Below are 43,207 nucleotides of genomic sequence, written 5' to 3'. Positions count from 1 at the left end.
GATTAATATGAAAGAAACGTCTTATTTAAGCTGGATTGATAAAGGAACGAGCAGGAAATTTATAATTGCAAAAAACAATAATAGGTTCGTTGGTCTACAAGGAACGTTCCAAAGCATAAATAAAAAAAGTATTTGTTCATTATGTCATGGGCATGAAGAAGTAGGGATGTTTTTAGTTGAAATAAAAGGAAAGATCCCAGGAACGTTTGTTAAAAAGGGGAATTATATTTGCAAAGATGGTGTTGCTTGTAACCATAACATGAAATCGCTTGATAAATTACAGGATTTAATTGAGAGATTGAAGAAATAAATAGAAGACCTCTAGTACTTAAACTGGAGGTTTTTATTTTTTGAAGAAGTAGTAATAGATTTCCTTTGTAGATGTAGATTAAAAATAAAGTTTGATAAAAATATCTATTTCGATACAGTTGCTTATTTTGAAGGAGGTAAAACATGGATTACATTTCACCGAAAGATGAGGTGTTAAAGGTGAAACGGTGGCCTAAAGATACGATAGCGGCCGGTCGTGGTCATACCGTTGGTCTTAAATCGGATGGCACGGCGGTAGCAGTGGGGCGAAATAAAGAAGGTGAATGCAATGTAAGCGGCTGGCGTGATATTGAAGCGGTCACGGCGGGTAATGTTCATATGGCGACGAACACGGGTAATGCTCATACAATCGGTCTTAAATCAGACAGTACGGTGACAGCTGTGGGCTGGAATAAGCATGACCAATGCGATGTAAACGATTGGCGCGATATTGTAGCGATAGCGGCGGGGTGGCGTCGTACTATTGGTCTTAAATCGGATGGTACGGTGGTAGCAGTGGGACGAAATAAAGAAGGTGAATGCAATGTAAGGGGCTGGTGTGATATTGTGGCGGTCGCAGCAGGCGACTGGCATACTATCGGCCTTAAATTGGACGGTACGGTGACGGCTGTAGGTAATAATCGGTATGACCAATGTAATGTCAGTGGCTGGAGGGATATTGTGGCGATAGCGGCAGGCTATCTTCATACAGTTGGTCTTAAATCAGACGGTATGGTGACGGCTGTGGGTAATAATAAACATGGTCAATGTGATGTCAGTGGCTGGAGGGATATTGTGGCGATAGCGGCAGGGAGTAATCATACAATTGGTCTTACATCTGACGGCATAGTGACGGCTGTGGGTAATAATAAACATGGTCAATGTGATGTAAGTGATTGGCGCGATATTGTAGCGATAGCGGTGGGTTGTGCCCATACAGTCGGTCTTAAATCAGACGGCACGGTGGTAGCGGTGGGTGATAACGAATATGGCCAATGTGATGTAGGCAGTTGGCGCAGCATTCGACTGCCTAGTAATTAGTTTTAACAGCAATTGTTTTTTTATTGTATGGTACTTTTTTCAAAGATAAAAACGCATCGCACTTTGAAAAGAAAGCACGATGCGTTTTTATTATTTTTTTTGCCAATTTTCTTTAATAAAATCTTCACGACCAGATTCCTTTTGCTCAGTAGCATATTTCTCTGGGTTCTTTTTATAAAAGTGTTGATGGTATTCTTCAGCCTCATAAAAAGGTGCAGTCGGACGAATTTCAGTCACGATTGGATCTTTAAACATACCGCTTTCTGCAAGAGTTTGCTTCGATTTTTCTGCAAGCTCTTTTTGCGCTTCATTATGATAGAAAATAGCGGTGCGGTAAGAGGGGCCACGATCGAAAAATTGTCCATCATCATCAGTCGGATCGATTTGTGGCCAATATAAATCTAATAATTTTTGATACGGGAAAATAGAAGGATCGAATGTAATTTGAACGACTTCTAAATGTCCAGATGTTCCAGCCTTTACTTGTTCATATGTTGGGTTTTCTACATGACCGCCTGCATAGCCGGAAAGCACTTTATGAATACCAGGAAGTTCATCAAACGGCTTTACCATGCACCAAAAACAACCACCTGCGAAGGTTGCGAGTTCGTATGTTTTTTCGGACATTGCTGTAATCCTCCTAAATTTATATGTTTTATATAGTATTATACAATTTGTTTTGTTGCGCAATAAAAAAGATTTGAAAATATATGTTTTTTATAAACAAGATCCTCCGCTCACATCAATCAATTGGCCAGTAACCCAACGACTATCAGGGGAAGCGAGAAATGCAGCGGTATCGGCAATGTCTTCTACTTCACCTAATCGATTGAAAGCTGAAATGTTAGTAGCATATCGTTTCATCATTGGATCGCTCAAGAGTTCCGCGTTCATATCTGTTTTGATAAAGCCTGGAAGTATTGCATTCACCGTTATTCCTCTTGCTCCAAGCTGCTTTGCAAGCGTGAAAGTCATTGTGTTAATTGCACCTTTCGTCATACTATATGCAACGAAATCAGGTAAAGAAATGCGAGTTGCGGCTGATGAGATATTAACAATCCGGCTATTGTCACGTAAACGCGGTAGAGCTTGTTGGATGATGAAGAATGGTGCTTTTGCATTTACTGAAATGATTCTATCAAAAAATTGTTCAGTCGTTTCTTCAATAAAAGCACCAGGTCCAATTCCAGCGTTGTTTATTAAAATATCAAATTCCGTTCCACCAGTTCGCTTTTGCAATTCAGTATCTAAAGAGTTATATAGATTTTCTACACCGTGTAAAGATTCAAGATTTGCACCGATAGAAAAAGCTGATCCGCCATTTGATTGAATTTCATGAACAGTTTCTTCAGCATCTTCTTTTCGGTTACCATAATGAACAGCAACTAATGCACCGTCGTTTGCTAAACGCTTTGCGATAGCACGTCCAATTCCTCGGCTTGCTCCAGTAACTAATGCTATTTTACCTTTTAACATAGTTCTCTCATCTCCTCATAAATTTTTTATATGTTTTTAAGTTGTTTTTCTTTATGTAGAAAAGCAAACATACTTAAGCAATATATGAGTACATGTAAGGAGGTCATTCCGATTTTGTTTTGAGAAAAATAAATATCCTTCTAGTGAATGAATTGAACTTTTAAAAAAAATGAAAAATATATTGACAATGAAAAGGACAAAGTCCTATAATACGTTTAACAAATAAAAGTTAATTGAGAATTTTCTGAATTAATATTTTGTATATGCAAAGAAGAGGAAAGTAGATGATTATGATCGTTTCAGAGAGCTACTCCAAGGCTGTGAGGGTAGTAACAATCGAATCATTGAATATCACCTCGGAGCATCGCTTGCGAAAGGGAAACTGAGTAGAGGGCGGCGGCATCGTCTCCGGTAAAAGGACGGGGGTCTGATTGGACCTACAGAGCTTATATTTCGTGAGAAGTGTAAGGAAGCTGAGTGGTAACGCGAAACTCTCGCCTCAGCAATCAAAGCTACTATTAAGTAGTAGTTGATTGCTGAGGTGAGAGTTTTTATTTTAACAAATAGATTAAGTAAGAGAAAAAATGTGTAAGAAGGGATTTGACAAGATGAGAAGTGACATGATTAAAAAAGGTTTTGATAAAGCTCCGCATCGTAGTTTATTAAAAGCAACTGGTTTAAAAGATGAAGATTTTGATAAACCATTCGTAGCAATTTGTAATTCTTTTATTGAAATTATTCCAGGTCATAAGCATTTAAATGAGTTTGGAAAACTCGTAAAAGAAGCAGTACGTGCAGCAGGCATGGTTCCATTTGAATTTAATACAATCGGAGTAGATGATGGAATTGCGATGGGCCATATCGGTATGCGTTATTCGCTTCCGAGTCGTGAAATTATTGCAGATTCAGTAGAAACAGTTGTAAATGCACATTGGTTTGATGGAATGATTTGTATTCCAAACTGCGACAAAATTACGCCAGGTATGATGATGGCTGCACTTCGTGTAAACATTCCAACTGTTTTTGTTTCAGGTGGACCGATGGCAGCGGGGAAAACATCTAAAGGGGAAGTTGTCGATTTGAGTTCTGTTTTTGAAGGGGTAGGAGCCTATCAATCTGGGAAAATTACAGAAGAAGAATTAAAGGATATTGAAGATCATGGCTGTCCATCTTGTGGTTCTTGTTCCGGTATGTTTACAGCGAACTCTATGAACTGTTTATGTGAAGTGTTAGGTTTAGCTCTTCCTGGTAACGGGAGTATTTTAGCGATTGATCCAAGACGTGAGGAGTTAATTAAACAAGCAGCAGAAAAATTAAAAATTTTAATTGAAAGAGATATTAAACCACGCGACATTGTAACAGAAGAAGCAATTGATGATGCGTTTGCACTTGATATGGCGATGGGTGGATCAACGAATACAGTATTACACACGTTAGCACTCGCACAAGAGGCGGGGTTAGATTACGATATGAACCGCATTGATGCAGTTTCAAGGCGTGTACCGCATTTATGTAAAGTAAGTCCAGCTTCTAATTGGCATATGGAAGATATTGATCGAGCAGGCGGGATTAGTGCAATTTTGAAAGAGATGAGCCGAAAAGAAGGGGTACTTCACCTTGATCGAATAACCGCTACTGGGCAAACGTTACGAGAAAATATCGCTCATGCAGAGATTCAAGATAAGGAAGTGATTCATTCTCTCGAAAATCCTCATAGTGAAGAAGGGGGATTACGTATATTAAAAGGAAACCTTGCGAAAGACGGAGCGGTTATTAAAAGCGGAGCAACAGAAGTAAAACGATTTGAAGGACCTTGCGTTATTTTTAATTCACAAGATGAGGCGCTTGCCGGCATTATGCTTGGGAAAGTTAAGAAAGGGGATGTAGTTGTTATTCGTTACGAAGGACCAAGAGGCGGACCTGGTATGCCGGAAATGTTAGCACCAACTTCAGCAATTGCTGGTATGGGATTAGGAGCTGATGTTGCACTTTTAACTGATGGTCGCTTCTCTGGTGCTTCACGTGGTATTTCAGTAGGGCACGTTTCACCAGAAGCAGCTGCTGGCGGAACGATTGCACTGCTTGAACAAGGAGATATTGTATGTATTGATGTTGAGGAACGCTTGTTAGAAGTAAGAGTTAGTGATGAAGAATTAGATAAGCGTAAAAAAGAATGGAAACGACCGGAACCAAAAGTGAAAACTGGCTGGCTTGGACGTTATGCGCAGATGGTAACATCGGCGAATACAGGTGCAGTTCTAAAAATCCCGAATTTTGATTGAGCCAATTTAAAAGAGATAAGGATGATATGGAATGGTGCAAAAGGTAAAGGAGAGAGTGAAAATTGAAGATATCTTAATGGCTCATAATTGCATGAAAGATATCGTTATTAAAACACCGTTACAACGAGATTCAGTTTTATCTGAGAAATATGAATGTGACGTATATGTTAAGCGAGAAGATTTACAAGTTATTCGTTCTTTCAAAATTCGTGGTGCGTATAATTTAATTCAAAGTTTACCGAAAGAAAAGTTACAAAATGGTGTTGTTTGTGCGAGTGCTGGTAATCATGCACAAGGAGTTGCTTATACGTGTAATTTATTGAAGATTCCGTCAATAATTTTCATGCCAACAACGACACCTAAGCAAAAAGTATCACAAGTTGAATTTTTTGGTGGTGATTTCGCAGAAATTGTATTAGTCGGTGATACATTTGATAGTTCTTTCCAAGAGGCGCAGCGCTATTGTGTGGAAAATAGGATGACATTTGTACATCCGTTTGATGATCCGTATGTCGTTGCTGGTCAAGGAACAGTCGCTGTTGAAATTATGCATGATATGGAGAAACCAGTTGATTATATATTTACAGCAATTGGCGGTGGTGGATTAGCATCTGGTATTGGTACATATGTAAAGGGGGTTAGTCCTACTACAAAGGTAATAGGTGTAGAACCGATGGGAGCTGCATCTATGAAAGAAGCTTTTCTTCAAAATGAAAATGTTGCATTAGATAAGATTGATAGTTTTGTTGATGGAGCAGCTGTTAAGAAGGTAGGAAAGTTAACTTTTGAAACTTGTAAAGATGTAATTGATGACATAGTTTTAGTACCAGAGGGAAAGGTTTGTACGACGATTTTAGAACTGTATAAGAAAAATGCGATTGTAGCAGAGCCAGCTGGTGCGCTTTCTATTGCGGCACTTGATCTATACAGAGATGAAATAAAGGGAAAAACAGTTGTATGTACGTTGAGTGGTGGGAATAATGATATTGATAGAATGCAAGAAATGAAAGAACGATCTCTTATTTATGAGGGATTAAAGCACTATTTCATCATTGAATTTCCGCAACGTTCAGGAGCACTACGAGAGTTTCTGGATAAAGGATTAGGACCGGAAGATGATATTACTCGCTTTGAGTATATTAAGAAACATAATAAAGAAAATGGTCCAGCTTTAGTGGGGGTAGAATTAAAACATAGGGAAGACTATGAAGCTTTAATTACTCGCTTTCAAGAAAATAACATTCAATTTGTGGAGCTTAATAAAAATCCTGTGCTGTTTGATTTACTTATTTAATAAAAGAAAAGAGTTAACATACAATTCTACTTGAAATAAAAAAGATAGATACAAGCGGAGAGAAATCCTGCTTGTTCTATCTTTTTTATTCTTTGAAAGTTAAACGAAATACGCTCCATATTCAAGAAGGATAAAGCTAGTTAACCAAAAAAGTATTGCAATACGAATGATTATGTACATTGTAAATTCAAAGGGAGAAAGTTTTCTCTCTCGCTTTATTTTTCTTAGAAGTCTAACCGAAAAAACGGAACATAAAAGCAGGATCGCTATAGATATTTCATACACGTTTTCTAACAGACTTATATTTTCTAATAAGTTTTTTAGCATATTCATTACCTATTCCGTAATGTATGTTACAGAGAAATGAATCTCACGCTGTTTAGTTGCGTTTGTTAATTATTTTCCCAGTAGCATTAATTTCTACATCAGTTGAAACGGTTTGTAAATATTGTAGTGCTTTTTTCTTTTCTTCTTCATTTACAGGAGAAATTTGATTGTTTCGTATTATGTAGGGATTGAACGACATTTGAACATCTTCCCCTTTAAATGTTAAGGTCAAAACGCCTGTTTCGGCACTCTTTCCGTTTACGTAGCTCGGGAATAAAAAGTTTCCTAACGAGTATGCGATAGGAACTTTATTGTAATACTCAAATCCTTGTAACCAATGCGGGTGACTTCCAACGATTGCATCAGCACCCGCCTCTACCATTTTCGGAACATATTGTTTCTGGTATTCTATTGGGCGATTAGATTTTTCGACGCCCCAATGCATATAGACGATTACATAATCAGCATCTTTCTTTTGCTCTTGAATCGTTTTTGTTACAAGATCTAGATCATATCCGTTTGCAACGCCAGGTTTATTGTCACCAGCTACCCAATTAAAGTTAGGCATAAAGCGTACAAAGGAAAGAAATTTAAACTTTTTTCCTTTTACAGTTAGTTCACGAGCAGTATAAGCATCTTCAGCATTTTTTCCGGCGCCAGTGTAAGGGAGTTTTAATTTTTCGACGTGAGAAATGGTGTCTAGTAGTCCATCTTGTCCATAATCAAGCGTATGGTTATTGCCAATATTGACAATATCGTATCCAGTATTTTTTATTGCTTGTAGTGTAGATGGATCGCTTTTAATCCAAAATTGTTGCCCAGGCACTCTTTTTTCTTTTGTTGTAAATGCAGACTCTAAATTAATAAAGGAAATATCAGCTTTCGTTATTTCCTCTTTTACATGTTGAAACGGATAATCAGCCCCATTTTTTTCAATTACGGGACGTAATTGCCAATCGAACATCGTATCACCAGAGAAGGTGAGTGTAATTTCAGGGTCTTCGGTATTCTTTTCGGTCGTTGAATTTGCTTTACTTGATGTGTTTTGTGTATCTGGTTTATCTTTTGCTTTTGAAATGTAAGTGTAATTGATTAATAAAACAATTGGTGTAATGAAAAAGGCTATTAAAATAAGTCGTTTTAATAAAGTTTTCATAGCTACCGTCCCTTTTGGTTTTATCCCGCTTTATTCAACTGGTGATTAGTGGGAGGTAAAAAACGCCTCCGGACTAAAGTTTCACTTTATAACGTAATTGTGAACTTCCAAAATGGTGCTAACAATGAATGTAGTAAAAATAAGTTATAGCTAGATTCATTGATGCAAAAAAAGCGAGTATTAATAGTGAAAATCATTTGTTAATATTCATAATATTAAGTTAACATATAGATAACCTTTAAATCAATGTGTAATCCAGAATGTAGTAATAAAGAATTCAGAGGGTGGAGAATGAAAATGGTTATATTAGGAGCAGTTGTAAATGGGGTTTGTATTATAGTTGGTACTCTACTTGGTAAATTATTTAGTAATATTCCAGAAAGTATGAAAGGGACGATTATGCATGCAATTGGCTTAACGGTTGCTGTATTGGGACTTCAAATGGCATTGAAGAGTGAAAATTTTCTCGTTGTGATTTTAAGTTTAGTTATTGGTGCGGTAATTGGGGAATGGCTACAATTAGAAGAAAGGTTAACACATTTAGGAGATTGGCTAGAAAGTAAAGTTGGATCGAAAGGTAAAGGGAGTATATCAGAAGGTTTTGTAACAGCTACTCTTATTTTTGCAATTGGAGCAATGGGGATACTTGGTGCATTAGACAGTGGTATTAGAGGGAATCACGATGTTTTATTCACAAAAGCGATTATTGATGGATTCATTTCGATTATATTGACGACAACTCTTGGAATTGGAGTGGTATTTTCAGCAATTCCCGTTATTTTATATGAAGGTGCCATTGCAATTTTTGCAACACAAATTAATAGTTTTGTACCAAAAGAATTAATGAATCAATTTATAGTGGAAATGACAGCTACGGGCGGTATTATGATATTCGCCATTGGATTAAACTTACTTGGATTTATTAAAATTAAAGTGGCGAATTTACTTCCAGGTATATTGGTGGTTGGAATAATTGTTTCAATTATATATGGTTACGGTTTGATATTTAGTTTTTAGGGGGAAGGGATATAGATGGAGGAGTTCCAATTTACAAAACGTGCATATAAAATATTGGAGATTGCAGCAGGAGAGGCTGAGTGTAATAAAGGAATTATTCATCCAGGTCATCTATTTATAGGAGCTTGTAAGGAAGGTACTGGAGTTTGCGCGGAGTTACATATGTATTTATTTCACACGGTGGGTATGGATTTTTTAGGAAAAATATCGTTACTCCAACAATATTATGCAAATGAAATAGAATACATAAATGTTGGGGAGTTTAAAGTTTCAAATAAGACGATAGAAGTTTTAAAAGTAGCGAAAAAACGGATGGAACGTTTTCAGCAAGTATTAATAAATGAAGGACATGTTTTATATGCGATTTTTCAAGGGGATACAGTTATTGAAAAGGTTTTAAGTAAAAATGTGCAAAAAGATGTATTGCAAATTACATCTGAGCCAAGAGACTTAACCGTTGCTTTAAAAAGATTTAATCCTATTTATAATAATTTAAGCTGTAATATTAGAAGAGCGATTTTTTCTGATTTTGAAAAGTTAGCACATTTTGTTAAGGATGAATTTGGTGAGCGTTGGTTAAAATCTTTAGATTATGGATTTCGGACATATAAAGAAGAGTTACCTATTTTTATTGCTGAGGAAGGAGGAGAAATTATTGGTTTCGCTTGTTACGATGTTGTGAGAGGAAAAAAAGGGTTGTTTGGCCCGATGGGTACAGCGAAACATAATCGTGTGAACGGTGTTGGGAAGGAATTGTTACATCATTGTTTATATAGTATGAAGCAAGATAGATATGAATATGCAATTATTGGACAAGCAGGTCCGATTGAGTTTTACGAGAGAAGTTGTAATGCGAGTTTAATACAGATAGAGAATAATTAACCAACTTCATATAGGGGAGTTGGTTTTATTATGAAAACGTTGTAGGAATGTAGTGATTCTTACTAGAAAATAGCGGGTTTTATAGTAAATCTTACATGTAAAGCAAATTACTAAACTTTTTCTAGAAAACGGTGTAGAATGGGTATCGAATGAAAGAAGGTGTGAAAATGGCCAGCTGGAAACGAAATTTAATGATTTGTTGGCTAGGTTGTTTTACCACTGCAGCCGGTATGAGTTTAGTAATTCCTTTTTTATCTTTTTATATTGAGGAATTAGGAGTGACCGGCACTTCTAGTATTGCACAGTGGTCGGGACTTGCATTTGGTGTAACATTTTTAATGGGTGCGATCGTATCACCAATATGGGGCAAGCTTGGTGATATACATGGACGGAAATTGATGCTTATACGTGCTAGCCTTGGTATGGCGGTAATTATGACGCTTATGGGGTTTGTGACGGACGTGTATCAACTAGTCGCACTTCGGTTTTTAATGGGAGCGGTATCTGGTTTCCTTTCTACAGCGATGACATTTATTGCTGCAGAAACTCCGCAAGAACATTCAGGTTGGGCAATTTCTACAATCTCAACTGGAGGCGTGAGCGGTTCATTACTTGGGCCGATACTCGGAGGTTATTTGTCAGAGTTAATCGGAATGCGCCATGTTTTTCTAGTTACAGGAGCTTTCTTATTCCTTTCCTTTCTTATCGTCTTTTTCTTCTTACATGAGGAGAATCATTCTGCTAAAGCAAGAAAGGCACAGCCGAAAAAAGTATGGACGATGGTCCCGGCAAAACATTTAATAATAAGTTTATTTGTAGCAACGTTTATTATTCAGCTTGCAAATATGTCAATTCAACCTATTATTACGTTGTACGTAAAGCATTTGGCAGGACCAGGAACAGATCATATTGAAATGATTGCAGGCGCCGTTATGTCTGCGACAGGATTAGCAGTTATTTTAGCAGCCCCTAAGCTAGGAAGATTATCAGATCGTATTGGACCTCAAAAAACGTTAGTTGTAGCGTTGTTTGCTGCAGGAATTATTTTTATTCCGCAAGCATTTGTAACCTCAGCTTGGCAACTATTAATTCTTCGCTTTTTATTAGGTATTGCACAAGCAGGACTATTACCTTCCGTACAAACTCTACTAAAACAACATACGCCAACCCATGTAACGGGACGAATATTTGGATATAATCAATCGTTTCAGTTTTTAGGAAATATGATTGGGCCAGTACTTGGTGGACAAATTGCAGCTCATGCGGGATTCCAATATGTTTTCTTATCTACATCATCATTATTATTTATTGCATGTATTTGGGTTTATTTTCATAGTAAGAATGCAGAGGTATCAGAAAAACAACATTTGGAAGTTAGTTAATTAGGTGAATGAACAGTAAAAAGGATGAAGCAATATTTGCTTCATCCTTTTTCATTAAAACTGAAAGCAAAGATAACTTAATGTACCAAGTTCGTAGCTACGGTGAATGACTTTCCCTGTCTGTTCACCACTACCCATTGCGATAAATAAAGGAACAAAATGCTCTGCTCGTGGTACTGCTAATTGTGCATGAGGAGCATTCTTTTCCCAATTAAACAATGCATCTTTATCATTAGTCTGCATATGATTTATAATCCAATCGTCAAATTCAATAGCCCATCTTTCAGGTGTAGTTTGATTCCATTTTAAAGCTCGTAAATTATGAACGGTAACCCCGCTACCGATTACTAAAATATCTTCTTGTCCAAGTCCTTGTAGTGCTTCTCCAATTTCATATTGCTCTTTTGCAGGAAGGAAAGGATTTACTGATATTTGTACGACAGGAATATTTGCTTCTGGATACATACGATGCAGGAGAGTCCAAGAGCCATGATCTAAACCTCTCGTCATATTATGATGGACGGGAATGCCTTTATTTTTAAGTTTTGTTTCTAGCATAGATGCAATGCTAGAAGAACCTTTAGCTCGATATTTAATTTCATATAACTCAGGAGGAAATCCACCGAAATCATAAATTGTTTCATATTCATCATCTGATGAGGAGATTGTTAATAGTTCACTTTCCCAGTGAGCGGTAAAAATAACAATTGCTTTCGGTTTATATGTTTCTCCGAGTGTTTTTAAAAAACTTGTATAATCTGTATCTTGGATAGCGAGCATTGGTGAACCGTGTGCTAAAAATAGTGATGGCATCATATTGAAAACCTCCTAAAAATATATTGATTACTTTATGTAAGTAACTATATAATTTTTATTTTAGTTCGTCAAGAAAGTATTTTTAAAGCGAGTCTGAAAAATAGATTATTTGTTATAATGAAAGCAATTACATATAATATGTAATAAGAATAATGAATGTATATTCATTTTTAAAATAGATGCATAATAGATTTGGGGGCTGACGAAATGAACGTACAGGAAAGTTTCGTTACGGCATTGGATGAATCGGAAATTTATTTGCGTAAATGGTTACCAGAAGGAAATCCGCGGGGGATTGTCCAAATTGCACATGGTATGACAGAACATGCAGGGGTGTATACAGAATTTGTAGATGCTTTATTAGCGGTAGGGTATGGTGTTTATGCGCATGATCATAAAGGGCATGGGAAAACAGTGAAAAGAGAAGAAGACTATGGTCATTTTGAACCAAATGTAGGGTGGAATCAGGTTGTGTCTGATGTTATTTTTGTATCAGAAACGATAAGGAAAGAACAGACATGTCCATTGTTTTTACTTGGACATAGTATGGGCTCTTTTTTATCAAGACGAGCTGTGCAACTTCGAGGTGAATTATATGATGGATTTCTTATTTCAGGAACTGGGGGAAATCCAGGGGTTTTAGGCAGCATTGGCCATAAAGTAGCAACAATCGAAATGAAACTACGCGGAGCGAAAACGAAAAGTCCAATGTTAAACTTTTTATCTTTTGGTAATTTTAACTCAAAGTTTAAGCCGAATCGTACAAAATTTGATTGGTTATCTTCAGATAACAGCCAAGTAGATAAATATATTAAAGACCCGTTATGTGGCTTTATATGCACAACAAGTTTTTATCGAGAATTATTTCATGGTGTATTAGAAGTAAATAAATTAGAAGAATACAAGAAAACGCCAAAAAGTCTTCCTATACATATATTCTCTGGAAATCGTGATCCTGTTGGGGATATGGGGAAAGGTGTAAAAGAAGTATACGAAAATTATAAAAAATGTGGTGTGAAAGATGTAACACTTCGTTTATATGAAAATGGTAGACATGAAATGTTCCATGAAGTGAATAGAGATGAAGTGTTTAAAGATTTGATTTCTTGGTTAGATGGACATATTGTATGAGAAGAAACCTCACTTTTTCTGAAGTGAGGTTTCTTTGAGGAAATGGAGGAATGGTTATGAGTGGATTTGTAAATAAAGAATATATAGAAATAGATTTTAAATATGATTTGATTAAAGAGGAGGAATTGAAAAATTGTACCTTCATAAAATGCCGTTTTAGAGGGATAGATGCATCAGAAGTTTTTACTGAAAACTGTAATTTCATAGAATGTGATTTTACTGGTGCTCTTTTTAATGCTTCTATCCATCAAGGAACTACATTTGCTAATTGTAAGTTTTTTGGTGCGAATTTATTTGTATCCAAATTTGAAGAATGTAAAATGACTGGTTCTGATTTTGAAGAGGCGAATTTAGACGGAATAACAATTATTTCCGGCGATTAGTCATATACGAATCTAAGGTTTGCGAATTTAAGTAAACAAATGTTAAAGGGGATTCGTTTAATTGAAGCTGACTTATATGAATGTAATTTAGAAAAAGCAGATTTACGTGAAGCGGATCTAACAGGTGCACAATTAGGTAAGGCAAAACTTAGCGGTGCAGATTTAAAAGGAGCTGTAGTTGATAGAATCGACTTTAAAAGTTTTGATTTGAAAAATGTGAAATTGGATATAGCGCAGGCGGTTGCAGTAGCAAGATGTTATGGAGCTAAGGTGAACTGAATTGTTTGTAAAACCGTTCAAATTGCTGAACGGTTTTACAAATCATAATAGTTTTAAAAATTATTTTCTATATAAGAAGCTATTTCATTAGCAAGAGTCGATGTTAATAGTGTAGATACATTACTTAAAATAATGATTGTAGCCTCTTTGTCAATTAACCGTAAATAAGAGGATGTAAAACCGTTAATTCCGCCGTGATGGAATACGAGTTTATTATTTTTTTCTGTCATAGCAATGTTCCAACCATAACCATATCCATATAATCTTGCAGTAAACATGCGAGACGTCATTTCACTTGATAATAAACGATTTTCTTTTATCGCTTGATCAAATCTATATAAATCTTCGGCTGTAGAAAATAATCCGCCAGCTGAATATGAATTAGACATATGAATAAATGATGCATTCTGTAGATCATGGTTTGGATGTAACTCATACCCAGTTGCTTTATGTTTTTGAATGGTGTGATTCAAATCAACACCTGTGTTTATTATAGAGATTGGGTAGAAAATCTTCTTTTTAAGAAATTCCTCATAAGAAATCCCACTTATAACTTCAATAATTTTTCCTAATATAATATAACCTGAATTCGAATAATTGAATTTTTCACCAGGGCTAGATTCAAAGGGACACGAAATAATCCATTGTATTAAATCATCCGGTGTTCGAGGTTGATAAGACTGAAATAAAAAGTCATGTTGAGCAGTAATATTCCCAATACCAGCAGTATGACTTAATAGATGCTCAATCATAATTTGATTTCCTTTTGGGAAAGTTGGAATGAATTGATCCAATGTATCATGGAGCTGTAATTTTTTCTCTTCCACAAGCATTAAAATAGCAACTGCAGTGAAGATTTTAGTTATTGATCCGATACGAAACTTCGTTGTAGCTGTATTAGGTATGTCCCAATCGTAATTAGCTTTTCCAAATGACTGTTTATAAAGAGTTTGTTCTTTATGGGCTACTAAAATTGTACCATTGAATTTTTCGGTATTTTTATATAAGAATGAATTGATATATGAGTTTAGCAAATTTCAGGCACTCCTTCAAATTTTGGAATATTAGTTACCTGAAATGTAATCCAACGGCATAGGCAATTCCCCCTAAATGAAATGTTTTTTGAATGCTTTTCTATTTTATAATGCAAGTTATAAAATAGGCAAGTTGATTTAAATTCTATGAAAATAAAGGTTCTTGGAGTTGCTTTTCGAAATGTTTTAGTAGTTTATATATTGAAAGTGGAGAGAAACAATTATGAAAGTAATTGAAGCTGGTGAACTAAGTGAACTTGCATTATTTTCAAAAGCATCTTGGGATTATAGTGAAGAATTCATACTTTCTTGTAAGGAAGAGTTAACAATTACAGAAGAGTACATAAAAAATAATTTTGTATATGTTTTAGAAAATAATAATATGAAGATTGGATTTTTCTCGTTTTTACGCAATGAAAATGCTCTCGATTTCCTATACATTCATCCTTGTTTTAAAGGGAAAGGCTACGGGAAAATACTTTGGGAGTTTGTAATAGAGCAAGCAAATGAATTAGGAATAAAAAGTTTTACGATTGATAGTGATCCGAATGCAAAAGGCTATTACTTGAAAATGGGAGCAAAGCTAATCGGAGAGACACCATCAACGGTATTTAAGAATCGACTTTTACCTCTTTTGCAATATGATGTGTAAAACTATTAATGTCAGGGGAAGATGAGAGTGGATAATGTGAAGAAAAAACAAATATATGACATGTTAATAAAATCGTGGTCGATTGAAACAAGTTCAAAGTGGACGAGTGGAAATCCGGCAAAGGGACAATGTGGTGTAACAGCTCTAGTCGTTCAAGAAATATACGGAGGAAAAATTAAAAAGACAAAAGTAGGAGAGGTGTGGCATTTTTATAACTTTATAGACGGGCAGAGGGTTGATTTTACAGAGACGCAATTTAATGAAAAATTGAATTATATGGGCGTGGAATCAAATCGGGAAGAAGCATTTGTAGATACAGATGAAAAGCAATATGGCATTTTGAAGGAAAAGATAACGAAAGAATTAAAATTATCTTTTGACTCTTAATCTTTAATAAGTTACTATAATGGTGGTAACTTATTAAAGGGAACTTCATAGAGTTGAAAGGGGAAATACTTTTGAAAACAACTTATGTAAACGCTACAATTGCAACGATGAATGAAAAAAATGAAGTGATAGAAAATGGATATATCATTGTAGAAAATGATCAAATTATAGATGTAAATAGCGGAGAATTCGCTAACGATTTTGAAGTAGATGAAGTAATTGACATGAAAGGAAAGTGGGTTTTACCAGGGCTTGTACATACACATACACATGTTGTTATGAGTCTTTTGAGAGGTATTGGCGATGATATGTTATTACAGCCATGGCTTGAGACGAGAATTTGGCCACTTGAAAGTCAGTTTACTCCAGAGCTTGCGGTTGCTAGTACGGAATTAGGATTACTTGAAATGGTGAAAAGTGGTACAACATCATTCTCTGATATGTTTAATCCAATTGGAGTAGATCAAGATGCAATTATGGATACGGTGTCAAAAAGCGGGATGCGAGCTGCTGTTTCAAGAACTTTATTTAGCTTCGGAACGAAAGAAGATGAAAAGAAAGCAATTGAAGAAGCGGAGAAATATGTAAAGCGATATTATAAGGAAAGTGGTATGTTAACTACGATGGTTGCACCGCATAGTCCATATACATGTTCCACAGAACTGTTAGAAGAGTGTGCACGTATTGCAGTAGAAAATCAAACTATGGTTCATATTCATCTTTCTGAAACAGATCGTGAAGTACGTGATATTGAAGCACAGTACGGAAAACGTCCAGTAGAATATGCGGCAAGTTGCGGATTGTTTAAACGTCCAACAGTTATTGCGCATGGAGTAGTATTAAATGAAAATGAGCGTGCATTTTTAGCAGAACATGATGTTCGAGTAGCTCATAATCCGAATAGTAATTTAAAATTAGGTTCGGGTATAGCGAATGTAAAAGCGATGCTAGAAGCAGGGGTTAAAGTAGGGATTGCTACAGATAGTGTTGCGTCTAACAATAATTTAGATATGTTTGAAGAAATGCGTATTGCGACTTTATTACAAAAAGGTATTCATCAAGATGCAACAGCATTACCAGTTGAAACGGCTCTATCTCTAGCGACAAAAGGAGCTGCAGAAGTAATTGGGATGAAACAAACGGGATCACTTGAGGTTGGAAAGTGTGCTGATTTTATTACGATTGATCCATCTAATAAGCCGCATTTACAACCAGCAGATGAAGTGTTATCGCATCTTGTATATGCAGCTAGTGGAAAAGATATAAGTGATGTAATTATTAACGGTAAACATGTTGTTTGGAATGGTGAATGTAAAACATTAGATGAAGAGCGTATTATATTTGAAGCGAGTCGTTATAAACGAGGTTTACAAAGATAGGTTAGGTATTTACATGTTGGCTGAAAAAGCTGTCCTTTTTTTAAAAGGACAGCTTTTTTCTTGAACGAATAAATATTCAATATAATGTCGCATCTTTCTATTCATATTTCTGTTATAATATATAACGTTTATAATATTTTATTTTTAAGGAGAACAATTCATGAAACGAAAAAAGAGCCATTTAATGGTAATGGCACTTGTTACATCTTTATTTTTAACAGCTTGTAATAATAAAGCGAATAAAAGTGATACAGAGGCTCAAAAACAAGTGTTAAATGTAACAGTATCAGAAGAAATTCCTTCTCTTGATACTGCGAAAACGATGGATGGTACGTCAGCCCATGTTATGCAAAACATATTTGAAGGGTTGTATGTGCTAAATGATCAGGATGATCCTATTCCGGCAGTAGCAAAATCATTTACAAGAAGTGAAGATGGTAAAAAATATACATTTGATTTGCGTAAAGATGCAAAATGGTCAAATGGAGACAATGTAACAGCAAATGACTTTATGTATGCATGGAAACGTGCAGTTAACCCGCAAACGGCATCTCAATATGCATACATGCTCTTTTATGTGAAAAATGCGAAAGAAATAAATAAGGGAACAATGTCACTTGATGAACTTGGGGTTAAAGTTATAAATGATTATAAGTTAGAAGTTGAACTAGAACAGCCAATCCCCTATTTTTTACAGTTGTTAGCGTTACCTATATACTTACCACAGCATGAATCATTTTTGAAAGAACAAGGAAATAAATACGGATTGGAACCTAGTAATCTCATATATAACGGCCCATTTGTATTAGAAAAATGGAAGCATGAACAAGAATTTCAATTAAAGAAGAATGCTACATATTGGAATCAAAAGAAAGTGAAATTAGACGAAATAAACTTTCATATCGTAAAGGATACAATGACGGCTGTAAATTTATATGAGGCTGGCGATTTGGATCGAGTACCTATTAATTCTCAAGTTGTAGACAAGTATAAAGGGAATAAGGAATTACATATGTCAAGTGATCCTGGGATCGCTATGCTACGTTTTAATGAGAAAAATAACGCGTTAGCAAATAAGAAAGTACGTCAATCTATCTCGTTGGCATTAAATAAAGATGATTTCGTCGCTCACTTTATAAATAACGGGGCAAAACCTGCAAGTGGACTTGTACCAGCTGGTCATATAACTGAAGAGACTGGCAAAGATTTTAGAAAAGAAAACGGAGATCTTTCTCCATATGATTTACAAAATGCGAAAAAGGTTTGGGGAGAAGCGAAAAAAGAACTTGGAGTAGAACAAGTAAAACTCGAGTTTTTAACGTTTGAGCAAGATAACGCAAAACTTATGGCGGAATATATAAAAGGTGATTTAGAAAAGCATTTGCAAGGATTAACGATACAAATTAAACAACAGCCATTTAAGCAAAAATTACAATTAGAACAAACAGGTGATTACGATATATCTATGGCAAATTGGGGACCTGACTATAAAGACCCAATTAGTTATTTAGAGTTATTTACGACGGGTAATCCGAATAATAAAATGAATTATTCTAACCTTCACTACGATGAACTAATAAAAAAAGCTAAAAGTGACCTAGTACTAGATCAGAAGAAAAGGTGGGAAACTCTGCAAGAGGCTGAGCGTATTCTATTAGAGGACGCTGCGGTAGCACCGCTTTACCATATTGGTTCAGCTTATGTACAAAAGGATTATGTAAAAGGAATTGAAAAGCATCAATTTGGTGGCGTTTATACTTATAAGAATGCTTATATTGATAATAAGTAAAACTATTTATATAAAAAAAGAAACCTTACTTTTAAGAGTGAGGTTTCTTTTTTATATAATTTCTATTAAACCGATTTTAATAAAGAATAAAAATTCGTATCATATGGAATATCATCTTGATACATATAATTTTTCAGAACACCTTCTTTTTCAAATCCTAATTTTAAAAGCACTTTATTTGACGCTTCGTTTTCAAGAAAGACAATTGCACCGATTCGTTTTAAATGTAGCGTGTGGAAACCATATGATATAACTTCAGAAACCGCTTCAGTGGCATATCCATTTCCCCAATGTTCAGGGAGAAAGGCATAACTTATATTTGCTCGTTTATGCTCAGAAGACCAATCGTGAAAACCAATTGTTCCAATGAGCTCTTTCTTGTCTTTTAATTCGATGCCCCATTTAATACCGCTTCTTGCGTTGTAACTCAACTTAAAATTATTAAGGATTTGTTTTACTTGATCCAAATTTTGTAATGGCTTTTGGCCATAATGGCGCAGGACATCGGTATTCGAAAAGCAATGTAATATACCCGGTGCATCTTCTTCAGTAAGTTCTCGTAAAATAAGTCGCTCAGTTTTTAATATAGGAAACATGTCTTCACTCCTGTTCATATGAAACTAGAATGTATTTGTTATTATATAATTTAATCTGAAAATAAAGATTATTCAAGGGGTAATAAGGGTAAGTTTGATTTATGTTAAAATTGAATGTGGAATATATTTCAAAAAAGAGGTTTAGAAATGGAGAAAAACTCAATTTTAATCGTAGACGATGATCAAGATATTATTCAATTTATTAACGTGAATTTAATACAAGAAGGTTTTATTGTTTTTAGTGCTGATAACGGAGAAGAGGCTTTAGAAATAATAAATAATAACAGTATTCAACTTGCTATTTTGGATATTATGATGCCACAAATGGATGGTATAGAATTGTGTAGAAGAATTAGAGAGAAACATAGTTTACCAATTATGTTTTTAAGCGCGAAATCATCAGATGTAGATAAGGTAATTGGATTGAGTACTGGAGCAGATGATTATATTGTGAAGCCGTTTAGTACAATTGAATTTATAGCAAGAGTGAAAGCTCAATTAAGAAGGTATACATATTTTAATCAAAATGCTGTCCAAGTAATGGAAAAGAAAATAAACATTAAAGGTTTAGAAATAGATGAAATTTCTAGAGTAGTAAAGATATATGGACAAACAATTAATCTTACAAAAACTGAATATGATATTTTGCACTTAATGGCAGCTACAAAGAACCGTGTGTTCACTATTGAAGAAATATATGAAAGTGTTTGGAATGAAAGGGCTTATGAAAGTAATAATACGGTAATGGTTCATATTGCTAGGTTAAGAAATAAAATTGAGGATAATCCAAAAGAGCCGAAGTTTATACAAAATGTTTGGGGAGTCGGGTATAAAATTGGAGATTAAATTATTACAAGGAATTAGAGCTAAATTCTTTTTCGCATTTATATGTAGTATTTTGTTAGCTACGGTAAGTATCATATTAGTTCAACTTTTATTTGGAAGTATATATAGTGATGTTGTCGAGCTAGAGGAAAGATATTCATTTTTTTATTTTATGTTTTTTCTGCTGTTAACCACTATATATTTTGCATTACTGACAAAGACAACTATAAAAAGATTGAATGAGATCAATAAGAACGTGAAGGAAATAAGCAATGGTAATTTGGAAATACATATACCTATTTCGAAAAGCGATGAGATTGGTGAGTTAGCGACGAATGTCAATAGAATGGCCAAAAGTTTAAAAGAGTCTATTGAAAATGAAAAAAAATCACAGGAAATGAAAAATGAAATGATTAGTAATATTTCACATGACTTACGAACGCCTGTAACATCTCTAATCGGTTATGCAGACCTACTAGGAAATAAGCTTCATTCACATGGAGAAGAATGTGAACAATATGTAAGCATATTAAAGCGAAAAAGTTATGAATTAAAAGATCAAGTAGATGATTTATTAGAATACTGTCAAATAAATTATAGAGAGATCGAATTACATAAAAATGTAGTAAATATAAAAGCATTAATTGAACAAATCATGATTGATTTTGTACCACAACTAGATAATGCCAATATGAAATTTTATATTAAAAGTGATGAGGAGCTACATGTAAAAGTTGATGTAGCACTTATAGTGAGACTATTTGAAAATGTAATTAGTAATAGCATTATGTACGGGAAAGATGGAAAAGAAATTTCAATTCGAATTTCCAAAAGAGAAAGGAATGTTGAAGTAGAAATTAAAAATTTTGGACAATGCATTCTGAAAGAGAGCCTTCCTTACGTTTTTGAGAAGTTTTATCGTGGTGAAAAATCACGTAGTTCTCATACGGGTGGGAAAGGAATGGGACTTGCAATTTCGAGAAGTATAGCTCAGCTCCATAAAGGAGATATAACTGTATGTAGTAACGATAAAGAAACAGTTTTTACTGTAAATTTACCGCAGTATAAAAAAGTAAGAAAGTCGTAAGTATTTCTTTCATATGTCGTAATTTTTACTTCGTATCATGGGAAACAAAGATATGAGAGTAGGGATACAGTATGTGGAAGAAAAGTTTGTTAGCAATTATAGTTTCTTTTTTAATTATAAGTTGGAGTGTAGTTTATTTGGCTAATGGTACTATATCAGTCGTTGTTTGGTGGAGTATACAAGCATTTAGCGTAGTTTCGATTTTTATTTTGATAGGCTCAGCAGTAATGTTTGTTTGGAAAGGCATTTTTAGAAAGCGAATAGATAGAACGCTACTTTTCATAGTCCTTTTCTCTATAATTGGATCTTGGCCCTTAGGATGGTACGCTAACATAGGTAGAATTGCATACCCAGCAAATGTACAGTCTATGAGCCCTAAAATAGTCGTTCGTTTTCCTTTGAATGAACGAGCTCTAATAGGATGGGGTGGTGATCGATTAGAAACGAACTATCACATTATAAAACCAAATGAAAGATGGGCATATGATATTCTCATTCCGCCTGCGGAAGTGAGAAGTAGTAAGTTAGAGGATTATGGAATATATGGAGCGAAAGTAATGGCACCAGCTTCTGGAACAGTTGTATCAGTTAATAATGATGAAAAAGATTTAGTTCCGGGATCAGATGATTTTCAGTCAATGGCGGGGAATCATATTTATTTAAGGTTAGATGAAACAGGGACATTTTTGAGTCTCGCTCACTTAAAGAAAGGGTCAATTAAAGTTAAAGAAGGACAACACGTAAATGAAGGAGACGTTCTTGCTCAAGTCGGTAACTCAGGAAGTTCCAGTGAACCACATTTACACATCCATCATCAGAGACAGGATCCATCCAATACGAGTATGTTCCTTACGGAAGGATTGCCACTTTACTTTCGAACGGAAGAAGACGTGATGATGCCGGAAAGAGGTACATACATAAGTGGTAATTAGAAGAAATTTATTTCGCTGAAAAAGGGTATTCCAAATTAAAATTGGAATACCCTTTTTCATTATCCTATAAACGTCTGATACAGTAAGAAAATGTTTAAAACAATAATGAGTGCAGCGATTAACCACGCGATAAATGTTGTAATGCGATGGTTGACGAGTGCCCCCATAATCTTTTTATTACTTGTGAACATGATAAGGGGTACTAATGCAAAAGCAATACCGAATGATAATACAACTTGACTCATTACGAGAGCGTAAGTTGGATTTACACCTAAAGCAATTATAACTAGAGGTGGAATCATTGTTATAAATCGGCGTAAATATAACGGAATATGCATTCGAATGAATCCTTGCATAATAATATCACCGGACATTGTACCGACAGAAGAGCTAGATAATCCGGCTGATAAGAGTCCAATTCCAAATAAAGCAGCGGATACAGGACCGACTAAATTACTAAATTGATTGAAAGCAACATCAAGATCTTCAACATGTAGACCATTTTTAAAGAATAGTGCAGCAGCAACAATTAGCATACTTGCGTTAATAGCTCCTGCGATAACCATCGCAATAATAATGTCAATGAATTCGAAGCGGAAAATCTTTTTCTTTTGTTCATCATTTGTTCCGACTACGCGGCGCTGCGTTAAGGCTGAATGTAAATAAATTGCGTGCGGCATTACTGTCGCGCCTAAAATTCCAGCTGCTAATAAGATGCTATCCACACCTTGGAATTTTGGAGTAAATAGTCCTGAAAGAAGAGGGCTTAATTCCGGTTTTGCGTAAAAGACTTGGATACCAAAAGCGATAACAACGATAAAAATCATCCCTGTAATAATAGCTTCTAATGGACGAAAGCCTCTGCGTTGAAATTCAAGAATAATAAATGATCCAACCGCTGTAATTAAAGCAGCTGGTAACATCGGAATTCCAAATAGTAAGTATAAGCCGAGTGCTGCCCCGATAAATTCGGCTAAATCTGTAGCCATAATAACGAGTTCCCCTTGTATCCATAAACCGATGGAAACTGGTTTGGGGAAGTTTTCGCGAGCTACTTCAGGAAGGTTTCTTCCAGTAGCGATTCCTAATTTAGCTGATAAAGTTTGGATTAATACAGCCATTAAATTAGAAGCGAGTATTACCCAAAGTAATAAATACCCATATTGGGATCCAGCAGCAATATTCGTTGCGAAATTCCCAGGATCAATATAAGCAACTGATGCGATAAAAGCAGGTCCTAAGAATGGTAATAGTCTCTTTAAGCCTTTCGTTTGTCCGCTTAATGCTAAATGTGCGGATTGAACAGTTGTACTTTGAGAACGGACTTGTTCATCTTTTGATATATCTTTATTCATAGTAGTGTTCCCCTTTGAAATGTTAACTTGATGAAATTATTGTATTTGCTCTTATTCATTATTTCAATACATTTAAATATATTATGTGGCAATTTCATTTGAACACAAAAGTTTCCTTAATGCAAATTATATGACTTCGTGCAAAGAATGGTGTGACGATGTGAAAAATATTTTGGGAGTTTATGGCTGCTGAATAAGGGAGAAGATAATAAATTATAGGGTTGTTTTTGAAATTTATGTGAACATAGAGCCTATATTACAGCATATTAATTGATGGAAATGAAATTGTATGATATATAATATATTGGGATTACAACATAACCATAGTGTTTTGTGATGTAATCTTGTTTTTATTTTTGTTAACTTATAGAAAAAATTGTAAATAGAAGAAAATAGGCTAAGTACAATTTAGTATGTATTTTCTTATTATATATGTTTTGATATGAACGTTAACTTATACATGATGTTAAAATTTAGATAGGTGGTAGAAATACATTGGCAACTACAAAACCATATAGAGTATTACTGTATTACATGTACACAACAATTGAAAATCCAGAAGAATTTGCTGAACAGCATTTAGAATTTTGTAAATCACTTGAGTTAAAAGGAAGAATTCTTGTAGCGACAGAAGGAATTAATGGAACTTGTTCTGGAACTGTTGAGCAAACAGAAAAATACGTGGAAGCGATGAACAATGACCCACGTTTTGCTGGAATCGTTTTTAAAATTGATGAGGCAGATGAACATGCATTTAAGAAAATGCACGTACGCCCTCGTCCAGAGTTAGTTACACTTCGCTTGGAAGACGACATTAACCCAAAAGAAATGACTGGGAAATATTTAGAACCAACAGAATTCTATGAGGCAATGAAACAAGAAAATACAGTTATCATTGATGCACGAAATGATTATGAGTTTGATTTAGGACACTTTAAAGGTGCGATCAAACCAGATATTGAATCATTCCGTGAATTACCAGATTGGATTAGAGAAAACAAAGAAACACTTGAAGGTAAAAAGATTTTAACGTACTGTACAGGCGGAATTCGCTGTGAAAAATTCTCTGGTTGGTTAGTTCGAGAAGGCCATGAAGATGTAAGTCAGCTTCACGGCGGAATTGTAACGTACGGAAAAGACCCAGAGGTACAGGGTGAACTTTGGGATGGTCAATGTTACGTATTTGATGAGCGTATCGCTGTACCAGTAAACCAAAAAGAACATGTTATCGTTGGTAAAGATCATTTTACAGGCGAACCTTGTGAGCGCTATGTAAACTGTGCAAATCCAGAATGTAACAAGAAGATTCTATGTTCTGAAGAAAGTGAAGCAAAACATTTACGTGCATGTTCTCATGAATGTCGTGTACACCCACGTAATCGTTATATAGTGCAACACGAATTAACAGAAGAGCAAGTAGCTGCTGCATTAGAAAAAATCGAAGCAGGAAAGTAAACATAATAGAAAACAGATGGTAGCATCGTGCTGCCATCTGTTTTTTATTTACGTTGTACCATCCTTCTCTTTCACAGCAGACAAAACAGTTTGTTTTACCCATGCTTTTCGATTTTTATGTTGTATAGCCCATTGGTATAAACCTTGCACACCTAAAATAAGTGAAATGACTATGCCACTAACTGCAATTAAAAGAGCAAAATATTCAAGGGGTGAAGATATATGAGTTGCATCGGTATTTCTTAAAAGGTCAATCATAGTAAACCCTAACATTTGGCCCATTACAGAGTAGAGCGTTAAAATTAATAATAAAAGGCTATCTTTTTTAGAAGCAACATTTTCTTGATATTTAAACAAACTATCAAGATTTTGCTTGGCATTCGTATATAGTATTTCAATGTTAAAAAGTTTTCTTAAGCGGAAGAAAATATCTTCACTTTGTGATTGAGATACTAATTCTAAAGAAAAATAATTAGCTGTAAACGAATTGATAGAGTAAATTAACTTCTCTATCTCATTTGTATCTTGTTCAATATTTAGTTCAGCATAAGCGTTTGCCATTTTTAATAAAACAATTTTATGAAATAGGTTTAATAATAAAGCGTAATAAAACTCCCCATACATTTGACTAGCAAGTTTAGCTATTTTATCGTCACCTTCGTTTGTGATACACGTGAAAATATGCTCTTCCATTATGAAATAACGATTAGGAGCCCACCTTTGATAAGAATGTTTTGTTAAATAATCGTGAATATAAGGAACATTATTTGCGCTAATATACGGCTTACCATCGTCTGTTAATCCTGAAAGACTGGAAGCTCGATATACATCAACTACATGAAGGTCTGACTCTTTGTTTATGGATAATAAAGTTTGTACATACATTCGTTGATCTTCAAAGAATGGAAATGTTTGAAAGTAAGAACTCCGCAATCTCTTTTTCTCAAAGAAGTCTGTTAAGCCATGAAATAAATCGCCGAATATAAGTTTTTCTACTTGTGAATATTTTTTCCCATCACATTCAATACAAATAGTCTCAGTTGTATCATTTCTAGTTTCAAGTACACGGAATCGAGAAGCGAATTCGATTGCTTCTGATAATGTCATGTTTGGAGCGGTTTTGACTTCTGTTCGAATTGTTAAGAAGCCAAGCTCAAAAGGACAAAGTGTTACATCAATAGAATGTATCTTGAATGGAACGGAAATAAGATTTGTTGTTAAATGTCCATTTAAATTAAGGTCTTTAGAATAGCGCTGTAATCCTTTTTGATGTTCTGAATGAGGAAAGAGAATTTTATTTGTAAATGAAAGATAATATGCTTCCATATTTCGATGTGAAACTTGAAACTTCCCGTAATATGTATTTTCATTTGCAAGATGATCGAGTCGAAAAGGACGGAAATTATTTTTTTGTAAGAAAGGGAACATATTTTGTTCATATCCAGTTTTAAACGAAAACGGGAATATAAATTGAAATATAGCTGTTGTTACATCTTTTTCTTCGATTGTTTGTATTGCCTCCATTTACATTGTTTCCTTTCCATATAAGCTATAGAAACAACATGCCCAATTTACCTTGAAAATAACCTCTCGTTTTCACTAGATTAAGAATGAAAATTCAGCTTATTTAATAGGAGACATGTATAATATTATGTATACTAAAACTAGTGTGATTGTTTTATGAAAAGGGGGATGTTGTATGCGCATTTTAGTATTAGGAGCTGGTGGCGTCGGTGGATTTTTTGGTGGCCGATTAGTAGAAAAGGGAGAAGATGTTACATTTCTCGTTCGCAGCAAAAGAAAACAGCAATTAGAGGAAAAAGGACTTGTTATTCGTAGTGTTAATGGAGATTTTTCATTTCAACCGAAATTGATAACGAAAGAAGATAGAACTTCTCCATTTGATGTGATTTTATTTTCAACAAAGGCGTATCATTTAAATGAGGCGATCATAGATTTGAAGCCTTTCGTAGGAGAAAATACTGTAATAATCCCGCTGTTAAATGGTATCGCTCATTTAACATTGTTACAAAAGGAATTCGGCGGGGAAAAAGTAATGGGCGGTTTATGCTTTATTGAGACTACGTTAAACGATCAAGGAGAAATTGTACAAACTAGTGCTGCCAACAGACTTGTATTTGGAGAAATTAAGCTTCAAGATTCAGAGAGAATAAAGCGTATTTCTAAAGCATTTGCAGATACGAAAGCTAGTTTTGTTTTAAGTGAAAATATTACGCAAGATATGTGGCATAAATATTTATTTATTACTGTCATGTCAGGCGTTACAACATTAATGCGTGCACCAATAGGACCAATTCGTGAAAGTGAAGGTGGACGTGAATTTACCCGAAATTTATTTGAGGAATCTGTGCAAATTATGAGGGCATTAGGAGCTCCAGTTAAAGATAATATTGTTGAGGAACATATGAAAACAATTGATAAAATTTCTTATGATATGAAGTCCTCGATGCAGCGTGATATGGAAAAAGGTTCGTTTATTGAAGGGAAGCATTTGCAAGGATACTTACTGGATTTAGCAGAGCAAATTTCTTTAGAAGTACCGTTACTAGGAGCGGTATATCAAAATCTGAAGGTGTATGAAGAAATGACATTTAACAAATCCGTAATGGAATTAGATGTATGAAATAATAAAAAAGATAGCAATATATAAGTGTATTGCTATCTTTTTTATTTGAGTATGACAAATTATTTGTTTCTTTTAATTCTTTCTGTCAAATTTATTTCCTGTTCACGTTTACCATATAACTGATTAATTTCATTTGCTACTGCATCTAAATATGAGTCAGAAAAAAGCGGTTTCTTCTTTTTAGACATACGGGTCTCCTTTAAGGTTTTTTTAGTATTCATTATGTATATTTATCGGCGGATTATGCGCAATCATTTTAAATTTTTTATTTTTAAAAATTTTTGTTTACATTTTGAAAATAAAGGAGTATTATAATCCACAGTTTCAATTTTCTAAATCGCTTAAACCGCATGGTGCGGGGGACCCGTTTAATGAATTAGTGCATAATTCAATGGGGTGAATCCTTGAAAAAGGTAGGGCTACTCAAAGGCCCGAATCCGACAGCTAACCTCGTAAGCGTTATATTGAGAAGGAAGGTGGAGCTTGTGCGACAAAAAAAATAATGTCTACAAGTCTATTTCGTTATGGCTTATAGACATTTTTTGTTTTCTGAAGAAATAGTTTATCCGCTGTAATTAGCAGAAAAATTCGTGCAAAATTATTGGAGAGTGGACAGCGTTGGTTTCATCTATCAAAAGGTTTTTAATTGGAAGGCCGTTAAAATCAACTGAGTTAGGAGAGCAAAAGCTCAATAAAACGAAGGCGCTAGCAATTTTGTCTTCTGACGCATTGTCATCGGTTGCATATGGTCCAGAACAAATATTAATTGCTTTAGCAGGACTTGGAGCAATAGCTTATTGGTATTCCATTCCGATAGCTGTTGGGGTACTAGTATTATTGACAGCTCTTATTTTATCTTATCGTCAAATTATTTTTGCTTACCCTCATGGTGGGGGCGCATATGTTGTATCAAAAGAAAACTTAGGGATGAATCCAGGCTTAATAGCAGGAGGATCTTTATTAGTAGATTATATTTTAACCGTTGCAGTAAGTGTATCTGCGGGTACAGATGCGCTCACATCTGCTTTTCCTAGCTTACATGCACATAATGTAATCATTGCGATTGTATTTGTCATATTGATTACCATCTTAAATTTAAGGGGCGTAACGGAATCAGCTTCCGTTTTAGCATATCCGGTTTATTTATTCGTTTTTGCATTATTTATATTAATTGGTGTAGGAATATATAATATTTTAACTGGGCACGTTTCACCTACTTTACATGCGCCAATTGGAACACCAGTTGCGGGAATTAGTTTGTTTTTACTGTTAAGAGCATTTGCTTCAGGAAGCTCTGCTTTAACAGGTGTTGAAGCGATCTCTAATGCAATTCCAAACTTTAAGGATCCTGCACCTAATAATGCAGCAAAAACATTGCTTGCAATGGGTGCATTACTTGCGGTTTTATTTTCAGGAATTGTCTTTTTAGCTTATTATTACGGAATTACTCCAAGTAAAGAAGTAACAGTTGTTTCACAAATTGCTGAACAAACATTTGGACGTAATTTCATGTACTATTTTATACAAGGTACAACAGCTTTAATATTAATTCTTGCTGCTAACACTGGTTATTCTGCATTTCCATTATTAGCGGTTAACCTTGCGAAAGATAAATTCATACCAAGAATGTTTACGATTAGAGGAGACCGTCTAGGTTATTCAAACGGTATTATTATACTTGGAATTTCTTCAATTATTTTAATTGTAGCTTTCCAAGGGCGAACAGAACATTTAATTCCGCTATATGCGGTAGGGGTATTTATTCCGTTTACACTTTCTCAAACTGGAATGGTATTAAAATGGCTTCGTGAAAAACCTGAAGGATGGGCTTTGAGATTAACGGTTAATTTAATTGGTGCAGTCATTAGTTTTATCGTAATGAGCATGTTCTTTTTAACTAAATTTGCACAAGTGTGGTCGATCCTTATTTTCTTACCTGCTATTATCTTCTTGTTCCATCGAATTAAGAAACATTATGATGCAGTGAGCGATCAATTAAGTTTAAAAACTTGTGAACGGATTGTTCCGATAGAGGGGAATGTAATTGTCGTTCCTGTAGCTGGTATGACTCATGTAGTAGAAAATTCATTGAACTATGCTAAAGCTCTTTCTGCAGATCAAGTTATCGCTGTATATGTTGCTTTTGACAGAGAAGAGGAAAAGAAATTTGAAGAGAAATGGGAGAAGTGGCAACCTGAAGTAAGGCTTGTTACATTACATTCTCATTATAGAAGTATTATTCAGCCGCTAACAAAGTTTATTGATACAGTGCAATATAAAGCGAGTGAATCAAATTACCGAGTTACGGTCGTTATACCACAGTTTATTCCGAAAAAAGGCTGGCATAACATTCTTCATAATCAGTCTAGTTTACTCATTCGTGCGTATTTACTCTATAAAAGAAATGTTGTTATTACGACAGTACCATATCATTTGAAAAAGTAAGGAAATTTTTTAAGGATAACTTCACAAAAGTGAAGTTATCCTTTTTGTGTATACGCTATGCATTATTGCATATTTAACTAAAAATTATATCGATATAATTTTATCCGTTGTGAGTAAGTAGCGTTTTCTGTTGTGATATATGGATATTTTAATCGGGGAAGTGAAACGAATTTTATTTTGGGATAAGGACATGAGAGCTTGAAAATAAAGGGAATGAAAATACTTCTTTACGTTATATAAATAGCTGTGTTTAAATGACCTTACAGTACAAAACTTACTTGAAAACAACACGAAATTTCATACTTTTATACGTGAATTAGTTTAAATTGAATAATATTTTTATGTAATATATTCACTGTATGAATGTGGAAATAGCAATGGAATAGAAAATTCATACAACTATATTCATACTAAGCACATATGAAAAGTTATGAAATGTTTTATAACAATAAGTAAGTACTGTAGAAAAAAGTTAGGAGAGATGGTTCGTACATGAATCACGGTGAGAACGTTCTCTATTTTAACCATCTCAAATCAATTGCAAGAAAATAGAATAATAAAATGCGATAGTAATAGTTGCTAATACATAGGAGGAGTTAAAGTGAAAAAGACTTTAATTACAGGGTTATTGGTTACAGCAGTATCTACGAGTTGCTTCATTCCTGTAAGCGCTTACGCAAAAGAGGGGCAATCAGAAGTGAAAGTATTAAACGTGCAAAATGTAATTGCTCCAAATACATTATCAAATTCAATTAGAATGTTAGGGTCACAGTCACCACTTATACAAGCATACGGATTAGTTATTTTGCAACAACCAGACATTAAGGTAAACGCTATGAGTAGTTTGACGAATCATCAAAAGTTTGCAAAGGCGAATGTACGAGAGTGGATTGATGAATATAATCCGAAGTTAATCGACCTAAATCAAGAGATGATGAGATATAGCACTAGATTTAATAGCTATTATAGTAAGCTATATGAACTAGCAGGAAAAGTAAATGAAGATGAACAAGCAAAAGCAGATTTCACAAGCGCATATGGAAAATTGCAAGTGCAAGTACAAGGCATCCAAGAGAGTATGGAGCAAGATTTGTTAGAACTAAATCGATTTAAAACGGTATTAGATAAAGATAGTAACAATTTATCTATTAAAGCTGATGAAGCAATAAAAACATTGCAAGGATCAAGTGGAGATATTGTGAAATTAAGAGAAGATATAAAAAGAATTCAAGGGGAAATTCAAGCTGAACTAACTAATATTTTGAATAGACCACAAGAAATTATTAAAGGTTCTATTAATATCGGTAAACAAGTATTTACAATCACAAATCAAACTGCACAAACGAAAACAATTGATTTTGTTTCTATCGGTACTTTAAGCAATGAAATTGTAAATGCTGCAGATAGTCAAACGAGGGAAGCAGCCCTTCGTATTCAGCAAAAGCAAAAAGAGCTACTACCACTTATTCAAAAGTTATCACAAACTGAATCAGAGGCGACTCAAATCACATTCGTTGAAGATCAAGTAAGTAGTTTTACAGAACTAATTGACCGCCAAATTACAACTTTAGAAACGTTATTAACGGATTGGAAAGTTTTAAATAATAATATGATCCAAATTCAAACAAATATTGAATCTGGCACGTATACAGACAGTAGTTTACTTCAAAAACATTTCAATCAGCTCAAAAAAATAAGTGATGAAATGAATAAGCAAACGAATCAATTTGAAGATTACGTTACAAACGTTGAAGTACATTAAAAAGAAAATCATTAATAACTCATGATATAGGGAGAGAAGAAAAATGACAAAAAAACCTTATAAAGTAATGGCTCTATCAGCACTTATGGCAGTATTTGCAGCAGGGAATATTATGCCGGCCCATACTTATGCAGCTGAAAGTACAGTGAAACAAGCGCCAGTTCATGCTGTAGCAAAAGCTTATAATGACTATGAAGAATACTCATTAGGACCAGAAGGCCTGAAAGATGCAATGGAAAGAACAGGTTCAAACGCTTTAGTAATGGATCTGTACGCTTTAACAATTATTAAACAAGGTAATGTTAACTTTGGTAATGTATCGTCAGTTGATGCAGCTTTAAAAGGAAAAGTGATTCAGCATCAAGATACAGCTAGAGGAAATGCGAAACAATGGTTAGATGTAATGAAGCCACAGCTTATTTCAACGAATCAAAATATCATTAACTACAATACGAAGTTCCAAAACTATTATGATACTTTAGTTGCTGCGGTAGATACAAAGGATAAAGAAACTCTTACGAAAGGTCTAACTAGATTATCAAGTAGTATTAATGAAAATAAAGCGCAAGTAGATAAGTTAGTAGAAGACTTGAAGAAATTCCGAAATAAAATGACTACAGATACTCAAAATTTCAAGGGAGATGCAAATCAAATTACATCTATCTTAGCTAGTCAAGATGCTGGAATTCCGCTTCTGCAAAATCAAATTACAACGTATAATGAAGCAATTAGTAAATATAATGCAATTATTATCGGCTCATCTGTTGCGACAGCTTTAGGACCAATTGCAATTATAGGTGGTGCAGTTGTTATTGCTACGGGAGCAGGAACGCCGCTAGGAATCGCACTAATTGCAGGTGGTACAGCAGCTGTAGGTGGTGGAACAGCTGGAATCGTATTAGCGAAGAAAGAGCTTGATAATGCACAAGCTGAAATTCAAAAAATAACTGGACAAGTTACAACTGCCCAATTAGAAGTGGCGGGACTAACGAACATTAAAACGCAAACTGAGTATTTAACAAATACAATTGACACTGCAATTACAGCGTTGCAAAACATTTCAAATCAATGGTATACAATGGGATCGAAATACAATTCCTTACTTCAAAATGTAGATTCAATTAGTCCAAACGACCTTGTTTTCATTAAAGAAGATTTAAATATTGCGAAAGATAGCTGGAAAAATATTAAAGACTATGCAGAAAAGATTTATGCTGAGGATATTAAAGTAGTGGATACGAAAAAAGCATAATAGTAACTAAACTGTTACAGCATTACGTATAGATAAAAAAATTAAAATAATAGAGAGCTCCTGTTCAGTAGTGAGCAGGAGCTTTTTTTACCTCTAACGTTTCATATCCTCATAAAAAGAATAGGTGATAAGTATGTGTAATAATTTCTATAAAAAATGTCTTTTAACGATAATGATTGCTGGAGTCGCAACGAGTAATGCGTTTCCTTTACATCCTCTTGCAGCAGAACAAAACGTAAAAACATTACAAGAAAATGCAAAAAATTATTCTCTCGGCCCAGCAGGCTTCCAAGATGTAATGGCGCAAACGACATCAAGTATATTCGCAATGGATTCATATGCAAAATTAATTCAAAATCAACAAGAAACTGATTTGAGTAAAATAAGTTCAATTAATAGTGAGTTTAAAGGGAATATGATTCAGCATCAAAGAGATGCAAAAATTAACGCGGCATATTGGCTAAATAATATGAAGCCTCAAATTATGAAAACGGATCAAAATATTATTGATTTTAATAATACGTTTCAGACATACTATAATCGTTTATTAGCAGCGATTGATCAAAAAGATAGCGTGAAGTTACAAGCGGATTTAGAAAAGTTGTATGCGGACATTTTAAAGAATCAAAATGAAGTAGATATTTTATTAGGGAATTTAAAAGCATTTCGCGATAGAATGGCGAAAGATACAAACAGTTTTAAAGAAGACACAAATCAATTAACCTCGATTTTGGCGAGTACGAATGCTGGTATTCCAGCATTAGAGCAACAAATAAATACATATAACGATTCGATTAAAAAGAGTAATGATATGGTTATCGCTGGTGGTGTACTTTGCGTAGCATTAATAACATGTCTTGCTGGCGGACCGATGATTGCGATTGCGAAAAAAGATATCGCAAATGCAGAAAGAGAAATAGCCAATTTAAAAGATAGAATTTCTGGAGCGCAAGCGGAAGTCGCAATTTTGACAGATGTGAAAAATAAAACAACAAATATGACAGAAACAATTGACGCAGCAATTACAGCACTGCAAAATATATCAAATCAATGGTATACGGTAGGTGCAAAATATAATAATTTACTACAAAACGTAAAAGGGATCAGTCCTGAAGAATTTACCTTTATAAAAGAAGATTTAAATACAGCGAAAGATAGCTGGAAAGATGTAAAAGATTATACAGAAAAATTACATGAAGGCGTGGCGAAATAAACAGTGGACTAGTTCTACTGTTTATTTTTTTATCCCGTTTTTTGTGAGAACCGGGTTTGTAATTTTACCTATAAGCTTGCCATGTGTTTTATCAATGTAGCCTTGGGGTAATGTTTGGTCAAATTGATACTAATAACCTTGATAAACTTCTGATCAAGCCTTTTATATTTATTGTTTTAAGGAAAAAAGCTATACTGTAAGAAAAATTAAGAATTGGAAAGGAAATACTAGAACATGGAAAATTATTTATTATTTATCCTTACTGCAATCCTAATTATAATAATGCCTGGTCCCGGTTTTGCCTTAGTTACAAAAAACACTATCTCGCATGGTAGAAATGGTGGGATAAAGACCGTCTTAGGAACGGTATCTGGAATGATGATTCATACAATAATGGCTACACTAGGACTCTCTGCTATCCTAATGAAATTTGCTATGCTATTTACATTAATAAAATATGCTGGGGCTTTTTATTTAATTTACTTAGCTGTAAAGTCAATTAAAAGTGCCTTTTCTAAAAAAGAAGATATGCCAGGTTCAGTGGAAATGAACTCTAAGGATATTGGTACGATTAAAAGTTTTAGACAAGGATTTACCACGGCAATCTTAAATCCAAAAACGGCTGTATTTTTCCTAAGTTTTCTACCCCAATTTATTGTGAACAATCAAAGTCATCTTTTCCAATTTCTTTTGTTAGGACTTACATTTACGACTTTGACAGCAATATGGTATTTGCTTTATATCTCACTAATACGTCAATTAAGAACTTTTTTAAGAAAAGAAAAAGTGAACCGTACAATAGAGGGTATTACTGGCACAGTATTATTAGCATTTGGAGTTAGGTTATTTTTCCAAAAATAAATATGTATATGAAAAGAGAAATAATCAATGGTGGTTATTTCTCTTATTTACTTATTCTAAAACTACCATTTTACAATTGATTTCACACCTTCATACTAATTTTATATACATATCTAACATATAGTGGGATAGCCATGTGGCGGTACCCCATTATGTTTTAAACAACTTTATTGTCACTTAACATAACCAATACAAATGTTGTGGTAAATGAGGTCATTTATAGTACAAAAAAAGGATAGAACATACAGAATTATTCTGCCTGTCACTATCCTCTCTTATATAATGTGTAACATTATATGTCTATACTTGTTAAAACGAAGATTGATTCAAATTTCTTGAATCTAAATAAAACGTTCGTTTGTGGGACTTTTTTGTAATAGAGAAGAGATTGTGAAGAAATGTACTTAAGCTAAATAACAATAATATAATCTCTTTTCTAGATATGCCTTTATCAAGAATCAAAGAACTTAATACCACTTAGTACAAAAGCATCAGAACTTGGGCTATAACCAACTAACTTTCTTGTTCCTTCAATATCAATTCGTTTAAACCTGTTGTTAGATACACCATGTAAAATTGAAAATGGAGGTAAGTTCTTTGCCGTCATCGACTTTAAGAGAAGGTCCATAAAATCTTCTGGGCTTAAGTATGCACTCATATCTCTAGCTGTTAGTGGTTTACCATATGGATTATAATCATCATATGCACCTATACGAATAGCAAGGCTTTGTAACCCTTCTTCATAAGCAAAATAAGAAGCAACAGCCTCTGCAAAACACTTACTTACCCCGTACATATTTTTGGGTCTCGTGGGTGAATAAGCATGTGGTTGATAATCCAAAGGATAGCCTTCAATTGTTTGAGCACTGGAAGCAACTATCACTTTGGATACATTATTATCACTAGCAGCTCTAAAAATATTATAGGTTCCCTTTATATGATTTTCTAATAAGGAGCCATAAAAATCAGCATTTGGCGAAGGATTACCTGCCAAGTGTATAACTATATCTATACCTTTCGTAAATTCTTGACAAGCAGCTAAATCAGAAACATCTAAATATATGATTTCATGATTTGTATCTTTAAAAGTTTCTAAAGCAGATAAGTTAATATCTGCTAGCCGTAACTGGTAATTCCCTTGCTTATCTAGGAACCTTGTAACATCTTGGCCAATCTTACCTGCAGCACCTGTAACTAAAATTTTTTGCATTTCACTTCATCCTTCCATAAAAAATACATCCCTTGTCAAGGGTCATATAATAGAGCATGCACTTATTGTATATTGGTAATGGCATTAAATAAAACGAAGAAATATAATGGAAACATGAATAAAATTCATGAGGAGGACCATAGTGACTTTAACAAAATATGAAATATTTAACAAAGTGGCAGAACTCAATAGTTTTACAAAAGCTGCAGAAGTGTTAGGTTTCACCCAATCTGCTGTAAGTCATGCAATTAGCAGTTTGGAAAAAGAGTTTTCCTTTCCTTTATTTATTCGTAATCACTCTACTTTAACATTGACCAAAAATGCAGAGGAGCTTTTAATTACCGTTCGGAAAATTTTATACTATAACAACATGCTGAAGCAGGAAGTATCCGCTATCAATGGGCTCCAAAAAGGAACAGTAAGAGTGGGGGTTTTTTCGAGTATTTCTAAAAACTGGATTCCTGGTATTCTTAAAAAAATGGAGGAGAAATTTCCAAATATTGAAATCGAATTACTGGAAGGAAACTATGCTGAGGTTGAGAATTGGTTACAAAACGGGAGATTAGATTGTGGATTTATTAATAATGATACTTACTTTGAATCATTTGAAAAATCCTTTGAAATCGTACAATTGAAGAGGGATCGACTTTTATGTGTTGTATCTAACCAATCCCCATTATGTAAGGAAAACCAAGTATCAATGCAACAAATAGAAAATGTACCTTTTATTATGCCAACATATCAGTGTTATGATGATATTCAAAAAATATTTAGGGAGAATAAAGTTAGCCCCAATATTCGATTCGAAAATATGAATGAATACTCAGTGATCTCCATGGTGGAGAATAATCTAGGAATTAGTATATTGCCAGAAATGATTATACCGACATCAAAAATTTCTTTTGCAGCCATTCCACTTGAAAGTGATAGCTATCGAACTATTGGATTAGCTATAAGAAAACCAACCTCACTCGCGACTAAGAAATTTTCTGAGATTACTAAAAGGTGGGTATCATTTGAATCAATTTAATTTTTCCAAAATCTGAGTTATTTAAACTGATGTGGTTCTTCTTGAACGGAGCAGATTAGTTCAATAAGCAATGAGAAAAAGTTATATATCATGTGTCGATGTAGAACTATAATATACAAAAATCAGGAAGTAATTATATGGTAATATATAAATTATAAGACAGAACACCCTAATAACTTTGACTAATTACTAAACCTATATGAATCTTTATGATGGAATTCACTTAAATTAACAAGTAATGATTTGGAACGAATGTGCAATCAAAGTTGATACGCCATTTACGCATTTGATGAAAAATAATTAGTGGGTATGGGACGTGTTATTTCAGATGGTGTAATTACTGGAGTAGTTTGGGGAGTGCTTGTCATTTGCAGGTTTCACACGCCTGTTTCTTTGTGAAGCCTTGTCAATTGAGTGGCAAATTAGTTTAAAAGAAATACTTGAATTCTACAGGTCGATAAATCAAGAAACTGTATTACTTTGGTTAATCAACATACGTGTTAATTTATAGTATAATGATTACTTGAAATAATGCGGTGGAAAACAGGGAAAAGAGGGAACCGATGCCTACTATACTAGTTGCTGACGACGATGCGAACATTCGCGAACTCGTCTGTTTATTTCTACGCAACGACGGATTCGCAACAGCTGAAGCAGCGGACGGCAAGGAAGCACTGGCCGTCTACATCTCATCGAATGTCGATCTTGTCGTACTTGACATTATGATGCCGATTATGGATGGTTGGACGTTAAGCAAGGAGCTCCGAAGAGCCAATCCTGATCTACCTTTACTTATGCTGACTGCGAGAGGAGAAACATGGGAGAAAGTGAAAGGTTTCGAACTTGGGACGGACGATTATTTAACCAAACCATTCGATCCGTTAGAGTTGACGGTTCGTGTTAGGGCACTACTCAAACGATACAAGATTGGCTCCACGCAGACGATCCATTTAGGGAACGTCATCCTTGATCGACAGACCTATAAGGTGATGAAAGGGACGGAGTCGCTTACGTTGCCGCTAAAGGAGTTCGAATTGCTGTATAAGCTCGCTGGAACACCCGGACAAGTCTATACGCGCGTGCAGTTGATCGATCAGATTTGGGGTATCGATTACGCCGGAGATGATCGAACGGTAGACGTACATATTAAACGGCTGCGTGAACGGTTCGCGACAACACCCGATTTTCGGATCGAAACGGTGCGCGGGCTTGGGTATCGGCTTGAGGTTTATGAATGATCAGATCCTTATATATACGTGTTGTCCTGACATTTTTAGTCTCCATCATCGGGGGCACGATCATTTCTTTTTTTGTGTCAACTTGGATATTCGAAGATAAATTGAACGAAAATGCTCAAATCAACTTACGTAACTTTGGCCAAGACATCGTCCGGATTTACAAGACCCTTCCGTTACGTGAAGCGGACTTGTTCGTAAGTGAAATGAAGCAGCTCGATTCTTATTATATTCGAATTTACGAAGCAACGGGTCAGTTCAAGTCTTACGGTAAACTTCACGGACACAAACCTGCGCCTGTGACGATGGAGCAACTAAAGAAAGTATTAGATGGAGGTGTTGTTCAGGACACTCCTAATGGTATTGCCACGGTCCTCTTAGGGTTGCCGTTGAAAACGGAAATGGGAACGAAAGCGATATTTTTGGAATCGCTCGCCCCTCCTTCAGCCTCTTTTGTCACAAAGTGGGCATTGGTCTTTGCAACATGTTCGTTGATTGCAGGAAGCTTATTGATTCTAGTTGCCTCTGTATTCCTGGTAAGACCGATAAAAAAGCTGACAAAAGCGACCAAGCGGATAGCATCTGGAGATTTCAACGTCAAGTTGAATATTAAGCAAACGAGTGAGCTGGGTACTTTGGCTCGCAGCTTCGAAGAAATGATGCACGATCTACAGCAACTTGAGCAGATGCGCAGGGAATTCGTAACGAACGTGTCGCACGAGGTTCAGTCTCCGCTCACTTCGATATCCGGTTATGCTCTAGTGCTTAAGCAAGTTGACCTTTCAGAATACGAACGAAGCCGTTATCTTGATATTATCATCGCTGAAGCGAATAGGATGTCCAAAATGAGCGATAGCCTGCTAAAGCTGAGTTTGCTTGAATCGCAGTCAAAGCAACTGCGGCTCGTCACGCTCAGCCTCGATGAACAAATCCGACGGATAATCGTGGCGCTCCAGCCACAATGGTCTGCTCGCGATATACATTTCGAGCTTGATTTACAGACAGTTAAAGTAACTGCTGATCATGACCTGTTAAATCAGGTATGGACGAATATCCTCAGAAATAGTATCAAATTTTCCGAGGATGCCGGCGTGATTAACGTAAGCATCAAACAAGATATCAAAAACGTGACAATCCTAATATCCGACACTGGTATTGGTATTCACCTTGACGACCAGAAGCGTATATTCGAGCGTTTTTTTAAGGCCGATCGTTCCCACAGTCGTAAGTATGACGGAAGTGGTATGGGACTCGCTATCGTTAAACAGATCGTGTCGCTTCATCAAGGTGACATCCGAGTGAAAAGTGAACCTGGTCAAGGAACGACCTTCATTGTCACCTTGCCAATCACTACACCAACAGATTAGTTAGATTCATTCTCTATGCTACGACTCATATGCAAGCTTACTTGCATATAGAGCCGTAGTATTTTTTTTGACCGTTCATATTCAGTTCATATTGTCGTCATGGGGAGTACATCTTCATTGGTTAAGGTTTCATTACAGGCACATGAAGGAAGGCAAACAAACAGATTAGGACAGGAGAAGATGACAGTGACACAACAAGAGGAAAAGAAAACGCTGAGTGGAATGAAAATAAAGAAAGTGCGAAACATCTTACTTAAAATCATAGGAGCAATCGTTCTAGCCATTGTACTTTTTTTAGGTATTGTTTATATCGCAAATGTGATGAGTAGTCATTCGGAGAAAAAACGAATAGTGCCCTACGGGCAGCACGTATCTGTAGACGGGAAAAATATGAATGTGTTAATTCAAGGCGAGGGCGAGGAAACGATCGTGCTCCTGCCTGGTTATGGAACAGCTACTCCAGGGCTTGATTTTAAGCTTCTTATCGATGAATTATCTCCATTTTACAAAGTTGTTGCGGTAGAGCCTTTCGGTTATGGATTAAGTGATGAAACTGTAAAAGAGCGAACCACGGAGAATATGGTAAGTGAAGTTCATGAAGCTCTACAGCAGCTTAATATTAACAGATACATGCTCATGGGCCACTCCATTACAGGCATTTATGGAATTGATTATGTGAACAAATATCCAAACGAGGTGACTGCATTTGTCGGAATCGATAGCAGTGTTGCAACACAACCGGGTATGGATATCAATTTCCCATTAAAAACGTTTGCATATCTCAAAAAATCAGGTCTCTTAAGATTGGCTATGAAAATCAGTGCTGACCCCTATGCTGGACTGGCATTTGATGAAAAAACCGTAGAGCAAATGAAAATGATTTCGAATAAAAACATGTATAATGACACAACCTTGAATGAGATGGACCATATTTCGTCTAATTTTAAAGGTGCTCAAGGTTTAACCTTCCCTAAATATCTTCCACTTCTTCTCTTTGTACAAGCGAATAATGAAGGTGTAGCAGGATGGATACCTCTGCATGAAGGGCAGATCAAAGACTCGGTACATGGAAAAGTAGTAACCATGGATGGATCACATTATTTACACCATACCAAATTCAAAGAAATCGCTGAAAACGTTAGACTATTTATGAAAGAAGTAAAGTAAGTGTTCAGAGAAAGGTTCATCCGTTATTTTATGGATTTGTCTACAGTCTGCAAGACCATCGTTTCGATGGTCTTTTTTATGTCCAAACAGTTGTATATTTCCAAACCAAGATTATACTTTCGCCTGAAAGACATTGGGTTTCATTTTCATATTAACTAACGAGGCAGGTGTGCGGCCGAGCCTAGGTCGTATCATATAACGGGTGGGATTCCCGTCGAGTAAGAACTAGCCATTCGCTCGTAGCGAGTCTTGGAGGGCTAAAGGTAACTTTAGTCTTTAAGCGTAGACAGTTAGGTGGCGGGCCGAAAGCCAAATGGTTGAAGGGATTGAGCTCCATAATGTTAGTAAATCGAGAGGGCTGATGCTTTACCTGCAGCAGAAAGCTACATTTTATCCTTCGTTTAAGGCAAGATGGATAAAACCTCTCTGGAGTCAGAGACCTTGGCACGTTACACATTGATATGATACGGCAACTCGGGAGACCCTATCGGTCTTTTCTTGTTAGGAGAGTATGGTGTACAAGCGATAAAAAGTAAGGAAACCAAATGCCGGTGTAGGGAGTCGGATAGCAGCGTAGTACCAATGAAGTTGGGTAATGCCGATGGAGGAAAGGCTAGCTACCAGTTATCACCCTTGCTAGGGACACATTTACTACACACAGAGGTAGGAATAATAAATGGAGACAAAACTAGTAAGGATAGCAGAATTAGCAAAATCTGATTCTAAGAGATTAGCAAGGTTGGATAGGCTACACTTAGTTGGACAGAAATTTTAAGGTCAAGTAGACTACAGAAAACACATTTGAGGAGAATCTACTATGGCTAAAAAAGAACGTCGAACATTTACCACGGAATTCAAACAACAGATCGTGCAGCTTTATCTGAATGGGAAACCAAGAAAAGATATTATAAGGGAATACGATCTAACACCCTCATCATTGGATAAGTGGGTGAGTCAAAGTCAAACCTCCGGTTCGTTCAAGGAAAAAGATAACTTATCTCCAGAAGAACAAGAGCTAATCAAATTAAGAAAAGAAAATAAGCAGCTTCAAATGGAGAACGATATTTAAAAGCAAGCCGCGTAAACTTATTAGTTACCAACACTCCTTCAGAAATATTGCCAGCTACAGAGGTTTACGCTTTTTATTCCTTACGATGGCAAGTAGAAATTGTATTCAAAACATGGAAATCTATATTTAGCATTCATGTAAACAAACGGATGAAACTAGAACGGTTTCAATGTCACTTATATGGTCAACTCTTACGATTATGTCTAGTCGCAAGCACGACTTATCAAATGCGGAGACTTTTATGGGAGAAACATAGAAAAGAAATGAGTGAGCTAAAATGCGCTTATACGGTACAAATCTATCTAAAAAAAATACACACCACACTTTTTTGTACTTTCCAACATCCTGGTTCAGTGCTTAGCAGGCTCTTTCAAGATATTAGTAAGAATGGGAAAAAAGCGCGGCGGTACCGAAAAACAACGCCGTTTGAAATCCTAGGCTTAATAGAGGTATTAACGGAGCAACTTCCAGTGGCTTCATAAAATATGAACCAAGGGAAGTTCTATTTGAGTATGCCCAAAATACAGGATTTTACTCAAAGATTGTAAAAAAGTGTCTCCGATGCCTTTGGCATCGGAGACACTTTTTTAAAGTTGATGGCTATGCCCCTATAAGAGTGTCTTTTCCAATAGTTTTTTAGCAGAAGCAGCTAGCTCCAACTATGATTAATAAAATAAATAATA

The 43,207-nt window shown here is 35.2% G+C and carries 39 protein-coding genes, 3 pseudogenes, 1 riboswitch and 1 other annotated feature; of the genes and pseudogenes, 30 read left to right on the top strand and 12 right to left on the bottom strand.

The features are described from left to right. Both ACFWDE_RS21055 and ACFWDE_RS21050 read left to right on the top strand, forming a co-directional pair. Positions 1-310, top strand: a 310-nt coding sequence (locus tag ACFWDE_RS21055) for an FBP domain-containing protein (protein WP_377894474.1), incomplete at its 5' end; no start/stop codon positions are given. A gap of 143 nt (positions 311-453) precedes the next feature. Next, entirely contained in the window at positions 454-1,350 is an 897-nt protein-coding gene (locus ACFWDE_RS21050; RefSeq protein ID WP_377894472.1) for an RCC1 domain-containing protein, read from the top strand. Between the two features lie 90 nt (positions 1,351-1,440). Here the strand turns inward: ACFWDE_RS21050 and msrA are convergent, their stop codons facing one another. Both msrA and ACFWDE_RS21040 read right to left on the bottom strand, forming a co-directional pair. Next, positions 1,441-1,977 carry a peptide-methionine (S)-S-oxide reductase MsrA gene (gene msrA / locus ACFWDE_RS21045; protein ID WP_128281457.1) on the bottom strand — a complete coding sequence of 179 codons (537 nt, stop codon included), beginning with the start codon at positions 1,975-1,977 and terminating at the stop codon, positions 1,441-1,443. 90 nt (positions 1,978-2,067) lie between these two features. Then, entirely contained in the window at positions 2,068-2,826 is a 759-nt protein-coding gene (locus ACFWDE_RS21040) for an SDR family oxidoreductase (protein ID WP_377894471.1), read from the bottom strand. 259 nt (positions 2,827-3,085) lie between these two features. Continuing rightward, positions 3,086-3,331, top strand: a binding site (T-box leader). 103 nt (positions 3,332-3,434) lie between these two features. On the opposite strand from ACFWDE_RS21040, the gene ilvD reads away from it, so the two are divergent. Beyond that, positions 3,435-5,108 (top strand): dihydroxy-acid dehydratase, encoded by a 1,674-nt coding sequence (gene ilvD, locus ACFWDE_RS21035; RefSeq protein WP_016094300.1) that lies wholly within the window; start codon positions 3,435-3,437, stop codon positions 5,106-5,108. 31 nt (positions 5,109-5,139) lie between these two features. Further along, positions 5,140-6,402 (top strand): threonine ammonia-lyase IlvA, encoded by a 1,263-nt coding sequence (gene ilvA / locus ACFWDE_RS21030; protein WP_377894469.1) that lies wholly within the window; start codon positions 5,140-5,142, stop codon positions 6,400-6,402. A gap of 99 nt (positions 6,403-6,501) precedes the next feature. On the opposite strand, the gene ACFWDE_RS21025 is transcribed toward ilvA, so the two are convergent. Next, on the bottom strand, positions 6,502-6,729 hold the full coding sequence (locus tag ACFWDE_RS21025; protein WP_377894467.1) for a hypothetical protein: 228 nt from the start codon (positions 6,727-6,729) through the stop codon (positions 6,502-6,504). 52 nt (positions 6,730-6,781) lie between these two features. Continuing rightward, on the bottom strand, positions 6,782-7,885 hold the full coding sequence (locus ACFWDE_RS21020; RefSeq protein WP_377894465.1) for a CapA family protein: 1,104 nt from the start codon (positions 7,883-7,885) through the stop codon (positions 6,782-6,784). 297 nt (positions 7,886-8,182) lie between these two features. On the opposite strand from ACFWDE_RS21020, the gene ACFWDE_RS21015 reads away from it, so the two are divergent. The 3 genes from ACFWDE_RS21015 (at position 8,183) to ACFWDE_RS21005 (ending at position 11,166) form a co-directional block, all read left to right on the top strand. After that, on the top strand, positions 8,183-8,902 hold the full coding sequence (locus ACFWDE_RS21015; protein ID WP_377894478.1) for a DUF554 domain-containing protein: 720 nt from the start codon (positions 8,183-8,185) through the stop codon (positions 8,900-8,902). A gap of 15 nt (positions 8,903-8,917) precedes the next feature. After that, complete coding sequence (locus ACFWDE_RS21010) at positions 8,918-9,784, top strand: GNAT family N-acetyltransferase (RefSeq protein ID WP_377894464.1); 867 nt, start codon at positions 8,918-8,920, stop codon at positions 9,782-9,784. Between the two features lie 167 nt (positions 9,785-9,951). Further along, positions 9,952-11,166: a multidrug efflux MFS transporter gene (locus ACFWDE_RS21005; protein WP_377894463.1), complete on the top strand. Its 1,215-nt coding sequence runs from the start codon at positions 9,952-9,954 to the stop codon at positions 11,164-11,166. A gap of 54 nt (positions 11,167-11,220) precedes the next feature. Here ACFWDE_RS21005 and ACFWDE_RS21000 read toward each other — a convergent pair whose 3' ends face one another. Beyond that, the gene (locus tag ACFWDE_RS21000) at positions 11,221-11,982 is read right to left on the bottom strand and encodes a DODA-type extradiol aromatic ring-opening family dioxygenase (RefSeq protein WP_377894462.1); all 762 of its coding nucleotides are present in this window, start codon (positions 11,980-11,982) and stop codon (positions 11,221-11,223) included. 207 nt (positions 11,983-12,189) lie between these two features. Here ACFWDE_RS21000 and ACFWDE_RS20995 point away from each other — a divergent pair, with 207 nt between their 5' ends. Both ACFWDE_RS20995 and ACFWDE_RS20990 read left to right on the top strand, forming a co-directional pair. After that, a complete protein-coding gene (locus ACFWDE_RS20995; protein ID WP_377894461.1) occupies positions 12,190-13,113 on the top strand; it encodes an alpha/beta fold hydrolase in 924 nt (307 codons plus the stop codon). Between the two features lie 56 nt (positions 13,114-13,169). Continuing rightward, a pseudogene (locus tag ACFWDE_RS20990) lies at positions 13,170-13,775 on the top strand (pentapeptide repeat-containing protein). A 53-nt stretch (positions 13,776-13,828) separates the two neighbouring features. Here ACFWDE_RS20990 and ACFWDE_RS20985 read toward each other — a convergent pair. Beyond that, entirely contained in the window at positions 13,829-14,809 is a 981-nt protein-coding gene (locus tag ACFWDE_RS20985; protein ID WP_377894459.1) for a serine hydrolase domain-containing protein, read from the bottom strand. A 223-nt stretch (positions 14,810-15,032) separates the two neighbouring features. Here ACFWDE_RS20985 and ACFWDE_RS20980 point away from each other — a divergent pair, with 223 nt between their 5' ends. The 4 genes from ACFWDE_RS20980 (at position 15,033) to ACFWDE_RS20965 (ending at position 19,016) form a co-directional block, all read left to right on the top strand. Then, positions 15,033-15,461, top strand: coding sequence for a GNAT family N-acetyltransferase (locus tag ACFWDE_RS20980; protein WP_377894458.1), 429 nt, complete (start codon positions 15,033-15,035; stop codon positions 15,459-15,461). 27 nt (positions 15,462-15,488) lie between these two features. Further along, positions 15,489-15,848, top strand: a complete 360-nt coding sequence (locus ACFWDE_RS20975) for a YunG family protein (RefSeq protein ID WP_377894456.1) — start codon at positions 15,489-15,491, stop codon at positions 15,846-15,848. A 53-nt stretch (positions 15,849-15,901) separates the two neighbouring features. Then, positions 15,902-17,227 (top strand): bifunctional S-methyl-5'-thioadenosine deaminase/S-adenosylhomocysteine deaminase, encoded by a 1,326-nt coding sequence (locus ACFWDE_RS20970; protein ID WP_377894455.1) that lies wholly within the window; start codon positions 15,902-15,904, stop codon positions 17,225-17,227. Positions 17,228-17,387: 160 nt separating this feature from the next. Further along, a complete protein-coding gene (locus ACFWDE_RS20965) occupies positions 17,388-19,016 on the top strand; it encodes a peptide ABC transporter substrate-binding protein (protein WP_377894454.1) in 1,629 nt (542 codons plus the stop codon). A gap of 65 nt (positions 19,017-19,081) precedes the next feature. Here ACFWDE_RS20965 and ACFWDE_RS20960 read toward each other — a convergent pair whose 3' ends face one another. Then, a complete protein-coding gene (locus tag ACFWDE_RS20960; RefSeq protein WP_341307108.1) occupies positions 19,082-19,612 on the bottom strand; it encodes a GNAT family N-acetyltransferase in 531 nt (176 codons plus the stop codon). A gap of 147 nt (positions 19,613-19,759) precedes the next feature. Between ACFWDE_RS20960 and ACFWDE_RS20955 the strand changes: the two genes are divergently transcribed. The 3 genes from ACFWDE_RS20955 to ACFWDE_RS20945 all read left to right on the top strand — a co-directional run bounded on the left by ACFWDE_RS20955 (position 19,760) and on the right by ACFWDE_RS20945 (position 22,456). Then, positions 19,760-20,458, top strand: a complete 699-nt coding sequence (locus ACFWDE_RS20955) for a response regulator transcription factor (RefSeq protein ID WP_002148850.1) — start codon at positions 19,760-19,762, stop codon at positions 20,456-20,458. Continuing rightward, complete coding sequence (locus tag ACFWDE_RS20950) at positions 20,424-21,524, top strand: sensor histidine kinase (RefSeq protein ID WP_377894451.1); 1,101 nt, start codon at positions 20,424-20,426, stop codon at positions 21,522-21,524. Before ACFWDE_RS20955 ends, ACFWDE_RS20950 begins: the two co-directional genes overlap by 35 nt. A 71-nt stretch (positions 21,525-21,595) precedes the next feature. Beyond that, on the top strand, positions 21,596-22,456 hold the full coding sequence (locus tag ACFWDE_RS20945) for a M23 family metallopeptidase (protein WP_377894450.1): 861 nt from the start codon (positions 21,596-21,598) through the stop codon (positions 22,454-22,456). Between the two features lie 59 nt (positions 22,457-22,515). Here the strand turns inward: ACFWDE_RS20945 and ACFWDE_RS20940 are convergent, their stop codons facing one another. Further along, positions 22,516-23,811 (bottom strand): Nramp family divalent metal transporter, encoded by a 1,296-nt coding sequence (locus ACFWDE_RS20940; RefSeq protein ID WP_377894448.1) that lies wholly within the window; start codon positions 23,809-23,811, stop codon positions 22,516-22,518. Between the two features lie 495 nt (positions 23,812-24,306). Here ACFWDE_RS20940 and trhO point away from each other — a divergent pair, with 495 nt between their 5' ends. Next, positions 24,307-25,266, top strand: coding sequence for an oxygen-dependent tRNA uridine(34) hydroxylase TrhO (gene trhO, locus ACFWDE_RS20935; RefSeq protein ID WP_377894445.1), 960 nt, complete (start codon positions 24,307-24,309; stop codon positions 25,264-25,266). 48 nt (positions 25,267-25,314) lie between these two features. On the opposite strand, the gene ACFWDE_RS20930 is transcribed toward trhO, so the two are convergent. Next, positions 25,315-26,790 (bottom strand): hypothetical protein, encoded by a 1,476-nt coding sequence (locus tag ACFWDE_RS20930; RefSeq protein WP_377894444.1) that lies wholly within the window; start codon positions 26,788-26,790, stop codon positions 25,315-25,317. Between the two features lie 175 nt (positions 26,791-26,965). Between ACFWDE_RS20930 and panE the strand changes: the two genes are divergently transcribed. Continuing rightward, entirely contained in the window at positions 26,966-27,910 is a 945-nt protein-coding gene (gene panE / locus ACFWDE_RS20925; protein WP_377894442.1) for a 2-dehydropantoate 2-reductase, read from the top strand. Positions 27,911-27,972: 62 nt separating this feature from the next. Here the strand turns inward: panE and ACFWDE_RS20920 are convergent, their stop codons facing one another. Next, entirely contained in the window at positions 27,973-28,101 is a 129-nt protein-coding gene (locus tag ACFWDE_RS20920; RefSeq protein ID WP_000038255.1) for a hypothetical protein, read from the bottom strand. Between the two features lie 140 nt (positions 28,102-28,241). Continuing rightward, positions 28,242-28,387, top strand: a riboswitch (cyclic di-AMP (ydaO/yuaA leader). A 144-nt stretch (positions 28,388-28,531) separates the two neighbouring features. Between ACFWDE_RS20920 and ACFWDE_RS20915 the strand changes: the two genes are divergently transcribed. From ACFWDE_RS20915 to ACFWDE_RS20895, 5 genes are all read left to right on the top strand, one after another. Next, entirely contained in the window at positions 28,532-30,358 is a 1,827-nt protein-coding gene (locus ACFWDE_RS20915; RefSeq protein ID WP_377894441.1) for an APC family permease, read from the top strand. Between the two features lie 601 nt (positions 30,359-30,959). Next, entirely contained in the window at positions 30,960-32,120 is a 1,161-nt protein-coding gene (nheA, locus tag ACFWDE_RS20910; RefSeq protein ID WP_377894439.1) for a non-hemolytic enterotoxin NHE subunit A, read from the top strand. A gap of 43 nt (positions 32,121-32,163) precedes the next feature. After that, positions 32,164-33,372 carry a non-hemolytic enterotoxin NHE subunit B gene (gene nheB, locus ACFWDE_RS20905; protein WP_002148834.1) on the top strand — a complete coding sequence of 403 codons (1,209 nt, stop codon included), beginning with the start codon at positions 32,164-32,166 and terminating at the stop codon, positions 33,370-33,372. A 133-nt stretch (positions 33,373-33,505) separates the two neighbouring features. After that, complete coding sequence (gene nheC, locus ACFWDE_RS20900) at positions 33,506-34,585, top strand: non-hemolytic enterotoxin subunit C (protein ID WP_377894438.1); 1,080 nt, start codon at positions 33,506-33,508, stop codon at positions 34,583-34,585. A 234-nt stretch (positions 34,586-34,819) separates the two neighbouring features. Next, on the top strand, positions 34,820-35,446 hold the full coding sequence (locus ACFWDE_RS20895) for a LysE family translocator (RefSeq protein WP_377894436.1): 627 nt from the start codon (positions 34,820-34,822) through the stop codon (positions 35,444-35,446). 451 nt (positions 35,447-35,897) lie between these two features. Here the strand turns inward: ACFWDE_RS20895 and ACFWDE_RS20890 are convergent, their stop codons facing one another. After that, on the bottom strand, positions 35,898-36,656 hold the full coding sequence (locus ACFWDE_RS20890) for an NAD-dependent epimerase/dehydratase family protein (protein WP_002014092.1): 759 nt from the start codon (positions 36,654-36,656) through the stop codon (positions 35,898-35,900). A gap of 142 nt (positions 36,657-36,798) precedes the next feature. Between ACFWDE_RS20890 and ACFWDE_RS20885 the strand changes: the two genes are divergently transcribed. From ACFWDE_RS20885 to ACFWDE_RS20855, 7 genes and pseudogenes are all read left to right on the top strand, one after another. Further along, a complete protein-coding gene (locus ACFWDE_RS20885) occupies positions 36,799-37,686 on the top strand; it encodes a LysR family transcriptional regulator (RefSeq protein WP_377894434.1) in 888 nt (295 codons plus the stop codon). A 147-nt stretch (positions 37,687-37,833) separates the two neighbouring features. Further along, positions 37,834-38,070: pseudogene (locus ACFWDE_RS20880) on the top strand (GNAT family N-acetyltransferase); the annotation flags it as partial. A gap of 179 nt (positions 38,071-38,249) precedes the next feature. Further along, positions 38,250-38,924 (top strand): response regulator transcription factor, encoded by a 675-nt coding sequence (locus ACFWDE_RS20875; protein WP_377894432.1) that lies wholly within the window; start codon positions 38,250-38,252, stop codon positions 38,922-38,924. Continuing rightward, on the top strand, positions 38,921-40,288 hold the full coding sequence (locus ACFWDE_RS20870) for a sensor histidine kinase (protein ID WP_377894430.1): 1,368 nt from the start codon (positions 38,921-38,923) through the stop codon (positions 40,286-40,288). The genes ACFWDE_RS20875 and ACFWDE_RS20870 overlap by 4 nt, the downstream gene beginning before the upstream one ends. A 186-nt stretch (positions 40,289-40,474) precedes the next feature. Further along, on the top strand, positions 40,475-41,455 hold the full coding sequence (locus tag ACFWDE_RS20865) for an alpha/beta hydrolase (protein WP_377894428.1): 981 nt from the start codon (positions 40,475-40,477) through the stop codon (positions 41,453-41,455). 817 nt (positions 41,456-42,272) lie between these two features. Then, positions 42,273-42,521, top strand: a pseudogene (locus ACFWDE_RS20860) (transposase); the annotation flags it as partial. Between the two features lie 50 nt (positions 42,522-42,571). Further along, entirely contained in the window at positions 42,572-43,006 is a 435-nt protein-coding gene (locus ACFWDE_RS20855; protein WP_377894425.1) for a transposase, read from the top strand. 154 nt (positions 43,007-43,160) lie between these two features. Here the strand turns inward: ACFWDE_RS20855 and ACFWDE_RS20850 are convergent. Then, positions 43,161-43,207: YjcZ family sporulation protein (locus tag ACFWDE_RS20850; RefSeq protein WP_377894476.1), on the bottom strand; the 47-nt coding region annotated here is incomplete at its 5' end.

Source organism: Bacillus sp. NPDC060175, from assembly GCF_042728695.1.
In the GTDB taxonomy this organism is placed as follows: domain Bacteria; phylum Bacillota; class Bacilli; order Bacillales; family Bacillaceae_G; genus Bacillus_A.
This window is presented reverse-complemented; position numbering and strand designations above follow the sequence as displayed.

Bases quoted from the DNA above. Each gene is read 5' to 3' on its own strand.
- ACFWDE_RS21005 (WP_377894463.1), top strand. From the start codon at position 9,952: ATGGCCAGCTGGAAACGAAATTTAATGATTTGTTGGCTAGGTTGTTTT.
- ACFWDE_RS21020 (WP_377894465.1), bottom strand. From the start codon at position 7,885: ATGAAAACTTTATTAAAACGACTTATTTTAATAGCCTTTTTCATTACA.
- ilvA (WP_377894469.1), top strand. From the start codon at position 5,140: ATGGTGCAAAAGGTAAAGGAGAGAGTGAAAATTGAAGATATCTTAATG.
- ACFWDE_RS21050 (WP_377894472.1), top strand. From the start codon at position 454: ATGGATTACATTTCACCGAAAGATGAGGTGTTAAAGGTGAAACGGTGG.
- ACFWDE_RS21010 (WP_377894464.1), top strand. From the start codon at position 8,918: ATGGAGGAGTTCCAATTTACAAAACGTGCATATAAAATATTGGAGATT.
- ACFWDE_RS20960 (WP_341307108.1), bottom strand. From the start codon at position 19,612: ATGTTTCCTATATTAAAAACTGAGCGACTTATTTTACGAGAACTTACT.
- ACFWDE_RS20995 (WP_377894461.1), top strand. From the start codon at position 12,190: ATGAACGTACAGGAAAGTTTCGTTACGGCATTGGATGAATCGGAAATT.
- ACFWDE_RS20930 (WP_377894444.1), bottom strand. From the start codon at position 26,790: ATGGAGGCAATACAAACAATCGAAGAAAAAGATGTAACAACAGCTATA.
- ACFWDE_RS20980 (WP_377894458.1), top strand. From the start codon at position 15,033: ATGAAAGTAATTGAAGCTGGTGAACTAAGTGAACTTGCATTATTTTCA.
- ACFWDE_RS20890 (WP_002014092.1), bottom strand. From the start codon at position 36,656: ATGCAAAAAATTTTAGTTACAGGTGCTGCAGGTAAGATTGGCCAAGAT.
- nheB (WP_002148834.1), top strand. From the start codon at position 32,164: ATGACAAAAAAACCTTATAAAGTAATGGCTCTATCAGCACTTATGGCA.
- ACFWDE_RS20870 (WP_377894430.1), top strand. From the start codon at position 38,921: ATGATCAGATCCTTATATATACGTGTTGTCCTGACATTTTTAGTCTCC.
- ilvD (WP_016094300.1), top strand. From the start codon at position 3,435: ATGAGAAGTGACATGATTAAAAAAGGTTTTGATAAAGCTCCGCATCGT.
- ACFWDE_RS20875 (WP_377894432.1), top strand. From the start codon at position 38,250: ATGCCTACTATACTAGTTGCTGACGACGATGCGAACATTCGCGAACTC.
- ACFWDE_RS20920 (WP_000038255.1), bottom strand. From the start codon at position 28,101: ATGTCTAAAAAGAAGAAACCGCTTTTTTCTGACTCATATTTAGATGCA.
- nheC (WP_377894438.1), top strand. From the start codon at position 33,506: ATGTGTAATAATTTCTATAAAAAATGTCTTTTAACGATAATGATTGCT.
- panE (WP_377894442.1), top strand. From the start codon at position 26,966: ATGCGCATTTTAGTATTAGGAGCTGGTGGCGTCGGTGGATTTTTTGGT.
- ACFWDE_RS20955 (WP_002148850.1), top strand. From the start codon at position 19,760: ATGGAGAAAAACTCAATTTTAATCGTAGACGATGATCAAGATATTATT.
- msrA (WP_128281457.1), bottom strand. From the start codon at position 1,977: ATGTCCGAAAAAACATACGAACTCGCAACCTTCGCAGGTGGTTGTTTT.
- ACFWDE_RS20895 (WP_377894436.1), top strand. From the start codon at position 34,820: ATGGAAAATTATTTATTATTTATCCTTACTGCAATCCTAATTATAATA.
- ACFWDE_RS21040 (WP_377894471.1), bottom strand. From the start codon at position 2,826: ATGTTAAAAGGTAAAATAGCATTAGTTACTGGAGCAAGCCGAGGAATT.
- ACFWDE_RS20965 (WP_377894454.1), top strand. From the start codon at position 17,388: ATGAAACGAAAAAAGAGCCATTTAATGGTAATGGCACTTGTTACATCT.
- ACFWDE_RS20945 (WP_377894450.1), top strand. From the start codon at position 21,596: ATGTGGAAGAAAAGTTTGTTAGCAATTATAGTTTCTTTTTTAATTATA.
- ACFWDE_RS21025 (WP_377894467.1), bottom strand. From the start codon at position 6,729: ATGCTAAAAAACTTATTAGAAAATATAAGTCTGTTAGAAAACGTGTAT.
- ACFWDE_RS20950 (WP_377894451.1), top strand. From the start codon at position 20,424: ATGTTTGGGGAGTCGGGTATAAAATTGGAGATTAAATTATTACAAGGA.
- ACFWDE_RS21015 (WP_377894478.1), top strand. From the start codon at position 8,183: ATGGTTATATTAGGAGCAGTTGTAAATGGGGTTTGTATTATAGTTGGT.
- ACFWDE_RS21000 (WP_377894462.1), bottom strand. From the start codon at position 11,982: ATGATGCCATCACTATTTTTAGCACACGGTTCACCAATGCTCGCTATC.
- ACFWDE_RS20940 (WP_377894448.1), bottom strand. From the start codon at position 23,811: ATGAATAAAGATATATCAAAAGATGAACAAGTCCGTTCTCAAAGTACA.